The sequence below is a fragment of the Bradyrhizobium sp. BRP20 genome (assembly GCF_020194215.1).
Taxonomy (GTDB): Bacteria; Pseudomonadota; Alphaproteobacteria; order Rhizobiales; family Xanthobacteraceae; genus Bradyrhizobium; species Bradyrhizobium yuanmingense.
In genome coordinates, this window is record NZ_JADYVY010000010.1 from 1 (window position 1) to 56,353 (window position 56,353).

At 65.2% G+C, this 56,353-nt stretch carries 53 protein-coding genes and 1 tRNA gene (1 of these 54 cut by a window edge); 22 read left to right on the forward strand and 32 right to left on the reverse strand.

What is annotated here, in order from left to right:
- Positions 1-323 precede the first annotated feature (323 nt).
- Positions 324-977: a histidine phosphotransferase ChpT gene (chpT, locus tag I6F33_RS22910; protein ID WP_036009803.1), complete on the reverse strand. Its 654-nt coding sequence runs from the start codon at positions 975-977 to the stop codon at positions 324-326.
- Positions 978-1,175: 198 nt separating this feature from the next.
- On the opposite strand from chpT, the gene I6F33_RS22915 reads away from it, so the two are divergent.
- Positions 1,176-2,006: a 3'(2'),5'-bisphosphate nucleotidase CysQ gene (locus tag I6F33_RS22915; protein ID WP_109145209.1), complete on the forward strand. Its 831-nt coding sequence runs from the start codon at positions 1,176-1,178 to the stop codon at positions 2,004-2,006.
- A gap of 10 nt (positions 2,007-2,016) precedes the next feature.
- Here I6F33_RS22915 and I6F33_RS22920 read toward each other — a convergent pair whose 3' ends face one another.
- Positions 2,017-2,502 carry a YHS domain-containing (seleno)protein gene (locus tag I6F33_RS22920; RefSeq protein ID WP_036009801.1) on the reverse strand — a complete coding sequence of 162 codons (486 nt, stop codon included), beginning with the start codon at positions 2,500-2,502 and terminating at the stop codon, positions 2,017-2,019.
- 139 nt (positions 2,503-2,641) lie between these two features.
- Here I6F33_RS22920 and I6F33_RS22925 point away from each other — a divergent pair, with 139 nt between their 5' ends.
- The 4 genes from I6F33_RS22925 (at position 2,642) to I6F33_RS22940 (ending at position 5,644) form a co-directional block, all read left to right on the forward strand.
- Positions 2,642-3,247: a DUF1134 domain-containing protein gene (locus I6F33_RS22925; RefSeq protein ID WP_036009799.1), complete on the forward strand. Its 606-nt coding sequence runs from the start codon at positions 2,642-2,644 to the stop codon at positions 3,245-3,247.
- Positions 3,248-3,367: 120 nt separating this feature from the next.
- The gene (locus I6F33_RS22930) at positions 3,368-4,681 is read left to right on the forward strand and encodes a hypothetical protein (protein ID WP_074447726.1); all 1,314 of its coding nucleotides are present in this window, start codon (positions 3,368-3,370) and stop codon (positions 4,679-4,681) included.
- 159 nt (positions 4,682-4,840) lie between these two features.
- A tRNA-Val gene (locus tag I6F33_RS22935) sits at positions 4,841-4,915 on the forward strand.
- Positions 4,916-5,221: 306 nt separating this feature from the next.
- Positions 5,222-5,644, forward strand: coding sequence for a hypothetical protein (locus I6F33_RS22940; RefSeq protein WP_225144220.1), 423 nt, complete (start codon positions 5,222-5,224; stop codon positions 5,642-5,644).
- A gap of 28 nt (positions 5,645-5,672) precedes the next feature.
- Here I6F33_RS22940 and I6F33_RS22945 read toward each other — a convergent pair whose 3' ends face one another.
- The 4 genes from I6F33_RS22945 to I6F33_RS22960 all read right to left on the reverse strand — a co-directional run bounded on the left by I6F33_RS22945 (position 5,673) and on the right by I6F33_RS22960 (position 10,679).
- Positions 5,673-6,215 (reverse strand): 2'-5' RNA ligase family protein, encoded by a 543-nt coding sequence (locus I6F33_RS22945; RefSeq protein WP_036009795.1) that lies wholly within the window; start codon positions 6,213-6,215, stop codon positions 5,673-5,675.
- 70 nt (positions 6,216-6,285) lie between these two features.
- On the reverse strand, positions 6,286-7,125 hold the full coding sequence (locus I6F33_RS22950; RefSeq protein ID WP_036009793.1) for a universal stress protein: 840 nt from the start codon (positions 7,123-7,125) through the stop codon (positions 6,286-6,288).
- Positions 7,126-7,242: 117 nt separating this feature from the next.
- Complete coding sequence (locus tag I6F33_RS22955) at positions 7,243-7,632, reverse strand: response regulator (RefSeq protein WP_036009791.1); 390 nt, start codon at positions 7,630-7,632, stop codon at positions 7,243-7,245.
- Positions 7,633-7,646: 14 nt separating this feature from the next.
- Entirely contained in the window at positions 7,647-10,679 is a 3,033-nt protein-coding gene (locus tag I6F33_RS22960) for a GAF domain-containing protein (protein ID WP_225142086.1), read from the reverse strand.
- 288 nt (positions 10,680-10,967) lie between these two features.
- Between I6F33_RS22960 and I6F33_RS22965 the strand changes: the two genes are divergently transcribed.
- Complete coding sequence (locus I6F33_RS22965) at positions 10,968-11,741, forward strand: SDR family NAD(P)-dependent oxidoreductase (protein WP_225144221.1); 774 nt, start codon at positions 10,968-10,970, stop codon at positions 11,739-11,741.
- A gap of 48 nt (positions 11,742-11,789) precedes the next feature.
- On the opposite strand, the gene I6F33_RS22970 is transcribed toward I6F33_RS22965, so the two are convergent.
- The 6 genes from I6F33_RS22970 to I6F33_RS22995 form a co-directional block, all read right to left on the reverse strand.
- Positions 11,790-12,464, reverse strand: coding sequence for a hypothetical protein (locus tag I6F33_RS22970; protein ID WP_225126682.1), 675 nt, complete (start codon positions 12,462-12,464; stop codon positions 11,790-11,792).
- A 124-nt stretch (positions 12,465-12,588) separates the two neighbouring features.
- Complete coding sequence (gene greA, locus I6F33_RS22975) at positions 12,589-13,071, reverse strand: transcription elongation factor GreA (protein ID WP_036009784.1); 483 nt, start codon at positions 13,069-13,071, stop codon at positions 12,589-12,591.
- Positions 13,072-13,126: 55 nt separating this feature from the next.
- Positions 13,127-13,630, reverse strand: a complete 504-nt coding sequence (locus I6F33_RS22980; protein ID WP_225144323.1) for a hypothetical protein — start codon at positions 13,628-13,630, stop codon at positions 13,127-13,129.
- A gap of 136 nt (positions 13,631-13,766) precedes the next feature.
- Positions 13,767-14,105, reverse strand: a complete 339-nt coding sequence (locus tag I6F33_RS22985) for a hypothetical protein (RefSeq protein WP_225144222.1) — start codon at positions 14,103-14,105, stop codon at positions 13,767-13,769.
- A 175-nt stretch (positions 14,106-14,280) separates the two neighbouring features.
- The gene (locus I6F33_RS22990) at positions 14,281-14,799 is read right to left on the reverse strand and encodes a hypothetical protein (protein WP_036009755.1); all 519 of its coding nucleotides are present in this window, start codon (positions 14,797-14,799) and stop codon (positions 14,281-14,283) included.
- A 152-nt stretch (positions 14,800-14,951) separates the two neighbouring features.
- Positions 14,952-16,499: an acetolactate synthase large subunit gene (locus I6F33_RS22995; RefSeq protein ID WP_036009752.1), complete on the reverse strand. Its 1,548-nt coding sequence runs from the start codon at positions 16,497-16,499 to the stop codon at positions 14,952-14,954.
- Between the two features lie 260 nt (positions 16,500-16,759).
- Between I6F33_RS22995 and I6F33_RS23000 the strand changes: the two genes are divergently transcribed.
- A complete protein-coding gene (locus I6F33_RS23000) occupies positions 16,760-17,338 on the forward strand; it encodes a L,D-transpeptidase (protein WP_036009766.1) in 579 nt (192 codons plus the stop codon).
- A gap of 71 nt (positions 17,339-17,409) precedes the next feature.
- Positions 17,410-18,225 carry a DUF2927 domain-containing protein gene (locus tag I6F33_RS23005; protein WP_225113924.1) on the forward strand — a complete coding sequence of 272 codons (816 nt, stop codon included), beginning with the start codon at positions 17,410-17,412 and terminating at the stop codon, positions 18,223-18,225.
- A gap of 19 nt (positions 18,226-18,244) precedes the next feature.
- Here I6F33_RS23005 and I6F33_RS23010 read toward each other — a convergent pair whose 3' ends face one another.
- On the reverse strand, positions 18,245-19,273 hold the full coding sequence (locus I6F33_RS23010) for a YcjF family protein (RefSeq protein ID WP_225144223.1): 1,029 nt from the start codon (positions 19,271-19,273) through the stop codon (positions 18,245-18,247).
- Complete coding sequence (locus I6F33_RS23015; RefSeq protein ID WP_225144224.1) at positions 19,270-20,739, reverse strand: YcjX family protein; 1,470 nt, start codon at positions 20,737-20,739, stop codon at positions 19,270-19,272. Before I6F33_RS23015 ends, I6F33_RS23010 begins: the two co-directional genes overlap by 4 nt.
- A gap of 185 nt (positions 20,740-20,924) precedes the next feature.
- Here I6F33_RS23015 and I6F33_RS23020 point away from each other — a divergent pair, with 185 nt between their 5' ends.
- Together I6F33_RS23020 and I6F33_RS23025 are read left to right on the forward strand one after the other, a co-directional pair.
- Positions 20,925-21,620, forward strand: coding sequence for a hemolysin III family protein (locus I6F33_RS23020; protein ID WP_036009743.1), 696 nt, complete (start codon positions 20,925-20,927; stop codon positions 21,618-21,620).
- Positions 21,621-21,664: 44 nt separating this feature from the next.
- The gene (locus tag I6F33_RS23025) at positions 21,665-22,459 is read left to right on the forward strand and encodes an SDR family oxidoreductase (RefSeq protein WP_225144225.1); all 795 of its coding nucleotides are present in this window, start codon (positions 21,665-21,667) and stop codon (positions 22,457-22,459) included.
- A 163-nt stretch (positions 22,460-22,622) separates the two neighbouring features.
- Here I6F33_RS23025 and I6F33_RS23030 read toward each other — a convergent pair whose 3' ends face one another.
- On the reverse strand, positions 22,623-23,081 hold the full coding sequence (locus I6F33_RS23030; protein ID WP_109145220.1) for a MarR family winged helix-turn-helix transcriptional regulator: 459 nt from the start codon (positions 23,079-23,081) through the stop codon (positions 22,623-22,625).
- 76 nt (positions 23,082-23,157) lie between these two features.
- Here I6F33_RS23030 and I6F33_RS23035 point away from each other — a divergent pair, with 76 nt between their 5' ends.
- Positions 23,158-23,934 (forward strand): SDR family NAD(P)-dependent oxidoreductase, encoded by a 777-nt coding sequence (locus I6F33_RS23035; protein WP_225113922.1) that lies wholly within the window; start codon positions 23,158-23,160, stop codon positions 23,932-23,934.
- A gap of 96 nt (positions 23,935-24,030) precedes the next feature.
- Here I6F33_RS23035 and mdlC read toward each other — a convergent pair whose 3' ends face one another.
- From mdlC to I6F33_RS23055, 4 genes are all read right to left on the reverse strand, one after another.
- The gene (gene mdlC / locus I6F33_RS23040; RefSeq protein ID WP_225144226.1) at positions 24,031-25,653 is read right to left on the reverse strand and encodes a benzoylformate decarboxylase; all 1,623 of its coding nucleotides are present in this window, start codon (positions 25,651-25,653) and stop codon (positions 24,031-24,033) included.
- A 148-nt stretch (positions 25,654-25,801) separates the two neighbouring features.
- Positions 25,802-26,653, reverse strand: a complete 852-nt coding sequence (locus I6F33_RS23045; protein ID WP_074447725.1) for a MaoC family dehydratase N-terminal domain-containing protein — start codon at positions 26,651-26,653, stop codon at positions 25,802-25,804.
- Positions 26,654-26,668: 15 nt separating this feature from the next.
- Complete coding sequence (locus tag I6F33_RS23050; protein ID WP_225144227.1) at positions 26,669-27,769, reverse strand: CaiB/BaiF CoA-transferase family protein; 1,101 nt, start codon at positions 27,767-27,769, stop codon at positions 26,669-26,671.
- 10 nt (positions 27,770-27,779) lie between these two features.
- A complete protein-coding gene (locus I6F33_RS23055; RefSeq protein WP_225144228.1) occupies positions 27,780-28,949 on the reverse strand; it encodes an acyl-CoA dehydrogenase family protein in 1,170 nt (389 codons plus the stop codon).
- Between the two features lie 126 nt (positions 28,950-29,075).
- On the opposite strand from I6F33_RS23055, the gene I6F33_RS23060 reads away from it, so the two are divergent.
- Positions 29,076-29,996 (forward strand): LysR substrate-binding domain-containing protein, encoded by a 921-nt coding sequence (locus tag I6F33_RS23060; protein ID WP_225144229.1) that lies wholly within the window; start codon positions 29,076-29,078, stop codon positions 29,994-29,996.
- Positions 29,997-30,226: 230 nt separating this feature from the next.
- On the opposite strand, the gene I6F33_RS23065 is transcribed toward I6F33_RS23060, so the two are convergent.
- Both I6F33_RS23065 and I6F33_RS23070 read right to left on the reverse strand, forming a co-directional pair.
- Positions 30,227-31,501, reverse strand: a complete 1,275-nt coding sequence (locus I6F33_RS23065) for a cytochrome P450 (RefSeq protein ID WP_225144230.1) — start codon at positions 31,499-31,501, stop codon at positions 30,227-30,229.
- 24 nt (positions 31,502-31,525) lie between these two features.
- On the reverse strand, positions 31,526-32,791 hold the full coding sequence (locus I6F33_RS23070; RefSeq protein WP_225144231.1) for a cytochrome P450: 1,266 nt from the start codon (positions 32,789-32,791) through the stop codon (positions 31,526-31,528).
- Positions 32,792-33,100: 309 nt separating this feature from the next.
- On the opposite strand from I6F33_RS23070, the gene I6F33_RS23075 reads away from it, so the two are divergent.
- Both I6F33_RS23075 and I6F33_RS23080 read left to right on the forward strand, forming a co-directional pair.
- A complete protein-coding gene (locus I6F33_RS23075; RefSeq protein WP_225142239.1) occupies positions 33,101-34,246 on the forward strand; it encodes a DUF898 domain-containing protein in 1,146 nt (381 codons plus the stop codon).
- A gap of 3 nt (positions 34,247-34,249) precedes the next feature.
- Positions 34,250-35,359 (forward strand): M48 family metallopeptidase, encoded by a 1,110-nt coding sequence (locus I6F33_RS23080; RefSeq protein WP_225142104.1) that lies wholly within the window; start codon positions 34,250-34,252, stop codon positions 35,357-35,359.
- Positions 35,360-35,377: 18 nt separating this feature from the next.
- Here I6F33_RS23080 and I6F33_RS23085 read toward each other — a convergent pair whose 3' ends face one another.
- The 4 genes from I6F33_RS23085 to I6F33_RS23100 form a co-directional block, all read right to left on the reverse strand.
- On the reverse strand, positions 35,378-35,590 hold the full coding sequence (locus I6F33_RS23085; RefSeq protein ID WP_036009716.1) for a hypothetical protein: 213 nt from the start codon (positions 35,588-35,590) through the stop codon (positions 35,378-35,380).
- A 67-nt stretch (positions 35,591-35,657) separates the two neighbouring features.
- Positions 35,658-36,287 (reverse strand): uracil phosphoribosyltransferase, encoded by a 630-nt coding sequence (upp, locus tag I6F33_RS23090; RefSeq protein ID WP_036009715.1) that lies wholly within the window; start codon positions 36,285-36,287, stop codon positions 35,658-35,660.
- A gap of 167 nt (positions 36,288-36,454) precedes the next feature.
- Positions 36,455-37,693 (reverse strand): URC4/urg3 family protein, encoded by a 1,239-nt coding sequence (locus I6F33_RS23095; RefSeq protein ID WP_225144232.1) that lies wholly within the window; start codon positions 37,691-37,693, stop codon positions 36,455-36,457.
- Between the two features lie 5 nt (positions 37,694-37,698).
- Entirely contained in the window at positions 37,699-38,955 is a 1,257-nt protein-coding gene (locus I6F33_RS23100; RefSeq protein ID WP_036028644.1) for a GTP cyclohydrolase II, read from the reverse strand.
- Positions 38,956-39,294: 339 nt separating this feature from the next.
- Between I6F33_RS23100 and I6F33_RS23105 the strand changes: the two genes are divergently transcribed.
- Positions 39,295-40,422, forward strand: coding sequence for a threonine synthase (locus tag I6F33_RS23105; RefSeq protein ID WP_225144233.1), 1,128 nt, complete (start codon positions 39,295-39,297; stop codon positions 40,420-40,422).
- A gap of 8 nt (positions 40,423-40,430) precedes the next feature.
- On the opposite strand, the gene I6F33_RS23110 is transcribed toward I6F33_RS23105, so the two are convergent.
- Positions 40,431-41,993, reverse strand: coding sequence for a glycosyltransferase family 39 protein (locus I6F33_RS23110; protein WP_225144324.1), 1,563 nt, complete (start codon positions 41,991-41,993; stop codon positions 40,431-40,433).
- Between the two features lie 192 nt (positions 41,994-42,185).
- Between I6F33_RS23110 and I6F33_RS23115 the strand changes: the two genes are divergently transcribed.
- From I6F33_RS23115 to I6F33_RS23130, 4 genes are all read left to right on the forward strand, one after another.
- Positions 42,186-43,913 carry an adenylate/guanylate cyclase domain-containing protein gene (locus I6F33_RS23115; RefSeq protein ID WP_225142118.1) on the forward strand — a complete coding sequence of 576 codons (1,728 nt, stop codon included), beginning with the start codon at positions 42,186-42,188 and terminating at the stop codon, positions 43,911-43,913.
- A gap of 220 nt (positions 43,914-44,133) precedes the next feature.
- The gene (locus I6F33_RS23120; RefSeq protein ID WP_036028656.1) at positions 44,134-45,333 is read left to right on the forward strand and encodes a molybdopterin-dependent oxidoreductase; all 1,200 of its coding nucleotides are present in this window, start codon (positions 44,134-44,136) and stop codon (positions 45,331-45,333) included.
- A 12-nt stretch (positions 45,334-45,345) separates the two neighbouring features.
- Complete coding sequence (locus I6F33_RS23125; protein WP_036028658.1) at positions 45,346-45,654, forward strand: cytochrome c; 309 nt, start codon at positions 45,346-45,348, stop codon at positions 45,652-45,654.
- 208 nt (positions 45,655-45,862) lie between these two features.
- Complete coding sequence (locus tag I6F33_RS23130; RefSeq protein WP_008563500.1) at positions 45,863-46,063, forward strand: cold-shock protein; 201 nt, start codon at positions 45,863-45,865, stop codon at positions 46,061-46,063.
- Positions 46,064-46,235: 172 nt separating this feature from the next.
- Here the strand turns inward: I6F33_RS23130 and I6F33_RS23135 are convergent, their stop codons facing one another.
- Positions 46,236-46,697 carry an Lrp/AsnC ligand binding domain-containing protein gene (locus I6F33_RS23135; RefSeq protein WP_036009699.1) on the reverse strand — a complete coding sequence of 154 codons (462 nt, stop codon included), beginning with the start codon at positions 46,695-46,697 and terminating at the stop codon, positions 46,236-46,238.
- 114 nt (positions 46,698-46,811) lie between these two features.
- Between I6F33_RS23135 and putA the strand changes: the two genes are divergently transcribed.
- From putA to I6F33_RS23150, 3 genes are all read left to right on the forward strand, one after another.
- Positions 46,812-49,811 (forward strand): bifunctional proline dehydrogenase/L-glutamate gamma-semialdehyde dehydrogenase PutA, encoded by a 3,000-nt coding sequence (gene putA, locus I6F33_RS23140; RefSeq protein WP_225144234.1) that lies wholly within the window; start codon positions 46,812-46,814, stop codon positions 49,809-49,811.
- A 115-nt stretch (positions 49,812-49,926) separates the two neighbouring features.
- A complete protein-coding gene (locus tag I6F33_RS23145) occupies positions 49,927-51,132 on the forward strand; it encodes a CaiB/BaiF CoA-transferase family protein (protein ID WP_225144235.1) in 1,206 nt (401 codons plus the stop codon).
- Positions 51,133-51,296: 164 nt separating this feature from the next.
- A complete protein-coding gene (locus I6F33_RS23150; protein ID WP_036009689.1) occupies positions 51,297-51,944 on the forward strand; it encodes a glutathione S-transferase family protein in 648 nt (215 codons plus the stop codon).
- A 159-nt stretch (positions 51,945-52,103) separates the two neighbouring features.
- Here the strand turns inward: I6F33_RS23150 and I6F33_RS23155 are convergent, their stop codons facing one another.
- The 5 genes from I6F33_RS23155 to I6F33_RS23175 form a co-directional block, all read right to left on the reverse strand.
- Positions 52,104-52,268 (reverse strand): hypothetical protein, encoded by a 165-nt coding sequence (locus I6F33_RS23155; protein ID WP_167361650.1) that lies wholly within the window; start codon positions 52,266-52,268, stop codon positions 52,104-52,106.
- A 79-nt stretch (positions 52,269-52,347) separates the two neighbouring features.
- On the reverse strand, positions 52,348-53,886 hold the full coding sequence (locus I6F33_RS23160; RefSeq protein WP_225144236.1) for a hypothetical protein: 1,539 nt from the start codon (positions 53,884-53,886) through the stop codon (positions 52,348-52,350).
- 93 nt (positions 53,887-53,979) lie between these two features.
- Positions 53,980-54,975: a hypothetical protein gene (locus I6F33_RS23165; protein ID WP_225144325.1), complete on the reverse strand. Its 996-nt coding sequence runs from the start codon at positions 54,973-54,975 to the stop codon at positions 53,980-53,982.
- A 313-nt stretch (positions 54,976-55,288) separates the two neighbouring features.
- The gene (locus I6F33_RS23170; protein ID WP_225144237.1) at positions 55,289-55,786 is read right to left on the reverse strand and encodes a TPM domain-containing protein; all 498 of its coding nucleotides are present in this window, start codon (positions 55,784-55,786) and stop codon (positions 55,289-55,291) included.
- A gap of 5 nt (positions 55,787-55,791) precedes the next feature.
- Positions 55,792-56,353 carry the 3' portion of a YgcG family protein gene (locus tag I6F33_RS23175; protein WP_225144238.1) on the reverse strand. Its footprint extends 353 nt past the window's final position, so only the last 562 of its 915 coding nucleotides appear in the window; its start codon lies off the right edge, out of view — the gene reads right to left on this strand; it ends in the stop codon at positions 55,792-55,794.

The window sequence follows — 56,353 nt, forward strand, 5'->3', positions numbered from 1 at the left end:
AGGCGGAAGATGTTATCCAGGATCTTGGCGTTGTTCGGCTCCTGCTCGAACTTCACCAGCTGATTGTCCACGGTGTCCAGGCTCTCGCTGGTCTCCGTCAGAAACTCCCGCAACAGATCATCCATGAAAACAGGCCTTCATACAGGAAGGGCGCGCACGAGGCGTGATGCGCCATTTCGGAATGGGGCCAGCTTCACCGCAAAGCGTTTAATATTGGTTGAGTATGTGCAAAAGAACGGCACCAACAAAGAGATAAGGCGCTCCGGACAAGCCGAAGCGCCTCGTAAAGATTGCATTAACGCGTCGGAAACGATGCTTCGCGTTTACGAAGCGGTAACGATGATGGCTTCGCCTTCGGGCTTGAGCGTCACGGTGAGCCCGCAGGCCTGCGCGAGCAGCCGCGTATAATAAGGCTGGATCGCATGCGCATCGGCAGCCGGCCCGCGCTCGCCGCTCAGGAGCTCGGAGATGTTCTGCGGCAGGCGTGCATTGTGTCCGGTCGCGGTGATGCGAAAGCTCATCACCTCGCCCTCGCCGACCGGATCGACCGTCAGCATGCCGCCGCGCGGGATCGTGTGCTGGGCGACGACCAGCATGTTGAGCAGCAGCTTGACGCGGTTCTTCGGCAGCAGCAGCCGCGGCAGATTCCAGGTGATCGAGCACTTGCCGTCCTCGATATGGCCCTTCGCCATGGTGTGGGCATCGCCGAGATCGATCTGCGCGCCGGAGGAGCCGGCCGCGCCGAAGGCAAGGCGGCAGAACTGCAGCCGGGCGGAGGCCGTCTTGGCGCTTTTGCGAATCAGGTCGAGCGCGAACTCGCGGTCCTCGGGCTTGGGATCGTCGTCGAGCACTTCGAGCCCGTTGACGATGGCGCCGACGGGGCTGATGAGATCGTGGCAGACCCGCGAGCACAGCAGCGCGGCGAGTTCGAGCATATCGGGAGCGGCAGTGGTCGCGGGCGACGATGCGTCAGACATATAATGGGGTCCTGGAGGGTTCCTGGAATTGCACGGCGCTGGACGCCGCGAATCACGCATGCTTGACGGATGCTGCGGGTTCTAACATTCGCAACCCCGCGGCAGCTAGCTTGCGATCGGTTCGAGGCGGCCATAAGCCCAGGCGAATCGATCGGGGCGAATCAGTGGACGAGGAACGATATTGCCGACAGATGAGGCATGCAGGTGAAACGGATCATTGACGGAGCGGCCGCTGCCGGCCTGATGGAGCCGCTGACTGCGCTGGTGGTGAAGGCGGGCGAGGCGATCCTCGCCGTCAACCGCGCGGCCATGCGGATCGACGGCAAGCAGGATGGCTCGCCGGTGACCGAGGCCGACCTTGCCGCCGACCGCATCATCGCGGACGGACTCGCGCAGCTCGCGGGCGACGTTCCGACGCTGTCGGAGGAGCGGACCCAGCTCGCCTCCCCGCCGTTCCAGGGCAGCTTCTTCCTGATCGATCCGCTCGACGGGACCAAGGAGTTCGTCGCCGGCCGCGACGAGTTCACCGTCAATCTTGCCCTCGTGACGTCAGGCGTGCCGGTGCTCGGCATCGTGAGCGCGCCCGCACTCGGGCTGCTCTGGCGCGGCATCGTCGGCCGCGGTGCCGAGCGCGTGAGGTTCAACGGCGCGACGATCGCCGCCGCCGAGCCGATCCGCACCCGCAAGCTGCCGGCGCGCGGGGAGCCTTGGATCGCCGCAGTGAGCCGTTCGCACGGCGATGCCAGAAGCGAGGCGTTCATCGCCGACAGGCCCAATGCCGTCAGGATGACGTGCGGCTCGGCCGTGAAATTCGGCCGCATCGCGGAAGGCGGCGCCGACATCTATCCCCGTTTCGGGCCGACCTCGGAATGGGACGTCGGAGCCGGCTGCGCGGTCGTGACCGCGGCCGGCGGCAAGGTGACCGACGGCAAGGGCGGCGAGCTCCGATTTGGCCAGCGCAGCGATACCGGCTTCATCATCCCGGAATTCATCGCGTGGGGCGACCCGCAGGCGGTAGGCTGCGACTGACCAGGGCTCGTTACTGCCCGAGCTTCTCCTGCAGGGCCGGCCAGCGCTTGCCCACCTCATAGAGGAAGCGCTCGGGATCGGCGACGAAGGCGTCGCGATTGTCTTCCCGGCTGAACAAATAGAGCCGCTGCGCCACGATCGCGAAGAAATGCGGATTGGCGGGGACGGTGACGCCGCGGGCGATATCGACCGGATCGTAGCCGCCGAATTGCGGTCCGTAGATTTCGGGATGGGCCTGGAAAGAGGCGCGGTTGCCCTCGTTCCGGAAGCGCCAGACGGCCCCCCAGAGGTTCGCCTCGAACTCCGCCGTCCCCTGCACGGCCGCGCCGGCGACGAAATAAGCGACGGGGTCGAAGCCCTCAATGGCGACGCCGCTGAAGCGGTTGACGACGATCCGCTCGGTGGTGGCGGCGCCTGTCGGTCCGCCGGCACCGAGGATCCAAATGCCCGCCAGCAGGCAGAGGCGGCGGGCGATCAAGGCAATTCCGGGGCGCAAAGGGCTATCTTCCTGCCGTTGTGCCGTCATAGTTGCTGCGGATAACATCCGAGTCGAGGGGACATCCGGCGCAACCTAGGGCCATGCCTGTTGGCGTGAGGTTAAGGAAGCGACCGGATTCGGTACCAGGGGTTCTTTTATGACTTTCGCATCACGCCTTGCTGCGCTCGCGCTTGCCGCGATGATCGGCTGGATCGTGCCGGCCTCCGCCCAGCAGGCGCCGCCGCCTGACCTGCCGCCGCCGCAGCGGACCCCGACGCCCAATACCTATGGGCCGGACGAGCTCGTCACCGCCGGCCATCGCTTCTTCGGCAACGTCTCGCGCGGGCTCGCCTCGATCATCGAGAAGGCGGTCAGCCAATGGGGCCTGCCGAACGGCTACATCCTTGGTGAGGAAGGCTCCGGCGCCTTCGTCGCCGGCCTGCGCTACGGCGAGGGCACGCTCTACACCAAGAACGCCGGCGACTTGCGCGTCTATTGGCAGGGCCCCTCGCTCGGCTTCGACTGGGGCGGCGACGGCGCCCGCACCATGACGCTGGTCTACAACCTGCCGGCCACCAACGCGATCTACCAGCGCTTCGCCGGCATCGACGGCTCGGCCTACATCATCGGCGGCTTCGGCATGACCGCGCTGACCTCCAACAACATCGTGCTGGTGCCGATCCGCTCCGGGCTCGGCCTGCGCCTCGGCGCCAATATCGGCTATCTCAAATACACCCCGCGGGCGACCTGGAACCCGTTCTAGGCCCACGTCCTCCCCACTGCCCACCGATCAAGGTTAACGACAGAGCGGGGCTGGCTTTCTGCCGGCCCGCCATGGCATTGTCGTTGGTGAATTTTTCCTTAAGCTTGGGAGTTCTGGCCCATGGTCGAACCGATCATGTACCTGGCGATCGGTTTCCTGCTCTCGATGCTGTGCGGGCTTGCGATCGTGCCGCTGGTGCATAACCGCGCGGTGCGCCTGACCACGCGCCGGCTCGAGGCCGCCACCCCGCTATCGATGGCCGAGATCCAGGCCGACAAGGACCAGCTCCGCGCCGAATTCGCCATGTCCGCGCGGCGGCTCGAGATGAGCGTCGAGCAGCTCAAGAACAAGACCACGAGCCAGCTCGCCGAGCTCGGCAAGAAGAGCGACGCCATCAACCGCATGAAGATCGAGCTCGGCGAGAAGAACGCCACCATCTTCGCGCTGGAGGCGCGCGAGAAGGCGGTGAAGGAGCAGCTCCGCGCCACCGAGGAGGAATTCGCCGCCAAGACGGCGTCCTTGCGCGAAGCCGAGATCGCGTTGACGGACAAGCAGGCCGAGCTCGCCAAGATCAACTCCGAACTGTCCGACCGCTCGATGATGGCGGAGAGCCGCCAGGTCGAGCTGGTCGCAGTGCGCGCGCAGATCGAGGAATTGAAGCACCGGGTCGGCGATGCCGAGAAGGAATTTGCCGCCACGCAAGCGCGCCTCGCACAGGAGCGCACCGAATCCGAGACCGCCTCGCGCGAGCTCGGCGAGGCGCGCGGCCGCGTCGAGAATCTGAGCCAGCGCGTCACCGAGCTCGACCGCCAGCTCATCGTGCAGGTCAAGGAGGCCGAGATGCTGTCGAGCCGCGTCGCCGATCTCGAAGGACGCCTTGCCACGCAGGGCAAGCTGCTCGCCGAGCGCGACTACGAGAACAACCAGCTGCGCCAGGCCAACGAGGCCAACGAGCGCACCATCAAGGAGCTGCGCGTCGAGATCGCGGGCCTCAGCGGCGGCAAGTCGTCGGCTGCGATGGAGCAGCTGCGCGCGGAAAAGGCCGCGCTGGAGGAGCAGTTGCGCAGCGCACGCGACGAACGCGCGAAACTCCAGCGCGACATCAACGCGATCCAGCAGCAGGCCGAGAGTTCCTGGGCGACCGAGCGCATGGAGAACGCGCTTCTGCGCGAGCGCATCAACGACATCGCGGCCGAGGTGGCAAAACTCGCGATGCAGCTCGAAGGCCCGAACTCGCCGATCGAGGCGCTGCTCGCGGCCGAGGCCGGCCAGCCGCCGAAGCCGGCGCCGCGCCCGGCCAACGATGCCGCGACCAACGGCGCCGCGACCAGCAGCGGTTCTGCGCCCCGCCTGCCCGAAGGCGGCGGAACGCTCGCCGAGCGCATCCGCGCGCTCCAGGCCCACGCCTCCCGCGCCCGCCAGCAGGGCGCGTAACCGGCCAAAATCCGGCTTCCCCTGCGGAAGGCGCGACCTGACCAAGGTTTTCCGCCCCGGCGACGCCTTGAAAACTTGACACCTTGGGCCGGCACTTCTAAATCGCGGGCTCCGATGTGCCGGCCGGCCTAAGGTTGCGGCCGCCTGCATGATGGTCCCGGGCGCATAGCTCAGCGGGAGAGCGTTCCCTTCACACGGGAGAGGTCCAAGGTTCGATCCCTTGTGCGCCCACCACGCTTCGCCAAAAGGCTTCGCGTGGCGCAGCCACCCCCAATGGCAGCGAAGCGTGTTCGGCGTAGCTCGAAGAGCGTAGACGGACTGCGGGTCTTGCTTCCGCTCTGTCAAAAATTCGAAAACAACCCCATGCACAGTAGCCGACCTCAGTCGGATCAAAGGGTTACGACTTTTCCGAATTTTCCTTGCTCCGTCGGGCAAAACAGGGGCATGATGGCATCATCGGGAGGGGCGCACGCTTGATGAGCATGCTGCGCCTGAGGGCCCGCACGGCATCGCCGGCTTAGAGATTCAGGGATGAGCTGGATGACGCTCCCTCGCCCTCCTTCGAAACTCTGGATACGAATCGCGATCGCGGTGCTTGCTGTGGCCGGCATCGGAATCGCGGCCATGGTTGGTCTCATCTGGTTCGCACTCGAAGGATTTGCCAGCTGCCGCAACGTGGTCCTGAGCTCGACGCGGTCGCCCGACGGCACCAAGGCCGTGTTCGTCTTCAGGCAGGAATGCAACGCAACGGTTCCGGATTCCACATATGCGAGCATCGCACCGATGGACCGGACCTTTTCACCTGATCGCAACCACGCATTCCTCGGCTTCGCCGGTCACGCGGAGATACTACCCAGCTGGCGCGGGAGCAACGTCGTCGAAATTGCGATGATGCCAGGGGTCGAGGGAGGCTTCATCCGGCACGATGAGAAGGTCGGCTCGATCCGGATCGATTACAAATGATCTGCGGGCTCGACGAATGATCACCACTTCATGGAGACCGAACCGGCAATCTCTGCTCCGCAACCACGCGCACTGGCGGAAAAGAAACGCAATCCACGACGTCGAACAGCACGCTGATGCTGCCGCTGAATGACTGCGCGAAAGCGATCGCGTCATCGCGCTTTGCGTCGGCGATTTGTGTGCCGAGCGTGCAATGAGGTCGCCAGTTTTCCGGCCGATAATGCAGCCGACACAAGGCTGGATCGATTGCAGCGTTGATGGAAGCGTGCCACCAAACGAGCGTTTCATCGAACTCCGGCTCCGCCCAGAGCACGAGCGGCGGACCTGCGAACCAACAAATTCGCCTGAACGCGACCTGCAATGGCCCTTCGCCTCCAACTGCGCGGAGCATGGTCTCCCACGCGGTCTTCGCGGTAATCTCGGGCGCATCATAAATGGCGAATGTGAAATGCGGCCGATAACCGAGCCCCCTCATCGAAGGCTGGCTCTCAAACGCGGCAACTTCATCCCACAAGGCTTCGATGCGCTCTGCGGAGGAATGGTCGGACCGAATGTTGATAGCCAAAGCCATGCGCTTGGTTGCTCTGTAAAGCAATGGATTTTTGCCTCACCAATGGCGATAAAACCAGGCCTTTTGCGCGCTAGTGAGCCATAAGGACGGAGATATCCGCGTGCTCCATGATATAGCTGGTCGCTCCACCGAATATCATCTGCCGTAGCCGCGTGCGGGTGAAGGCTCCTTTGATCAATAGATCGCAACCGTGTGCCCTGGCGGCATCGAGGACCGCCTCACCAGTTTCGCGCCCGTCCAGCTCAACGCTGATCAAGCTGGCCGCAATGCCATTGTATTGGAGTTGCCGAGCGATCTGACCGGCAGACGGTCCTGGCACCGCTTGGCCGCCGACAACGGTTAGGATCGATACCCTTTCGGCCAGACGAAGCAACGGCATGGCAAATGCGTTTGCCCGAGCTTGCTCGGTACTCCCGTTCCAGTGGATCATAATGTTTGTTGCGACGCTTCTTGGTCCATTCGACGGCGCCAGTAGAACGGGCCTGCCGCTCTCAAACAGCGCGGACTCAATCGCGCGGCGGTGAGGGCCCACCGCATCAATGTCAGACCGCGCCATCACGATCAGATCGAAAGCGCGCCCATAACTTCCGACAAAGTCTTCGCCCTCAGGCGCGGTCTCCAGCCAGCCGAAGCATGGCGGGTTCGACCCTGCGGTGGCGCGGGGAACATCATGCTTCAGCATGAATGCTTCGAAAAAGTTGCGCATGTCGTTCAGTTCGGCTTCGCTCTTCACTTGATACGTGTCCAGGAGAATGCCGGTGGCCAATTCGGCGGCCGCATATTGAGGGATGCCGAACCGGAGTGGAAAGCCTTCGATATAGGCGCCGGAGCGACGCGCTAGGCCTACGGCCACAGCGAGCGTAGCTGTCATCATCGGAATATTCTGAAGCGGGACCAGGAGCGTCTTCATTTCGAATCTCGATTTTCTGACGAAGATTGACGGTGGATGCATGCTCTCAATTGGGGCGGCGTCTGCAACAGCTTCACTTTGCGAGCCGCTCTGGTTTGCCACCGTCAACGGTTGCAATCATGCGGCCTGCTCAAGCCTCGCATCGATCTCCTGGCGCAGCGCGGCGAAGTCGATTGGCTTGGTTAACAGGTCGGCGGCGCCCTTCTCCAGCGCCTTGCGCTTGGTCTCGGCATCACCGTAGGCCGTGATCATGATAACCGGTACATCGGGGCGGGCCGAGCGCACGATAGGCAGCATCTCCAGTCCGCTCATTCCGGGCATGTTGATGTCGGACAGGATCAGAATCAGGGTGGCATCCGCAATCTCGGCCGCGCGCTGCAATGCCAGGGGCGCCGAGGATACAAACTCCATCAGAAAACGACCGGCGCGCAGATCGCGCCGAAACTGCTGGCGGAACAGCGCCTCGACATCGGGCTCGTCGTCGACCACCATGATATAGACGCTCAATTTCTGCCTCCGCTCTACAATGGTGCCGCCCGCGTACGCGGCAGCGTAATAATGAACTCGGTATATTCGCCCGGCTCGGTATCGACCTCGATGCTGCCGCCGTGCTGCTTCACGATGATGTCGTGGCAGATCGAAAGCCCAAGGCCAGTTCCTTCGCCGGCCGGCTTGGTCGTGAAGAATGGATTGAATATCTTCTCTCTGACGTCGGCCGGGATGCCGGTGCCATTGTCGCGAATGCGAATTTCGACGGCGCCGCCGAGGTCTGTGGTCGTCGCACGCAGTCTTGGCTCGAAGCCGTCACCGACGACCTCCTTTTGTTTGCTGGCCGCGTAGAAACCGTTTGAAACCAGATTGAGGAACACCCGCGTGATTTCCTGCGGATACAGCTCGAGGGCTCCCGCAGACGGATCGAGTTTTCTTTCAAGCGTGATATTGAAGCCGGCTCTTTCAGCGCGGGCTCCGTGATAGGCCAGGTTGAGACTTTCTTCGAGGATGGCGTTGATCTCCGCCGCGCGGCGTTCGCCGGACCCCTCGCGGGAGTGCAGAAGCATATTCTTGACAATGGAATCGGCGCGCGTTCCGTGCTGCACGATCTTTTCCAGGTTACCTTGCAGCATGTGGATCAGCGCGTCGATGTCCTGCCTTTCCACCTCGCCGAGGCCGGCTGAGCGCAGCGCGTCGCCGAGCTCGTCGGTCAGTTCGGAGGACAGCGCAGCAAAATTGTTGACGAAATTGAGCGGGTTCTTGATCTCGTGCGCAATGCCGGCGGTGAGTTGCCCGAGCGAGGCAAGCTTCTCGGTCTGGACCAGCCGATCCTGCGTATTTCGCAATTCCTCGAGCGATTGCGACAATTCCATGGTGCGCTCGCGCAGTTCATTCAGCAGGCGTGCATTCTCGATCGCGATCACGCCCTGGTGTGCGAAGTTGGACACGAGCTCGATCTGCTTGTCTGTGAAGGGTTTCACTTCCTGGCGGAAGATCGTGATCGTGCCAATCAGCTCATCTTCCTTGAGCATGGGAACGATGACGAGGGTCCTTGCGCCGGCAAGGTCAGCGAGCGCGCGAACATTGGGGTTGCCTTCGATATAGGGCGGCTGCGTCCTGATGTCGTCGATATGAACGGTCTGATGACTCTTCTCGACGGTGCCGAGCCCGCTCGCGGGATGTGGGCGAATGTTCTGGTAGAGCCGGGTATCGACATAAGCTTGCGGCGCGTTGTGCAATGCGACCGTGCGAAAGCCGCCCTCCTCGTACAGATTCATGGTGCCAAAGCCGGCGCCGCAAATTCGCGTCGCATTCTCCAGCATCTTGTGGAAGACCGGAGCGAGCGCGCCCGATGAAGCGCTTATGATCTCCAGCACCTCCGACGTTGCCGTCTGCCGCGCCAGCGATTCATTCAATTGCTCGAACAGACGCACATTGCCGATGGCGATCACCGCCTGGTCGGCAAAGGTGGCGACGAGTTCGATCTGCTTTTCGGTGAAGGGCTGCACGCGCTTGCGGGCGACCACGATCGCGCCGATCGGCTCATTTTCGCGCAGAAGGGGAACACCGAGCGCCGTGCGCTGACCAGCGATCGTGATCGACGCCTCCAGGCCGTATTCGGGATCGGCAGCGACGTCGAGGATTTGCACCGGACGGCGTTCGAGGACGGCTCGACCCGTGACCGTGCCCCGGCCGGGAGCGATCGGATGAGCCCGCAGAAAGGCAATGTAGTCCTCGGAAAACCCGACCGCTGCTCCGGCCTGATATTCATCGCCCTCGCGGCGCATGATGAAGGCCATCTCCGCCTCGCACAGCCGTGCCGCCGAATCGACCAGCGTGTCGAGCACGGTTTGCAGGTCGAAGGTCGAGCGGCTGATCACCTTCAGCACGTCGGCGGTCGCAGTTTGCTGCTGGAGCGATTCGGCGAGATCGCGCGTCTTCGCCTGGACCTCATCGAACAGCCGCACATTCTCAATCGCGATCACGGCCTGATCAGCGAAAGTGGAGACCAGGTCGATCTGCTTGTCCGTGAACGAGTTCGCGGTCTTGCGGCCCAGGAATAGCACGCCGATCACTTCTCCGGACCGCAGCAGGGGTACGCCCAGAAGGGTGCGGTAACCGCCGGCCCTCTGTTGCTCGGGATAGGCATAGTCGGGATCGACCAGGACATCCGGAATCTGAACAGCCTTGCCGCACAGCAGGACGCGCCCAACGAGGCTACCGCGTCCAGCATTGAGCCGAACGCCCGCCGAGACCTTGGCCCACTCCGGCGAGAAATTGTACCGAGTTGCGTGATAGAAGGAGCCATCGGCGTCCTGCCGGAGGATTGCCGCCATGTCGGCCCCACACAGCGACGCCGCCGATTCCGTCAGCGTGTCGAGAACCGTTTGCAAATCGAACGCGGAGCGACTGATGACTTTCAACACATCGGCGGTCGCGGTCTGCTGCTGCAGCGATTCCCGCAAGTCGTCGGTACGCGCCTGCACCTCGTCGAACAGCCGCACGTTCTCGATGGCGATGACGGCCTGGTCGGCGAAGGTCTGCAGAAGCTGCACGTGATGCGGAGCGAAGGCCCCCGGCTCTGCCCGCGTGACGCTGATCATGCCGATCACCACGCCGCCAGTCGCGAGCGGAACGAACAACATGCTGCGAAAGCCGCGGGCGCGCGCGATGAATTTGATCTCGTTCGTCAACGCTTCCGTATCGGGGGTCGGCACCACCTTGCCCGCCTGTGTCCTCGCAAAACTCTCGAAATCGGTGATCGGACGCGGAAACATCTTCTTCAAAGCTTCATCGGCGGCAGAATTCGTCGGCGTGAACGCCGCCAAGTGGGCATTGCCGTCGATGAAGCGGAATACGGTCGTCGAAAAGCCGCCGAGCAAGGCATTTGCGCGCCTCGCGATTGCATCGAATACCGGCTTCACCTCCGATGGCGAGCTGGCAATGATCTTGAGAATGTCCGCGGTGGCGGTCTCGCGATCTTGTGCGGCGCGCAACTCGGCCAGGAGCCGCGCGTTCTCCTGCTGCAATTCCGCCACAACGCCCTGAGGAAGCGCGGCCATGATGACAATCCGTGTCGGCAGCCGGTTCGCGGCCGACGTCAAAATTTAATCAAGAAAGCGCCGGGAATTATTTCACCATCAGGTGCTTCCGACCAGACATACCGTGAGTTGATTTTCGATCGACTACGCGTCAATTCGTCCTCGTGATCGACCGAAGCGGCAAGTTTCACACAATGCCGCTGGAGGCCGATTTACCTCGGGTCCGCCTGGTGCTGGCGCCAGGGGGATCGCGGGACCCACGTGCCGCGAGCGCCGTAGATTGCGTCCCGAAACACCTAGGAGAGCCCCATGGCGACCATATTCATCACCGGCAGCACCGATGGCCTCGGCCGGGCGGCGGCCCAATCGCTGCTCGATCAGGGGCACCGCGTGGTGCTGCACGCGCGTTCAGCCGATCGTGCCACGGCTCTCGGCGGCCTCACTTCGCGTGCGAAGGGATTGGTGATCGGCGATCTCAGGAGCGCGGGGGAGACGCGGAGCATCGCGGACCATATCAACGCGATCGGGCGCATGGATGCGGTCATTCACAATGCCGGCGTCTACACGCGGCCGAGCCGCGGCGCGACGCCGGAAGGCCATGCCGAGACGCTGGCCATCAACACGCTTGCGCCGTTCACGCTGACGGCTCTGATCGCGCGGCCCGCTCGATTGATTTATCTCAGCAGCGGATTGCACCGCGGCGGAGAGGGCTCGCTCGACGACCTCGATTGGACCAAGCGGGCCTGGAACGCCGCCACGGCCTATGCCGAGAGCAAGCTGCACGTCGTCGCGCTCGCCTACGCGCTGGCGCGGCGGTGGCCCAACGTCCTCTGCAACGCCGTCGATCCCGGTTGGGTGCGCACGAAGATGGGAGGCGCGGGCGCCCCTGTCGATATCGACACCGGGCAACGGACCCAGACCTGGCTGGCAGTCAGCGAGGATCCTGCGGCCCTCGTGAGCGGCCGCTATTGGCATCATCTCGAGCAGCAAGAGCCGGCCCGTGAGGCGACCGATCCGAGGTTTCAGGACCGGCTCATCGGCAAATTGACCGAGCTGACGGGCGTCGAGCTGCCGGAGGAGTGACGCACAACGATTCGTTGTCATTGCAGACTCGCAATGACGAAGCAGGCTTCAGGCGGCCTTCGGCCGCCAGGCCGTGTAGAGACCGATCAGTGTCCCCATGGCGACCAGCGCGGCTGCCAGCAGCACCTGCAATTCGCCGTTGTCGGTGGGGCCGATGGACGACACCAGCCGGGATACGATGACGAACAGAATGCCCACTGCGGCCGCGGCACCCACGCAGAGATAAGCGAGCTCGCGCGTCAGGCTGCGGCCGAGCAGTCCGAGGGCCGTGAAATACATCGAACAGGCGTTGGGATGAACGAACAAGGCAATGCGCGCATAGCGGCCATAGGCGTCGAACAGGGACTCGCATCGGCGCAAGGCCGCCTTCGAGGCCACCCGCTGCAGAAACGGCCTGAAGAAACGCGCTTGTCCATAGCTGAGAACGGCGCCCAGGATGATGGCGAGCCACGCCGCGAGGAAGACGGAGCCATCCACGGCCTTCGGACTGAGCGCCACGGACATCAGGATGAGGGCGGTGCCGGGAAAATAGCCGAAATACGGGAAGACCGCTTCCACCAGCACGCAGGCGAACATGAAGGCTGGAAACCATGCCGACCCGGCCGCGCCATGGACGATGGCGTTCAGGTCGAACAGGCTCGTCCTGTAGAGAACGAGGTACATGCACATGGCGAGGCCCGCCAGCGCATAGAACGGCAAGGCTCCAGACAAAAACCGTCTCATCCAATCATCAACTTCGTTTGGCGGAGACGACGGCCTCGCGCTGTTCCGGATCTGCTTTAGGCGAATGGGATTGAGGCTGTCGATGGCGCTCTTTGCCACGCAACTCACCTCGGCTTGCGCACCCCTACGCAATCGACAGGATCTCGATCTCCTGCGCACCTGAACCGACGACGTCGCCGACCGCCTTGCCCATCAGCGACCTCGCGACGGGCGCGACGAACGAGATCGAGCCGGCCTTGGGATCGGCTTCGTCCTCGCCGACGATGCGGTAGGTCTGGACGCGGCCGTCAGCGCGGCTGAAGCTCACGGTGCTGCCGAACGCAACGATTTCGGTCGCGACAGGATCGGGCATCACCTGCGCCGTACGCAAGCGTTCCGTGAGATAGCGGAGATCGCGCAGGGGCACGGCGGACTGCCGTCGCTTCTCGTTGACGTCCTCGATGGCTTGCGCGGCTTCATAGGCCGCCCGCGCTTCGGCGAGCTGCGCCTGCAATGCGTTGAAGCCTGCTTCCGTCACGAGGTTCGGATGCGGCGAGATCGGGCGGTCCGGCAACAGCGTCTCGGACGCGGTTTCGGCGCTCTCTTCCTTGGTGAAGGCGACGCTCAATTGAAGATCCTGTCGAACTGTTTCGCTTGCGACGCCATGGCGCCGACGACCGAGATTATATCTCAAGTTCGACGAAACGGCGGAGCTTGAAGACGAGGTCCGGCACGGCCTGGCGGAACCGGGTTGCGTTCTGGAAACTGGTGGAGAACGGCGCGAAAGTGAGCATCGCGTTCCAGTGCCGGTAACCGTAGACCGTGACCGAGACGCCGGAACTCGGGAAGTTGTCCAGCTTGCGCAGCTCGCCGAGCACGAGATCGGCGATCGCCTCCGCCGGCAGCAGCCGCTTGCCGTCCCGCGTGGTTGCGATTTGCGCGGGCGGCTCGGCCGGCTCGGCGGCGGCCGCTGCGGCATCGGGCGCGCTCTCGGCTTCGGCCGCATCGGATCCGGACTCGGACTTGGACTCGGACCTGGACGTCGCGGCCGGCTCCACGGGATCCGCCGGCACGATCGGCGGGACCTCGGCGAGCGGAGGCGGTGCAACAGGGTCTGCGCGCTTGTTGCTTCCCAGGATGCTGCTGATCATGGCCACAAGGCCGGCATCCTTCACCTCGTCGCTCATCATTCCCCCCGGGCTTCGGCCTACTCTAGCACCGCTCGCGCAGACCGCCACCGGCGATGTGGCGCAATGGAGGGCCGGACGCCGCCGAATGATCGGCGGCACCACGTTCGATCACGTCGCGCCACGGTGCGATCCGTTACTGCTTAGCGAACGGAATGTATTGGTGGTACCGCTTGGGCACCGAGCTGCGATAGCGCGCCGGCACGGTGCCGGTGTCGACCGAATGATCGATCTCCTGCTGGCGGGTCATCTTCTTCTTCGCCGGCTTCTTCGACGCGCTCTTCTTGCCGTCAGTGGGCTGGCTGGACGTGTCGGTGGTCGCGCTTGGCACCGTGGTCGTCGCAGCCGGCGCAGTGCTTGTCGCGGCAGGCGCAGCGGTTCCGCCCGCGGCCGGCGCGCCCTGCGCCAGCGCGAGCGGCGATTGCATCATGAGCATCAGCGCTGCCGTCGCAGCCAGCAAATATGATTTCTGCATCAGAACCTCCAAAATACCTGATCCGAATGAGCCAGCGTAGGCCCCCGGCATCGACGCGTGCAAGTCCGCCCACGATAGGCCCGATCGCACGCCGGAACTGTGGTGGGGGTCACACTCCCGGCATGGTCTGCCTCACGACATCGCAGCGTGCGCAGGTGCGCAATGGCGCGCTCGGCTATGCGCGAGCTGCGCGGCCGGTCTCCTCCAGTCGCGAGGCGAACCAGCGTGACAGCGGCTCGTCGACGGCACCGCTGACATAGACCTCCGACATCGTCACATGTTGCCTGTCCAGCACCAGGAGCAGGCCGATCCAATAGGGAAACCAGACATGGACGTCGGTCAGCGCCCGCAGCTTGTGCTGGTCGTGATCGAGCGGCGTGTGGTTGCTCGCCTTGCGGATCTCCACGGCGAGCAGATTGTTCGGGATCTCGCGCTGATGCACGACGACATCGGGGTAGATCGACTTGCCGAGATGGTCGTCGGTCGAGATGATGGTGCCGTGCGGCAGATGCAGCGTGCGCTCGCCGAGCCGGTCGTAATTGCAGTCGACCGACCAGCCCGAGAACTGCTTTTCGAGATGCACCGCGAAACGGTGCGTGACCGCCCGCTCGCCGACGTCCTTCTCGAACAGGAAACCCTCGTGGGCGTAGAAGTCCCTGACAGCCGCGATCACCTTATTCAGCTCGGTCTGCATCGTGCCTCCGGGCCCATCACGTGCGCGCCAAGTTGGTAGCCCGGATGAAGCGTAGCGCAATCCGGGACTCTCGCAAAACACACCAGCCCCGGATTACGCTACGCTCCATCCGGGCTACATGAGACCGGAATTCGCGGCGCAATCGGTCCGGTCTACATCTGAACTTCGATCAGGCGCGGGCCGGGCTCGGCGACGGCCTCTGCCAGCGCCTTGTTGAACTCGTCGGCGTTGGTGACGGCGCGGCCGGGAACGCCCATGCCCTTGGCCAGCGCCACGAAGTCCAGGGTCGGGCGGTCGAGGCGGAGCATGTCGTTGGCGCGCTGGCCGGGCTCGCCGGCGCCGACATTGTCGAACTCGCCGCGCAGGATCTGGTAGATGCGGTTGGCGAACACGATGGTGACGATGTCGAGGTTCTCGCGTGCCTGGGTCCACAGGGACTGGATCGTGTACATCGCGCTGCCGTCGCCGACCATGGTGATCACCTTGCGGTCCGGGCAGGCGATCGCGGCACCGATCGACAGCGGCGTCGAGAAGCCGATCGAGCCGCCCATGTTCTGCAGCCAGTCGTGCGGGGCGGCCGCCGCCGTCGGCGGGAAGAAGCCGCGGCCGGTGGTGAGGGATTCGTCGACCATGATCGCGTTCTCGGGGATCGCACAGGCAATGGCCTGCGCGATCGAGGCGAAGGTGAGCGCGCCGGTCGGCTTGACCAGCTCAGCCAGAGCCTGCGGCTTGACGTCCCTGGTGCTGGCCTTCACGGCGCCGGCGAGTGCCTCGAGCGCGGCGACCGAATTCTCGCCCCAGGAGGTCATGCGATGCACCTCGCAGCCCTGCGGCTTGAGCATGCTCGGCTTGTTCGGATAGGCGAAGAACGCCACGGGGTCGTCGGACTCGACCAGCACGATGTGACGGAATTTCGCCAGCATCGGCAGGGCTTGATCGATGACGTAGTGGATGCGGTCGATCGAGAAACGGCCACGGCCGCGCGCCATCTTCGGACGGAAGGTCGGGCCCATCACGGTGCAGCCGGTCTTGCCGGCGATGCGCTCGGCCAGCGCCAGACCCTGCGCGCTCAGCGCGCTGCCGGTCATCAGGAGCAGCGTGCCTTCGCCGTCGCCATGCAGGATCTTTGCGGCCTGCTCGACCGCCTGCGGCGAATAGCTGGCGCGCTGCTGCTCGGCCGGAACCTCGGCGATTCCGTCGGCCTCGTTCCAGGCGGTGTCGGCGGGCAGGATCAGGGTCGCGATCTGCGGCGGCGCACTTTTCGCGGCGGCAATGGCGGCGGCGCCGTCCGCGGCGACCGATTTGGCATCCGGCGAGGTGCGGACCCAGGACGACATCGGCCGGGCCAGGCCTTCGATGTCGGAGGTCAGCGGCGCGTTGTAGCCGATGTGGTAGACGGCGTGCTGGCCGACGATGTTGACGATGCCGGAATTGGCCTTCTTGGCATTGTGCAGATTGGCAAGGCCGTTGGCGAGGCCGGGGCCGAGATGCAGCAGGGTCGAGGCCGGCGTGCCCTTCATGCGGAAATAGCCGTCGGCCGCGCCCGTCACCACGCCTTCGAACAGGCCGAGCACGCAGCGCATGCCGGGGACACGGTCGAGCGCCGCGACGAAATGCATCTCGGAGGTGCCGGGGTTGGTGAAGCAGACGTCCACCCCGCCCTTGACCATCGTCCGCACCAGGCTTTCCGCACCGTTCATTCTGTCTGCTCCCGCAACCTGCCAGTGATCCATTCGGTCAATCATTGTTCGCGCGGCGCGTCAAAGCAATAGCGGGCATTGCGGCCCTGCCCCGCGTGGTGAGACGCCGGTTTGGCTAACGCTTTCCAGCAAATTGGCGCAGTTGCGATTTGGTAACGTCAGTCGTTAACGATGCGACCCTCACGGGCCCGTGGCTTGCGAAACGCGCGCAAATATGGCCTCTGGGTCCGGTTGAATCGATTTTTTTTCTGGGGGAGATGATGATCCGGTTTTTTGCCGCACCGATGGCCGCAATGGCGCTGCTGCTGGCTGGCGCAGCCGACGCGTCCGCGACGGGGATGATAGACTTCACGGGCACCAGTTCCACCAGCTATATCGGCCGCGGCGGCGCGAGCCCGATCCCCCGCACCACCGTCATGTATAACGGCAGCTACGCCCCGGGCACCGTCGTGGTGAACACCGCCGAGCGGCGGCTCTATTTGGTGCTCGGGAATGGGCAGGCGCTGCGCTACGGCATCGGCGTCGGCCGCGACGGCTTCCGCTGGGCCGGGGTGCACAGGATCACCGCCAAGAGGGAATGGCCGGACTGGACGCCGCCCTCGCAGATGCTGGCGCGCCGGCCGGACCTGCCGCGCCACATGAAGGGCGGCATCGACAACCCGCTCGGCGCCCGCGCCATGTATCTGGGCTCGACGCTGTACCGCATCCACGGCTCCAACGAGCCGGAGACGATCGGTCAGGCCGTCTCCTCGGGCTGCTTCCGCATGACCAACGACGACGTCACCGACCTCTATAGCCGCGTCTCGATCGGCACCCCGGTGGTGGTGCTGAACAACTGACCAGGAACCCGCGCGGCGCGTGAATTTGCGCTCTTGTGCACGCGGGGCGAATGCGGCAGCGTCACAGCACGATGAGCGCATTCGTCCCGCCCTCGCCCGGCTTTCGCTTCGCCCTGCTGGCCCTCGCGACGCTCGCCTGCGCGCCTGACATCGCACCCATGGCTGCCGCCGCCGAGCTGCCCGCGGTGTCCTCGCGCCAGCGCGCCGAGAAGAAGAGCTTCACCGACGGCGAGATCATTGAAGGCTTCCTGAAGACGGCATTCGGCGCCGAATACCATCTTGCCGGCCGCGTCGACCGCATCCGCAAGTTCGACGGGCCGGTACGCGTCTACGCCGAGAGCGACCGCGAGGATCGCAAGACGCAGCTCGCCAAGGTCGTGGCCGACATCGGCAAGCGCGTGCAGCATCTCGACATCGCCATGATCGACACCAACGAAGCGGCGAATGTGCGCGTGAAGCTGGTGCGCGACCGCGATCTCTTCCGCACCATCTCGAGCTTCTACGGCGCCGAGAAGGCGCGCGAGATCCGCTCCTCGCTCGATCCGCAATGCCTGTCCGGCTTCCGCAAGAACGACAATTTCGAGATCGAGCATTCCGACGTCATCCTCACCGTCGACAACGGCGATTTCACCTTCCTCGATTGCGCCTATGAGGAGCTGCTGCAATCGCTCGGGCCGATCAACGACACCACGAGCGTGCCCTGGACCATGTTCAACGACAACGTCTCGATGGGCTATTTCGACGTCTACGACCAGTACATCCTCAACCTTCTGTACGATCCCCGCATCAAGGCGGGCATGACCGTGGCGGAGGTCAAGACCGTGCTTCCCGCCGTCCTCAAGGACGTGCGCGCCTGGGTGAAACGGGCGAATAATCTGAAGGAGTGAGGCGGTCTAAGGGAGCGATCTACTCGTCGGCGTCCTTCTTCCGCAGCAGATCCGTCGCCAGATCCGACAGCTTCGGCGGCGGCAGGGCCGCGAACGGCAGCGGCCGCGTCACATCGATCGCGGCCAATCCCAGCCGCGCGGTCAGCAGCCCGTTCAGCACGCCTTCACCCAGGCGCTGCGACAGCTTCGCCGCGATGCCGTGGCCGAGCATCTGCTGCACCAGGCTGTCGCTCGCGGCCATGCCGCCGGTGATGGCGAGATGAGCGATGACGTGGCGAAGCAGGCGGATCATGCCGAGCGCGCCGGGACGACCGCCATAGAGATAAGCGAGCTGGCGGATCAGGCGCAGTGCCGCCACGAACACGAACAGCACGTCGATGGCGGCGCGCGGGCTCACCGCCGTCACGATCGAGACCTTTTGCGCGGCCGACGACACCAGCCGCCGCGCCTCGGCGTCCAGCGGCGACATCAGCTCGCGCTCGGCGAGGCGGATCATGTCGGCGCCGTCGATGATCTCGCCGGCATGGCTCTCCAGCGTGGCGCGGGCGCGGGCCAGCTGCGGGTTCTGGTGCGCGATCTTGAGCAGGTCCTGGACGATGACCCGGCTCTCCTTGCGATCGTCGCTGGCCAGCACGGAAGCTGCGCGCTGGTGCAGCTTCTCGATGGTCGCAAGACGCGCGAGACCGAACGCCTCGCGCCCGATCACCACCGCAAGCGCCAGCGCGGTGACGGCGGCGAAGGCAAGTCCAACGAAGCCGAGCGTCTGGCTGCGCGCGAACAGATCCTCGACCAGATGGACCACGCCGAGCCCGGTGCCGAGCAGCGTCAATCCGGCGAGCCCCGACCAGAACAGAGTGCCCCAGGGAAAGCCGCGCCGCGCCGGGACTGCGGCTTGCACCGGCACCGGCAGCATCGCCGGGTCGGGCTCCGGCGTGATCTGGATGGTGGCGCGACCGAGACGGCCGGTCTCGTCGGCCTCGGCGACGACGACGCCGGGATCGTCGAGCCGGAACGTCGCCGGCCGCCGTGGCTTGGATCGCTCGGTCATGACAGCTTGTCTCCGATCAGGAACTGCAAGGCACGGTCGAGGCGGATGTGTGGCAGCGTCGGCTCGTCGGCACCCTCGCGCTCGAGCTTCGGCGGGCGGAAGCGCAGGAAGCGGAAATCGCTGTTCCCGGCCGCCTCCGACGCGAGCCCGCGGAACGCATCCGTCCCATTGAACAGCGGTTCGGGATCGAGCGGCAGATCGCCCGGAAAGGTCGCAACCTCGGTGTTGCCGTCGAAGAACTCGCCGCCGGCGCTTTCGCCCGCGGCAGGTGTTCCCAGGATCGACGGCAACTTGTCGCGGCCGTGCGCCACCTGTGCTTCGCGCGTGGCGCGCACGGCGGCGAGCGCGACGACGTCGATCGCCGCGCCGGTGTTTTCCGCGCGCGCGACCGCGCGCGAGACGGCGCGGCGCAGCACCGCCTCGAGCCGGTCGTGGCTGGAATGATGCAGATGATCCGCCTTGGTCGCCGCGAACAGGATGCGGTCGATGCGCGGCCGGAACAGGCTGGAGAGGATCGTGCTGCGGCCGGTGTTGAAGCAGTCGAGAATGCCGGCGAGCGCGGCTTCGAGATCGTGCAGCGCCTCGGGGCCGGAGTTGAACGCGGCGAGCGCATCGGCCAGCACAATCTGACGGTCGAGCCGCGCGAAATGATCGCGGAAGAACGGCCGCACCACGACGTCCTTGTAAGCTTCGAAGCGCCGCACCATCATCGCCCACAGCGATCCCTCACCCGCCTGCCCGCCCGCAGGCACGTCCAGCGGCGCAAAGGTCAGCGCCGGCGTATCGGCGAGATTGCCGGGCATCAGGAAGCGACCGGGCGGCAACAGGCTCATCGCAAACCGCTCGTTGCGGCAGGCGCGCAGATAATCGGTGAAGAGCTTTGCGGCCGTCAGCGTCGCCTGCTCGTCCTCGCGCGCTTCGGGCTTGAGCGTCGCGAGATGACTGTGCCACTCGGCCGCGAGATGCGCGCGCGGCGCCTCGCGCGACAGCGCCAGGCTCTCCGCCGACCATTGCTCGTAGCTCTTGTGGAGCAGCGGCAGGTCCAGCAGCCATTCGCCGGGATAGTCGACGATGTCGAGCGTCAGCGTGCGGTCGGCGCCGTTCGGGCGCTGGTAGTCGATCACGAGCCTGAGCTCGCTGATATCCACGGTCGAGCTCGGCCAGCGCCGTTCCTCCATCAGCGCGCGCAGATGGCTCTCATATGCAAAGCGCGGCACGGCATCGTCCGGCTGCGGCGCCAGGTGCGCCCGCGCGATCCGGCCCGAGGCGTAGGCCTCGAACACCGGAAACCTGCCGCCACGCGTCAGTCCATGGATCAGCGCGGTGATGAATACGGTCTTACCGGCGCGCGACAGACCGGTGACACCAAGCCGCACCGTCGGGTTGAAGAAGTGCTCGCCGAAGTCGATCAGCGCCCGCGCCGACAGCCGCGCTTCCTCGACCATATCCTGGAAACTGAATGCCATATGAACGTGAGGGGATCTCGGGCGAGGGATACGCAAAACGGATTAGTCACAAAAGTGGCAATTGCCTGAAGAAATTCAAGCTTTCATACTTCCACCGCCTTTCTCGGCAAATCAGCCGTTTGAACGACCCGCCGGTCCTGAAACACCCATCTAGAGGGCATTGCCTCGAGCCTTTGCGGATTGCCATGACCGTCTTCCAGTTGAAGCAGCTTGCATCCTCTTCCGTCCACGCCGCAGCCGACGCGATCGGCTGGGACTACGATCGCGCCGAGCTGATCGCCGACGGCATCGTCCACGGGATCGGCGTGCTCGCGGGCATCATTGCCGCGACGGTGCTGGTGGTGCTGACGGCGGTCTATGCCGACGCCACCGACATCGTCGGCGTCTCCGTCTATGTCGCCGGCCTGCTCTCGATGCTGGTGCTGTCGGCGACCTATAATCTCTGGCCGGTCTCGCCGGCCAAATGGCTGCTGCGCCGCTTCGACCATTCCGCGATCTATCTCTTGATCGCCGCGACCTACACGCCGTTCATCCTGGAGCTGAAGGACAGCGTGTTCGCGTTGGTGCTGCTGGCCGGCGTCTGGTGCGTCGCAATCCTCGGCATCGTGCTGAAGCTGCTCTATCCCGGCCGGTTCGACCGCGTCTCGGTCGGCATCTATCTCGCGATGGGCTGGAGCGGCATGATGCTCTACGATGCCGTGGTCAGGGCGTTGCCCACGCTGGTGCTGGGCTTCATTCTTGCCGGCGGCCTGCTCTACAGCTTCGGCGTGATCTTCCACGCCTGGCGGCGGCTGCGCTTTCAGAATGCGATCTGGCACGGCTTTGTCTTGGCCGGCGCGGCATGTCATTATACCGCGGTGCTCGACCTCGTGTTGAGCTGAGAAGTTTCCGCGAAGCGGTATAAGAAGACGAGAGGAGACGTCGCATGCAGGTGACCGGCAAGGTCGTGGTCGTCACGGGCGGCGCAAACGGCATCGGCAAGGCGCTGTGCGAGGCCTTTCACAATGCGGGTGCGGCCAAGGTCGTGGTCGCGGACATGGACGCGGCCAATGCGCGAGCGGTCGCGGCCATGGTCGATGGCGCCGCGTTCAAATGCGACGTCGCGCAGGAAAAGGACATCGTCCACGTCATCGAGGAGACCGAGCGGCAGTTCGGCCCGATCGCGCTGTTCTGTTCCAACGCCGGCATCGGCGGCGGCTTCGATCCAATGTCGGAGAACGCCGGTGGCGCTTCCGACGAGCCTTGGCAGCGCAGCTGGGCGATCCACGTCATGGCGCATGTCTATGCGGCGCGGCATCTCGTCCCTCGGATGAGGGCGCGCGGCGACGGCTATTTCCTCAACACCATCTCGGCCGCGGGCCTGCTGTCGCAGGTCGGCAGCCCGGCCTATTCGACGACGAAGCACGCGGCGGTCGGTTTTGCCGAGAATCTCGCGATCTCGCACAAGGCCCACAACATCAAGGTCTCGATCCTGTGTCCGCAGGGTGTCGACACCAACATGCTGCGCTCGATTCCCAAGGGCCCGCAATCCGGCGACGGCGACCTGACGCCCGAGCAAGTGGCGAAAGACGTGCTCGCCGGCCTCGAGCAGGAGACGTTCCTGATCCTGCCGCACCCGCAAGTGCTCGGCTACATGCGCAAGAAGACCGAGAATTACGACCGCTGGATCGGCGGCATGGCCAAGATCCAGGCGAAGATGCGGGAGGAGTTCGGGAAGTGACCGTTAGGTGCTCCCACGCTAGACGCTGTCATGCCCCGCGGAGGCGGGGCATCCAGTATGCCGCCCCTGTCGGCTCAACCACAACCGTCTCAGAGTACTGGATCGCCCGCCTTCGCGGGCGATGACAACGAGCGTGTAGAAGCAGCTTCAGCAACCTCGCGCATCACACCACCGCCACCGTCTCCCCCACCCGGCTCGCGCGCAGCGCCTGCGCATAGAGCATCATGCCCTCGCACACCGTGCGCTGCTCGGCCGGCGTCAGCGCCGCCAGCGCGCCGCGGACCTGCTGCCGGCCGAACGCGTGGAGGGCCTCCAGCGTGCGCCGGCCCTTCGCCGTCAGCGACAGCAGCTTGCTGCGCGCATCCGCCTCGTCCGGCGTCTCCTTGAGCTCGCCGCAATCGATCAGCTTGCGCACCAGACGGCTGACGCTGGATTTCTCCAGCCGCAGGAAATCGCCGAGCTCGCCCGACGTCATGGGGCCACGAATGCCGATCTCCAGGATGGTGTGGACCGCCGAGGGCGGATAGCCCGAGGCCGCCACCGTGGCGTCCATGAAGCCGAGTTCGCGCACCATCAGGCGCGAGGCGGCGCGGATGTCGTCAATCAGCGAAAGCTCGGCCATGGCTTGACTCGACCCATATAGTTGTATCATACAACTATATGAGCGCAACGGCGCGCGCAAGTGTTTGGAGTGGACCATGAGCGAAGCCTTGCCGACCGGTCAGCGCATGAGCGGCAAGGTTTGCCTGATCACGGGCGGCGGCAGCGGCATCGGGCGCGCAACGGCGCTGAGGATGGCGGCCGAAGGGGCGGAAGCGATCGTCGTCGCCGGCCGGCGCGAGGCCGAGATCGAGGCCACCGCCGCCGCGTGCCGCGGGCTCGGCACGGAGGCGATCGCGCTTCAGACCGACATCACGAAGGAAGACGAGGTCGCGCGCCTCGTCGGCACAGCCGTCGGGCGCTGCGGCCGGCTCGACGTTGCCTTCAACAATGCCGGCTTCCAGGAGCGCCGCGCGCCGCTGGAGGAGCAGGGCACGGAGATCTACGACAGCGTGTTCGACACCAATGTCCGCGCGCTGTTCCTCTGCCTGCGCCATCAATTGCCGGCGATGCTGGCGCAGGGGCGCGGCAGCATCGTCGTCAACACCTCCGTCAGCGGGGTGCGCAATCCCAATCCAGGCTTTTCGCTCTACTCGGCCTCAAAGGCCGCCGCGATCTCGCTGACGCGCTCGGCGGCGATGGAGAACGCGCCGCGCGGCATTCGCATCAATGCGATCGCGCCCGGCCGCGTCGTCACAGACATGATGCTGCGCGCCGGCGTCGGCGATGTGGCGACGGTCAGCGCAGGCCTGCCGCTGCGGCGGATGGGCAGCCCGGAGGAGGTCGCCGAGGCCGTGGTGTGGCTGTCGTCGGATGCGTCGTCGTATGTCGTCGGGCATGTGCTCGCGGCCGACGGAGGTTTTTTGGCGTCGTGATGTCGTAGCCTGGATGGAGCTCAGCGCAATCCAGGGCCGACTCGCCTGTGGCAGGATTCCCGGATTACGCTGCGCTCCATCCGGGCTACGACACGGTCAATGCTTCTGCCCGTACAGCACAGGCACTGCGGAATCCACGACGACCTCAACGAGGCTCGTGCCCGCATACGCCATGCCGCGCTTCAGCGCTTCGCCCAGCTCCGCAGCCTTCGTCACCCGCACCGCACGGCAGCCCATGCCCTCGGCAAGCCGGACGAAATCGATCCCCGGCAGCTCCAGCCCCGGCACGTTGCGCACCTGCATGACCTGGCTGAACGAGCGCATCGCGCCGTAGCCGGAATTGTTGATGACCACGACGGTGAGCGGCAGCTTGCGCTGCACGGCGGTCCAGAGCGCCTGGATCGAATACATCGCCGAGCCGTCGCCGATCAGGCACACCGTGCGCTGCTTCGGCTTGCCGAGCGCCATGCCGACGGCGGCGGGCAGAGAATAGCCGAGGCCGCCGCTCGACATGGTGTAGAAACTGTCCTGGCCGCGCATCGGCAGGAATTTTTGCATCGCCGGCCGGTGCGAGGGCACTTCCTCGACAAGTGATGCATCATCCGGCATTGCCTGCGACAGCGAATGCAGCAGGAATTCGACCGGCAGCGGATCGGCGGGCTGCGGCGCCGGCGGCAGCGTGCGGCCTTTTGGCGCCGCGCGCTTGCTCTCCGGCAGCAGGTCGAGCAGCAGGCTCAGCGCCGGCTCCATCGTCGCGATGATGCTGGTGCCTGATGGCGTCACCGCGGCGGCATCCGCGTCATCCGTGATCTGGAAGATGGTCGCGCCGCGGTCGAAGATCGCGGCATGGCCCTCGACATGGAAGGTGAACACCGGCGCGCCGATGACGATGACGACATCGTGCTCGCGCAGCGCGTCGGACAGTTGCGCCGGCGAGGCATGCAGAAAGCCCGCGAATTGCGGATGCCGCTCGGGGAACGAGCAGCGTGCCGAGAACGGACTGACCCAGACGCTCGCCTTGGCCTTCTCGGCAACGCGCACCATCAGCTCCACCGCACCGGCGCGATCGATTCCGGGGCCAACGACGAGCGCAGGGTGTTTGCTTGAGGCGAGCGCCGCAACCAGCGCCTTCATCGGCTCCAGCTCAGGGCCGATCTCGCGGCTCACTTTCCGCGCCTCGACCGGCGCGCAGGCATGGGCCCAGTCGTCGATCGGGATCGACACGAAGGTCGGCCCGCACGGCGGCTGCATCGCGGTGTAATAGGCCCGAGCGATCGCGGCGGGCACGTCCTCCGGCCTTGCCGGCTCGACGCTGTATTTCACATAAGGCCGCGGAAACTCGGAGGCGCGCTCGGCATAGAGGAAGGCCTGTAAGGGCAGGATCGAGCGCGCCTGCTGGCCTGCGGTGATCACAAGCGGGGTCTGGTTGCGATGCGCGGTGTAGATGTTGCCGAGCGCATTGCCGACGCCGGCCGCCGAATGCAGATTGACGAAGCCGGCATTGCGCGTCGCCTGCGCATAGCCATCGGCCATGCCGACGGCGGAAGCTTCCTGCAGCGCCAGCACGTAGTCGATATCGTCGGGCCAGTCGCTCAGGAACGGCAGTTCGGTCGAACCAGGGTTGCCGAACACCCTGTCGATGCCGAAGGCGCGCAGAAGGTTGAGCGTCGCCTGCTTCACGGTGACGGGCTTGCTGCCGGTCTTGCCGTTCCTGGCCATGGTTTCCGTCCCTGCGTTGTTGATTGAGGGTAGCAGCCTCACCCCGTCATTGCGAGGAGCGAAGCGACGAAGCAATCCAGATTATCTCCGCGGAGGGATTCTGGATTGCTTCGCTACGCTCGCAATGACGGGAAGAAACAGTGGTGGCTCACCACACCGCCGTGCCCTTCATCGTCGGCTGCCCCTCCGCGTTCGCGGTCCACAGCTCCATGCCCGCCTCAGTCTCGTTGGCGTTGACCGAGAACTCCGTGCCTTCGAATAGCGGCTGCACGCCGCGATACGAAAACTTCTTCGGCGCCTTGCCGCCGCGAAGCTTGGCCGCCATCTCGACGATCAGCGCCGCCTGCAGCGGGCCGTGGAAGATCAGGCCCGGATAGCCCTCGACCTCAGTGACGTAGTCGCGGTCGTAATGGATGCGGTGGCCGTTGAAGGTCAGCGCGGAGTAGCGGAACAGCAGCACGGGATCGGACACATGCGTTTCGCGATGCTGCGCCTGCGGCGGCGGAGGCGACGCCTTGCCGCCAGCCGGCGCGCCGCCGGTCATCTCGCGATAGACGATGTCCTGCCTCTCGCGGATCGCCGTGCCCCTCGGCGAGGAGATGCTATGCTCGACCGAGACGAAGCACAGCGTGCCGGTCGATCCTGATTTCACCTGCACGTCGGCAATGCGCGAAGTCCGCGTCGATTCATCGCCGACGCGCAAGGGCTGCAAGAACTCGATCTCGCCGCCGGCCCACATCCGGCGCGGCAGCGGCACCGGCGGCAGGAAGCCGCCGCGGGTCGGGTGGCCGTCGGGCCCGAGCATCGACATCGGGAACACCGGCTGCGCCAGGCACCAATGCACCGTGAACGGCGCAGCATCGCCCGTCTTGGGCTCGCCGACCTCCTGGAACAATGTCGCGCGCAGGCCCTTCACGAGCTGCGCGGTGACGATGTCGGTGGCCTCCTGGCTGCGCCCAATCCATTGCCTGAGATGATCGATGTCGAGCTTCTCGGTCATGACGCCTCGCTCTCTTTATTTGGACTGGGGACGCTCGCCGATGGCGGGCACGGCGCCGTAGCTGCGCGTCTCGCCGACGATGATCGGCGCCGGCGCGGGATAGCTGACGCGTCCGTTCGGCGTGTCGACATCGATGCGGCGCAGATGCGGATGGTTGGCGAGGTCGGCCATGGTATTGACCTCCGCGAAGGCGATGTCCGCGTCCGACAGCCGCTTCAGGAGCTCGCCGCGCGTCATCTTGCCGAAGATGTCGGCCACCGTCGTGTCGGTAAAGTCGCGGTTGCGCACGCGCTCGACCATGTTGGCGACGCGGGGATCGGCCGGCAGGTCCGGCTGATCCAGCACCTTCGCGCACAGGGTCTTCCACTCGCGCTCGCTCTGGATCGAGATCAGGATGTCCTTGCCGTCCTTGGAGGTGAACACACCGTAGGGCGCGATCGAGGGATGGCGCAGGCCCATGCGCTTGGGCGGATTGCCGGCTTCGGCATTGAGCAGCGGCACGGTGCACCAGTCCGCCATCACGTCGAACATGGAGATGCGGATGTCGGCGCCCTTGCCGGTGCGCCCGCGCGCGATCAGCGCCTCCAGGATCGCCGCATGCGCGGTGGCGCCGGTTGCGACGTCGACGATCGACATGCCGACGCGCGAGGCGCCGTCGGGATTGCCGGTGATCGAGGCGAGCCCGCTCTCGGCCTGGATCAGGAGATCATAGGCCTTGCGGTGGGCGTAGGGACCTTCGTCACCATAACCGGTGATGGTGCACGAGATCAGCTTGGGATAGTCCTTCAAGAGCCGCTCGCGCGAGAAGCCGAGCTTGTCCATCGAGCCGGGTTTCAGGTTCTGGATCAGCACGTCGGCACTCGCGATCAGCTTCTCCAGCTCGGCGCGGCCTTCCTTCGTGGTGAGATCGACCACCGCCGATTGCTTGCCGCGATTGAGCCAGACGAAATAGCTGCTCTGGCCCTTGGCCGCCGCGTCATAGCCGCGGGCGAAATCGCCCTCGGGCCGCTCGATCTTGATCACCTCCGCGCCGGCATCCGCCAGGCGCGAGGAGCAGAACGGCGCCGCCACCGCCTGCTCGACCGCAATCACCCTGATCCCGTCCAATGCTCCCATGGCCGCCACCTCAGTACGAGCGCGGCATGCCGAGCACGTGCTCGGCGACGAAGGACAGCACGAGGTTGGTCGAGATCGGCGCCACCTGGTAGAGCCGCGTCTCGCGGAACTTGCGCTCGACGTCGTATTCCTCGGCAAAGCCGAACCCGCCATGGGTCTGGATGCAGGCGTTCGCCGCTTCCCAGGACGCATCCGCCGCCAGCATCTTGGCCATGTTGGCCTCCGCGCCGCAATCGAGCCCGGCCTCGTATTTGCGCGTGGCTTCCTTCACCATCAGCTCGGCCGCGCGCATCGAGGCGTAGGCTTTTGCGATCGGAAACTGGATGCCTTGATTCTGGCCGATCGGCCGGCCGAACACGGCGCGCTCCTTGGCGTAGTTCGTCGCCTTCGCGATGAACCACTTTGCGTCGCCGACGCATTCGGCCGCGATCAGGATGCGCTCGGCATTCATGCCGGAGAGGATGTAGCGAAAGCCCTTGCCTTCCTCGCCGATCAGATTCTCCGCCGGCACCCTCATGTCGGTGAAGAACACTTCGGTGGTGGCGTGGTTCATCATGGTGCGGATCGGGCGGATCTCGAGACCGTTGTTCTTGGCCTCGCGCATGTCGACGATGAACACCGACAAGCCATCGGTGCGCTTCTTGACCTGGTCCTTCGGGGTGGTGCGCGCCAGCAGCACCATCAGATCGGAATGCTCGGCGCGGCTGGTCCAGATCTTCTGGCCGTTGACGATGTAGCTGTCGTTGCCGTCCTTGCGCGCGAACGTCTTCAGCGAGGAGGTGTCGGTGCCGCTGGTCGGCTCGGTGACGCCGAACGCCTGCAGGCGCAACTCGCCGCTCGCGATCTTCGGCAGGTACTTTGCCTTCTGCTCGGCATTGCCGTGCCTGAGCACCGTGCCCATCGTGTACATCTGGGCGTGGCAGCCGCCGCCGTTGCAGCCGGCGCGCTGGATCTCTTCCAGGATCGCGGCGGCCGCCGACAGCTTCAGGCCCGCGCCGCCGTATTCCTCGGGAATCAGCACCGAGAGATAGCCGGCCTCGGTCAGCGCATCGACGAACGCCTTGGGGTAGGCCATCTCGCGGTCGAGCTTGCGCCAATATTCGCCGGGGAACTGGGCGCAGAGCTTGGCTATGGCCTCGCGGATGTCGGCGTAATCTTCGGCGTGGTGTTCTTGACTCATGGCGTTTCCAATTCTCAGCGGCAGTTAAAGATAACGCCGGCCAACCCACGGGCGTTGTGAAAACAATGCCCGCCCCCTATGCTCATTTGTTATAGCGTATGGAGTAGCCTTCCAGGATTGGCAAGCATGGATTTCCGGCAGCTCAGGACCTTCAGTTGCGTGGCGGAGCTCGGCAGCCTGTCCAAGGCCTCCGACACCTTGCGCGTGGCGCAGCCGGCGCTCTCCCGGCAGATCAAGCTCCTGGAACACGAGCTGCGCACCGAACTCTTCACGCGCAACGGCCGCGGCATGGTGCTGACCGAGGCCGGCCGCCTGCTGCTCGCACGCACCTCCGGCATCGTGCGGCAGATCGACCAGATCCGCGACGACATCCAGTCGGCCAAGGGGCCGCCGTCCGGCCAGGTCGTGCTCGGCCTGGTTCCGACCGTGAGCTGCGTGCTGTCGGCGCGCTTTGCACGGCGCTGTGTCGAAAAATTTCCCGGCATCTCGCTGCGCATCGTCGAGAGCTACAGCGGGCATCTGGTCGAATGGCTGCATCGCGGCGAGATGGATCTCGCCATCCTCTACGGCCGCTCGGCCGACCTGCATCTGAACGTGCAGAGCCTGGGGCGCGACAACATCGTCGCGGTAGGTCCGCGCGGCTGCGGCTTGGCGCGCAAGAAGAGCGTCGACATCGGCTGGCTGCTGCGGCAACGCCTGGTGCTGCCCTCTCATTCCCACGGCCTCCGCGCGCTGATCGAGCACGCCGCGGCCCAGCGCAAGATCAAGCTCGACGTCCAACTGGAGGCGGATTCGTTTCGCGTGCTGACGAGCCTGGTCGAGGAGGGCCTCGGCTTCGCGCTGCTGCCGCCGTCCTCTGTCCACGACGAGGTCGCGGACGGGCGGCTGGAAACCGCCCCCGTATCCAAGCCGATGACGCGCGAGCTCATCTTTGCCTCTCCAATCGACCGCCCGGCCTCGACGGCCTCGCTCGCCATCACCGCGCTGCTGCGCGAGGAGGTCGCCGCCTGCCGCAAGGACGGCGTGTGGGACATCAAGCTGAGTTAGATGGCGTGTGGTAGAACAGCCGCGCGCGGTCGTGCCTTCGCATCTGGCGCGAGCTGTCATGCCGGAATTTTATAGCTGGGGAGTGCCGTGCCTGCCGGTGCGGGCGTGACGAGCAGGTGTGTCCAGGACACCGTCATTGCGAGCGCAGCGAAGCAATCCAGAAATCCCTCCGCGGTGACAGTCTGGATTGCTTCGTCGCTTCGCTCCTCGCAATGACGGTAGGAGAGAGCTCAGCCCGGAATCCGCACCGGCAGCGTCTCATATCCCTTGATGAAGCTCGAATAGATCCGCTTGGGCTCGCCGACCACCTCGATGCGGTCGAAGCGCTTCAGCATCTCCTCCCAGACGATCTTGAGCTGCAGCTCGGCGAGGCGCATGCCGACGCAGCGGTGGATGCCGAAGCCGAAGGAGAGGTGCGTGCGCGGGCGGGGGCGGTCGATGATGAACTCGTCCGGCTTGTCGAACATCTCCTCGTCGCGATTGCCGGAGACGTACCACATCACGACCCGGTCGCCCTTCCTGATGTGCTTGCCGCCGATCTCGGTGTCCTGGAGCGCAGTACGCCGCATATGCGCCAGCGGCGTCTGCCAGCGGATCACCTCCGGCACCATGGAATCGATCAGCTCCGGATTGGCGCGCAGCTTGTCGTATTGCTCCGGGTTCTCGTTCAGCGCCAGCACCGAGCCGGTCATGGTGTTGCGCGTGGTGTCGTTGCCGCCGACGATGAGCAGGATGATGTTGCCCATGAGGTTGTCGGGGTCCATGTGGCGCGTCGCCTCGTTGTGGGCCATCAGCGACAACAGATCGTTGCGCGGCGCGGAGTTGACACGCTCGTTCCAGAGCTTGGACATGTAGGCGTAGCACTCGTCCATCTCGCGGCGGCGCTCTTCGGCGCTGGCGACGATGCCGCTCTTGGGCAGCGCGATGGAAACGTCGGACCAGCGCGTCAACTTGCGCCGCTCCTCCCAGGGGAAGTCGAACAGGGTCGCCAGCATCTGCGTGGTCAGCTCGATGGAGACGCGCTCGACGAAGTTGAACGTCTCGTTGCGCGGCAGATTGTCCAGCACGGTCTGCGAGCGCTGGCGGATCAGCTTTGCCAGCTCGTCCAGGTGTGTCGGCGTGAACATCGGCGACACCGTCTTGCGCTGCGCCGAATGCCGGGGCTGGTCCATCGCGATGAAGCTCGGATAGTCGTAGCCTTCCGGCACGTCGCGGATCGAGATGCCGCCGAGCTTGGAATCCGAGGAGAAGATGCCGTGATTGGTGTCGACATGCATGATGTCGTTGTACTTCACCACCGACCAATACGGCTCGATCGGCGCATTGGTGCAGTAATGCACCGGCTCTTCCTTACGCAGCCGCTCGAACCAGGGCCACAGCGTGTCGTCCTGGAACAGCCGGGGCGCGCCGGGGTGGAATTGCGACAACGGCGTCGCATAGGCCTCGTCGCGCGCCTTCCGCATGCGTTCGGCCTTGTCCACTTTAACCGGCGCTTGGATGTTCATGATCGTGGCTCCGTTGCGTTCGACTCACGCAGCAATCTTCACCGGCAGCGTTTCGATACCCTTTACAAAACTCGAATAGACCCGAGTGGGTTCGCCGACCACATCAATATGGCCGTACCGCTTGAGAATTTCCTCCCAAATAATCTTGAGCTGGAGCTCGGCGAGCCGCAGGCCGACGCAGCGATGGATGCCGAAGCCGAAGGACAGGTGCGTACGCGGGCGGGCGCGGTCGATGATGAACTCGTAGGGCCTGTCGATCACGTCCTCGTCGCGGTTGCCCGAGACGTACCACATCACGACCTTGTCACCCTTCTTGATCTGCTTGCCGCGGAACTCGAAATCGGACAGCGCCGTGCGGCGCATATGCGCGAGCGGCGTCTGCCAGCGGATCACCTCCGGCACGAAACTGTCGAGCAGGTCAGGGTTCTCGCGCAGCTTGCGATATTGCTCCGGATTCTGGCTCAGCGCGAGAAGCGAGCCCGACATGGTGTTGCGCGTGGTGTCGTTGCCGCCGACGATCAGGAGGATGAGATTGCCGAGGAAGTTCTTCGCATCCATGTCGCGCGTAGCAGTGCCATGCGCCATCATCGACAATAGGTCGCTCTTCGGCGGCTGTTCGATGCGCTCCTTCCACAGCCTCGAGAAATAGGCCGCGCATTCGGCGAGTTCGGCCATCCGCTCGTCCTCGGTGGCGACGAGACCGTCCGGGCCGGGAATCGTGGTGGCGACGTCGGACCAGCGCGTCAGCTTGCGGCGATCCTCCCAGGGGAAGTCGAACAGCACCGCCAGCATCTGCGTCGTGAGCTCGATCGAGACGCGATCGACCCAGTCGAACACCTCGCCACGGGGAAGATTGTCCAGGCGCTCGGCCGAGCGCTTGCGGATGTTGATGGCGAGATTGTCCAGGTGTGTCGGCGTGAACATCGGCGCCACGGTCTTGCGCTGGGCGGCATGGCGCGGCGGGTCCATCGAGATGAAACTCTCACGGCGCAGATCCGGATCGATGTCGCGGATGGTGATGCCGCCGAGCGCGGAGGCCGAGGAGAACACCGCATGGTTGGTCTCGATCTCCATGATGTCGTTGTAGCGCGTCACCGACCAGTACGGCCCGAACATCGAGTCCTTGCAGTAATGCACGGGATCCTCGCGGCGCAGCCGGTCGAAATAGGGCCAGAACGTATCGGTTCTGAACAATTCGGGGTCGCCGGGATCGAACTGCTCCAGCGGCAGCGACATGGCGCGCTCGCGCAAGGCGTCGAGCTTGGCCGCGCTTTCGATGGTCCCATGCATGACCGTTCTCCCTGGATATGAACCGCGCGTCGTTGAATTCTGCGCTGCGGTATTTGATTTGCAATTACAGCCGGTTGTCTGCGCCGGGGCAAGGGAGAGTTTTGCCACATCCAGCCTTCACGAGCGCGTTGCACGATCGTCACGACGCCACGCGAACGTGACCTCCCGCACGCCGAACGACAGAGAATCGTGCGAGAAACCCGCTGGAATCGAGCTAAATCGAACCCGCTCATCTTGGGGATCGACTAACCTCTGATCTATAGTTTGGCCGGAACAGATCCGCATCCCGAGGTTGCCGCCGTGAACGACATGCAATGGACCCCGATCGGGTCCGAACCCTTGCCCCCGCCGCTGCCGGCGACGCGGGTCGATTTCTCCGGCAGCCGCTCCGAGTTCCGCAAAATGGTCACCAAGGGTGCCATGCTCGAGCTCGTGACCTTCGGCTTCTACCGGTTTTGGCTCGTCACCGACATCCGCCGTCATCTGTGGACGCACACCGCGATCGATGGCGATGCGGCCGAATACACCGGACGGGCCAAGGAGCTCCTGGTCGGCTTCCTGTTCGCGCTCGCGATCCTGTTGCCGATCTATCTCGCCTATTTTCTCATTGGCATCGAGTTCGAGCGCTGGCAGGCCTTTGCCTCGACGCCGCTATTCATCGCCTTCTACGCCTTCGGCCAGTTCGCGATTTTTCGCGCGCGGCGCTACCGCCTGACCCGCACGGTCTGGCGCGGCGTCCGCTTCTGGATGGACGGCTCCGGCTGGGCTTACGCGTTTCGCGCCATGCTATGGGGCTTGCTGGTGCTCCTGACGCTCGGTCTCGCGCTGCCCTGGCGCGCGGCGGCGCTCGAACGCTACAAGATGCGGCACACCCATTACGGCGATCTCCGCGGCGATTTCGACGCCGACGGCTGGACCTTCTTCAAGCGCGGCTGGTGGCTCTGGCTGCTCAGCCCGATCGCGCTGATCATCTTCCCGCTCGCACCGTTCTTCTATGCCGAGTTCAAGGCGCGCGAATGGCGCTGGTGGCTCGACGGCATCCGCATCGGTGGCGTCAGCCTGTCCTCGGAATTGCCTCATGATGCCTTCTACGGCCTGTATTGGAAAGTGATCGGCTGGTGGATGCTGCTCACGGTCGCGTTCGCAGCCTATATGGGCGGCAGCGCCTTCCTGGTCGTCTCGCTCACCGGCGTTTCCGCCGAGGAGATCTTCGCCGGCGACAATGCGACGAAGAGCATCCCGATGGTGGCGATGATGGTGATCGGCTATTTCGCGCTCGCTCTTGCCATCAACATCGTCATGCGGGTCTATCTTCAACGCGATCTTTGGGCCAAGGTGCTGGAGACCGTCGAGGTGCACGACATCGCGGCCGCGGCGGACGTACGCGGCAGCGGTCAGCTTGCCGGCGCGCTCGGCGAAGGCTTTGCCGATGGACTGGATGTTGCAGGATTTTGAGCCTTGAGTGATGTGTTCGCCGATACCCCTGTGCAGTCCGGCAAGCCGACAATCTTCTTCGACGGCGTGTCCAGCCGCAGGCGGCAGGTGACGCTGATCCTCGGCGATGCGCTCGAGATCCACGAAGAGGGCGGAACGCTCCTTCATTGGCCCTATGCCGACATTCGCCGTGCCGACAGTCCGCCCGGAATCCTGCGCCTGGCTGCGACGTCCGCACCGCCTCTGGCGCGGCTGGAGATCCGCGATGCCGCGCTTGCCGCGGAGGTGGCGGCCCGCTGCACGCGGCTCGACGAGCACCGGACGACGCGCAGCGGCGTCGCGAAAATCGTGGGCTGGTCGGTTGCCGCCGCCGTCTCCATCGTCTGCGTCGTCCTGTTCGGCGTTCCGCTCGCCGCCGACCGGCTCGCGCCGCTGGTGCCGAAGCCCGTGGAACGGCGCATCGGCGATGCCGCCGAAGTGCAGATGAAGACCATCTTCGGCCGCGGCGTGTGCGAAGACCCCGCGGGCAAGGCCGCGTTCACGAAGCTCGTCAACCGCCTGCGCGATGCGGCCGGCCTCGACGACACAATGACGGCCGGCGTGCTGCCGAGCTCGATACCGAATGCCTTCGCGCTGCCCGGCGGCAAGGTGTTCGTGCTGAAGGGCCTGCTCGACAAGGCCGAAAGTCCCGACGAGCTCGCCGGCATCCTCGCCCACGAGCTCGGCCATCTCAAGCATTACGACAACATGCGCGGCCTGATCTACAACGGCGGCACCTCGTTCCTGATCGGCCTCTTGTTCGGCGACATCACCGGCTCCTCGGCCGTGATCTTCGCCTCGCGCAGCCTGGTCGAAGCGTCCTATTCGCGCGAAGCCGAGACCGGCGCCGACACTTTCGCGATCGAGATCATGCATGCGCTCGGCCGGTCGCCGAAGCCCGCGGCCCAGCTGATGTTCCGCATCACCGGCAAAGAGGGCGGCTCCGGCCTGACGAATATCCTCGCCAGCCATCCGCTGACCGAGGACCGCCTCGCGCGCATGACGAAGGAGGACCGGCCCGCCAGCGGCCCGCCGCTGCTGACCGACAAGGAGTGGCAGGCACTGAAGGGCATTTGCGGCAGCGGGAAGGTGTGACGGCCCGCTCCTAGCGCATCACTTCGCCGGCGCAGCAGGTGGATTCGATCCGGTGGTGACGTTCGGCGCCGTGTTCGGATTCGAGGTCGTGGTCTGGGGACCGAACTCGCGACCATTGTAGAAGAAGACGGCCGCGACCACGGCGATCACGAAGATCGCGCCGACCGCCCAGCCCACCGGGCTGTTGCGGCGCGCACGGTCAGTCCTGGGGTCATCATTCTGATAGGTCATCGTGCTCTCCCTGTTGGTGCAGGAGAACCTCGCGCGGTGGAAGCTGTTCCTAAAACGCGCCCAGCACTTACCGCGTTCCGTAGGCGCGGTCGCCGGCATCGCCGAGGCCAGGCAGGATGAACCCGTTGTCGTCGAGCCCTTCATCCACGGCGGCCGTCCAGATCGGCACGTCCGGATGCAATCCGCGCAGCCGTTCGAGCCCCTCCGGGGCGGCGATCAGGCAGGCGAGGCGGATGTCCCTGGCGCCGCGCTCCTTCAGCCGGTCGATGGCGGCGACGGCGGTGTTGGCGGTGGCGACCACCGGCGTCACCACGATGGCGAGGCGCTCGCTGAGGTCAGACGGCGATTTGAAGAAATACTCCACCGCGGCAAAGCTGTGCGGCTCGCGGTAGAGCCCGATATGGGCGACGCGCGCGGTCGGCACCAGATCCATCATGCCGTCGACGAAGGTGGTGCCTGCGCGCAGCATCGGCACGAATACCAGCTTCTTGCCGGCGATCTTGGCCGAGTGCATCGTCGCCAGCGGCGTCTCGATCACGGTGTCGGTGAGCGGCAGGTCGCGCGTCACCTCGTAGCACAGCAGCATGCCGATCTCCTTGATCAGCTCGCGGAACGACTTGGTCGAGATGGACTTGTCCCGCACCAGCGTCAGCTTGTGCTGCACCAGCGGATGATCGACGATCGTGACGCCTTCCATGATGAGATGCTCTTGCTTTTCCCTTCTCCCCTTGTGGGAGAAGGTGGCGCGAAGCGCCGGATGAGGGGTATCTCTCCGCGAACTCCAACTGAGAGATGTGCCCGCGGCGACAACCCCTCACCCGGCTTCGCTTCGCGAAGCCACCCTCTCCCACAAGGGGAGAGGGTTTAAAACACCGTGCCGTCGCTGATCACCTTGAGCGGCGGCGATCCATCGGGACGGCGTGCAAATGCGATGGCGCGGCCCGCCGCCCACGTGCCGCCTTCGAGGATGCTCGCAAGCGGCAAGGTCCGAGGGGTGCGGCCGAGCTTGGCGCGAATGCGCTCCGCCAACCTGTCGAGCAATGCAATTGTCAGCGCGCGCCACTCCACGACGAGCAGCGAATCCACTTCATGCGCACGCGCGGCATCGGCGGCATCGCGCAGGCGCAGCACGTCATGATCGACGAACAGACCGCCGTTGCGGTATTCGGCGAGCCCGGTCAGGCCATCGATGTCGGTCACCTCAAAGCCGGCGCGCTGCAGCGGCTCGATCAGCGAATAGCTCAGCCATTGCGACAGCTTGTGCAACGGCACGAGGCCTGCCGTGCCGTCGTCCGCCTTGATCGCCGGATGTCGCCAGCAATCGCCGAGCGGCACGCCCGCAAGCTCAAGTCGCGACGGCCAGATCGGCCCGAGCCGGTTCAGCACCGCGGACAGGATCGCGGGCGCAGCGACGGCGCCGCCGATCGCATGCGCTGCGATATGATCGAACAGCCCGCCCGGCCGCGGCGTATCGTGCAAGCCGAACACGTCCGCACGCTCCGAGACCTGCCTGCCCAGACGCCGCAGCAGGTCGGTGCGGTTCTCCAGGCCGAGCAGCGGATTGGCCTCGGTCACCTGAAAGGCGGAGGTGAGTGAGCCAAGAGGCAGTCTTTCAAGCACCTCCGCATCGGCCCTGAACGGCGCACGCGCATCGCGCGAAAACAGCCCGCTCGCGAACATGTCGAGGCTCGCGATCGCGAGCCCTTCCGATCGCCCTACGTCTGCTCCCGTCACGCTGTCGCGATAGCGCCAAGCTGCGCCGGCGCCGGCATCGAGCAGCACGCTGACGATGGCGAGGTCGAACTCGGCGCGCGCTTGCGCCGTGCGATCCGGCCAGGACGCAGCATCGGCAAGCCGGGCCCAGCGGTCGACGCCGCCGAGCACGAAGTGCCGCCAGCGCGCATGAAAGGGAATGTCGAGCGTCGGATAGGCTTTACGGGTCACCGCGAGCACGGCATCGGCAACGCCATCGATGCGGTCGAGATCGACCGTGAAATGGGTGAGCCCGCCGGCAAGGCCGAGCTCGAGCATCTGCCCGGCGCGCGCGCGCACCGCCTTTGCGGTGAGCAGCGCGCGTGCCTGCGATTCCAAAGCGTCCGCCATCGCGATCAGTATTTTTCCAGCGAACGCCCGACCACGCCGTTCACGTCCTTTTCCGGTGCGATGTCGGTCGAGTAGTAGCCCGCGGCCTTCTTGGCGGCGATCTCGACATGGGCGTCGGCGGGAATCAGCTCCAGCGGGATCGGCACACGCTCGACGATGTCGATGCCTTGCGAGGTCAACGCGTCGTATTTCATGTCGCTCATCGACAGGAAGCGGTCAATGCGCTTGAGGCCGAGCCAGTGGATCGTATCCGGCATCAATTGCTGGAAGCGCGCGTCCTGGACGCCAGCCACGCACTCGGTGCGCTCGAAATAAGCGGCGGCCGCATCGCCGTCCTCCTGCCGCTTGCGCGCATTGTAGACCAGGAATTTGGTGACCTCACCGAGCGCGCGGCCTTCTTTGCGGTTGTAGACGACGAGCCCGAGCCCGCCCTCCTGTGCGCCACGCGCGGATTCCTCGATGCCGTGGATCAGATAGGGCCGGCAGGTGCAGATGTCGGAGCCGAACACGTCGGAGCCGTTGCACTCGTCATGCACGCGGCAGGTGATCCTGGTGCGATGGTCTGGCAGTTTTGTCACGTCGCCGAACAGGTAGACCGTGGTACCGCCGATCGGCGGCAGGAACACCTTCATGTCCGGGCGCGTCACCAGCTCCGGGAACATGCCGGCGGTCTGCTCGAACAGCGTGCGCCGCAGCTCGGTCTCGCCGGTGCCGAAGCGCGCCGCAAGGCCCGGCAGGTACCACACCGGATCGATCGCGATCTTCACCACCGATACGCTGCCACTGGCGTGCACGACCTCGCCATCGGCGCGCAGCCGCTTTGCGGCGAGCGCATCGCGAATCTCCGGCAGGTCGAGCCGCGCCCGCGTCACCGCGATGCTCGGGCGGATGTCCGCGCCCTCGGCGATCTCCTGGCGAAAATTCTCGGCGACCAGATGCCCCCAGGGATCAAGCGCGACGATTTTTGTGGGATCGGTCCATTGCTCGAACGGACCGATGGTGGCGGCCGGAAAGGTATTGGTGAGGTCAGGACGCCTGATCGGGTCCAGCGCCCCGGCGGAGACCGCGAGCGCGCGGTACATCGCGTAGGACCCGCCATGGCTGCCGATCACGTTGCGATCCCCGGCGCGCGACACCGTACCGATGATCGGCCCGCGCGCGCGCGCATCAGCGGCGCCCCAATGGATGGGAAAGGCGGCCTTCCGGCCCGGCTCCGGATGGGAGGTCAGGCGGATGTGGTCGGTACGGTTGGCACGGCTCATGTCCAGGCTCCCAAAAAGCCAACGGCCCGCCGCTCGGACGGGCCTGGCTCACTTGCGACGCCGAACCGGCGGCGCAAGCTCAATCCAACATATTGTAGCGGCCGGCGACGACAGACAAGTTAATCGTGGCAGGGCGCAGGGGCCGTTCGGGGCCAAATTCCCGTCATCGAGAGGGCCGTCAGGCCGTCGCATCCGATGCCATCGCGCTTGCCGCTCGGCCTGCGAGGCCAGTTTAAGGAATTGAAATAGTTCCATTTTTCGTGTTTTCAAGGTGTTGCTTCGTTTCGTGCGGTGGGCTTCAAGTTCGGCGCACCGCGCTGCCCTGCCTTGGAGACTGCTATGCCTGCCGCCAGCTACATCGATCCCCGCAACGGAAAGCTCTATCCCATGGACCAGCCGCGCTGGTGCTCGGACGAGCGCACGCCGCTGCTGGTGACGCCGGGGGCGGGCATCTCACGCGAGGACATCGATGGCCGGACGCGCTCGCTGTGGCGCTACCGGGCGGCGCTGCCGGTCGAGATCGAGAACCCGATCACGCTCGGCGAGGGCTGCACGCCGCTGGTCCAGCAGGACTGGGGCGCGCTGCGCCCGCTGTTCAAGCTCGAATGGTTCAACCCCACTGGCAGCTTCAAGGACCGCGGTTCGGCGGTGATGCTGTCGTTCCTGCGACAGATCGGTGTCGACGCCATTCTGGAGGATTCCTCCGGCAACGGCGGCTCATCCATGGCGGGGCTGGGTGCGGCCGGCGGCATGCGCGTCAAGATTCTGGCGCCGGCCTCGACGTCGCCGGCCAAGATCGCGCAGGTGCGCGCCTACGGCGCGACCGTGCAGCTCGTGGAGGGCCCGCGCGAGGAATCCGAGGCCGAGGCCATCCGGCAGTCGAGCCAGACCTTCTACGCCAGCCACAATTGGCAGCCGTTCTTCCTCGAAGGCACCAAGTCGCTGGCCTACGAGATCTGGGAAGATCTGGGATTCCGCGCGCCCGACAACATCATCATTCCCGTCGGCGCCGGCAGCAGTCTGCTGGGTTGCGCCTTCGGCTTCCGCGAGCTGATGAAGGCCGGGCAGATCTCGAAGCTGCCGCGCCTGTTCGCGGCGCAGCCGCTCAATTGCTCGCCGATCGATGCAAGCTTCAAGGCCGGTGTCGATACGCCCGTCGCGCGCGGGGTGAGCAAGACCGTTGCCGAGGGCACCGCGATCAAGACTCCCCTCCGCCTGCGTGAGATCATCGCCGCCCTGCGCGAGAGCGGCGGCGCCACCATCGCGCTCACCGAGGACGAGATCGTCGCCGCCCTGCGCCGCCTCGCGCGCCAGGGCCTGTTTGCCGAGCCGACCAGCGCCAGCGCGGCTGCGGCGCTCGACAAGCTCGCCGCAACCGGCGCCATCAATGCGAACGAAACAACGGTCGCCGTTCTCACCGGCACCGGCCTCAAGGCCGCAACCACCGTCGCCGACCTCGTGCAGTAGTCTCGCGCTTACCCTCCCGCTCCAGGCTCCTGGAGAGGCTTGGAGAGAGAACGCGAGCGCCCGCCGGCGTCCGCCAGCACCTTCCACTGGAACAGCGGCGAGTCCTTTGGCGGCGAGAGCTGCGGGGTCCAGCCGGTGAGCTTTTCGATCACATAAGTATCAGCCACGACGCCGCGCCAACAGCGTTCGACCGTGGCGAGTTGCTCGCGCTGCGCCGGAATGTGCTCCCACAGCGATGCGCGGTTGTCCGGCTCGCGCCCGACATAGATGCCGGCATGACCCTTGATCCTGTCCATGCCGGGATCGCGGAAGTCCTGGAAGCGGCCGCGCTCGTTGAGCTCGATCACGGGCACGCGGCCCCGGAACAGCCAGCGCATCATGGCGTAGGTGCGGTAGTCCGTGGTTGCGATCCAGGTCGCGCCTGTTGCGTCGAGGGCGGCTTGCGCCTGCGCGGCGACCTGCTCGTAGCCGGCCTCGGCGCCGATCGGGTCGATCTTGCCGAGCAGATTCCAGGGCGCGGCAACGTAGTAGAGGAACACGATGATGACGAAGGGAATGCCTAAGACGATCGCTGTCCTGGCCCAGAACAGCGAGGACCTCAGCATCCTGGCGGACCATCCCTCTTTCCTCATCGTGACGAGGTTGGCCGCGGTGGCGGCAAAACCGGCTGGCCACATGAACATCGGCCAGGTGTCGCCGACGCGCAGCGTCAGCGACTTGAAGAAGAAATAGGCGAACGGCACCAGCACCGCCGTCGACAAAAGGATCGCGATTGGCTCGCGCGTGCGATAGCCGCGCCACGCCGTCAGCACCAGGCCCGTCAGCACCACCGGCAGCAAGACGAAACCGACCAGGCCGAATTGCAGGCCGATGTAATCGCCGATCGTACGCAGCGAGACGCCGTAATTGGCGGTGGCGCGCACGCCCTGGAAACGGAACGAGGCCCAGTCGTGCTGCACGTTCCAGATCAGCACCGGCGAGAACACCGCTATCGCGACCAGGACGGCGAGATAGGGGTACGGACTGCGCAGCCAGCGCCAGCGCCAATCCGGCACCAGCAGAAAGGCGGCAACGGCCGGCGCGAACATGACCACGGTAAATTTCGACAGCATCGCGAGGCCCGCGAACAGGCCGGCCGCCAACCACCAGCGGCCATCGCCGCTTTGCGCCAGCCGCACCAGCGACCACATCATCGCGACCGCGAACGGGATCATCGCGACGTCGGGCGCGACCTTTGCCATCAACAGGCCGTAATAAAGCGCGGCCTCCGGCATCAGCACCGCGAACACGATCGCGCGCGCATCATGGGTGAGGCGGCGGACGATGTCGGCGAGCAGTAGCTGCGTCACCAGCATCGCGACGATGCCGCCGAAGCGGACGCCGAGATTGGTGTCGCCGAAGATCGCGGTTCCGAAGCGGATCAGCCAGGCGATGCCGGGCGGATGATCGAGGAAGCTGAGCGCAGCCTCCTTCGACCAGGTCCAGTAATAGGCTTCGTCGGTGCGCAGCTCGATGGCCGAGGCATAGACGATGCGGAGCAGCGTCATCGCGGCGATGATCGCTGCGGCCATGAGGATCAGACGCCGTTCGGCGCCGTCAGGCTTTGCAGAGATGTCGGGAGCGATCGTCACGGCGGCGCTTTTCCCCGACTTGGAAGGGGGAGTCAATGTGGGGCCGTCGTCCCTGTGATCCTGCTGGCTGTCCATATCGGAAATTAAAGGCTACGCTGGCTGGTCTCCTCCAGGACCTGACACAACCGAATCATGGCCACCGCTCCCACACAGATGTCAGTCGTCCGCGCCGCCGGGGTGCGGCAGGTGCGACTCGTTTGCGGCATCATCCTGTTCGCCTTTGTGGTCAGTCATTTCCTCAACCACGCGCTCGGCAACATCTCGGTCGATGCCATGGAGACCGGGGTCTACTACCACACGCTGTTCTGGCAGTTCCTCCCGGTCGCGATCGTGTTCTACACGGCCGCCCTCACCCATATGGGCCTCGGCGTCTACGCGCTGTATCAGCGCCGCCAGTTCCGCTGGCGAACGATCGAGCCGCTCCAGCTCGTGCTCGGCTTGAGCATCCCCGTCCTCGTCATGGGCCATGTCATCGGCGTGCGGCTCGCGCAGACGCTGTACGGACACGAGAAGCTGTATCCGCAGGAGCTCTATTTGTTCTTCGTCGCGGCGCCGGGCCTGCTCTGGCAGATGACGATCCTGCTTCTCATCGCCTGGGTGCACGGCTGCATCGGCGTCTATTTCTGGCTTCGGCTGAAGCCGTTCTTCACGCGCGCGGCGCCCTATCTGCTCGCGGCCGCCGTGCTGATCCCGACGCTATCGCTGCTCGGCATCTACCAGGGCGGCCGCAGCGTCGCCGCCGACAGTGACGACGGCGAATGGCGTAAGCAGCATCTCACCCGCAGCAAGGTCGGCACGGTTGCGGAAGGCAACACGCTCGAGCGCATCGCGGGCGGTCTCACCATGGGCTATTTCGGTCTGTTGGGACTGGTGCTGGCGGCGCGCGGCGTGCGCGCCCTGCGCGAACGGCGCGGCGGCATGATCGCGCTGTCCTACGGCAACGGCAAGACGGTGCGGGTCCCCAAGGGCCTGTCGGTGCTGGAGGCGAGCCTGCGCCACAACGTGCCGCACGCCAGCGTCTGCGGCGGCCGCGCCCGCTGCTCGACCTGCCGCATCCGTATCATCGGCGATCATGATGCCCTGCCCACTCCGTCGCAGCGCGAGGCTTTCGTGCTCACCCGCGTCGGCACCGCCGATCCCTCGATCAGATTGGCCTGTCAGCTGCGTCCGACCTCCGATCTCTCGTTCTTCCAACTCTTCGCAGCTCACACGCATGCAACGGACGGAGCCTCGACATCGGCCAGTATCGGCCAGGAGCGCTATCTCGTCAGCCTGTTCGTGGACATGCGCGGCTCGACGCAGCTGGCCGAGAAGCGCCTGCCGTTCGACACGGTCTTCATCGTCAACCGCTTCCTCGGCGCGGTGTCGCAAGCGGTAATCGAGAACGGCGGCCAGCCGAACCAGTTCGTCGGCGACGGCATGCTGGCGCTGTTCGGACTCGCGGCCGACCCGCAAACCGCCTGCCGGCAGGCGATGAAGGCAGCCGCGGGAATCGCTGCGCATATCGACGAGCTCAACGATCTCCTGAGCCACGATCTGCGCCAGCCGATCCGCTTCGGCATCGGCATCCACGGCGGCGAGGTCATCATCGGCGACATCGGCTATCGCGATCACATCGTCTTCACCGCGCTCGGCGATGCCGTCAACGTCGCCGCCCGCCTGCAGGACATGACCAAGACGCTGGCCTGCGAGGCCGTCGTCTCGGATGAAGTCCGCCGTACAGCTGATATTTCCGACGACGCACTGCCGCAGCAGGAGGTCGCCATCCGCGGCCGCGACCAGCCGCTCGCAGTGCGCGTGGTGGCGAATGCGAGGGAGCTGGCGGCGCTGGTCGATCGCAGCAAGCGCGTGGCGGCGTGATTCTTTACCTCTCCCCGTAAGAACGGGGCGAGGGAGCGCACCGTCGTCGCGGCCTACTGCTCGTCAATCTCGTTACGAGCACAACACCGGCCTGCTGCAACGCAGCGGCATGGGCTTGCTGCGAAAGCGCGAATTGACTTCACGCAAATGGTTGCGACAGATGAGCGCAGGATCGTGGTGATGACCGCCGATCCAACGAGAAGCTCCGGGAGGAGAAAGAATGTTCGATCGACGCGACCTGCTCAAGGGAGCAGGCCTTGCCGCCATGGCGGCCACACTGAATTCCACCAAGGCGCTGGCCCTCGACACGGTGACCCTGCCCTTCGCCAATGGCGAACGGCCGCTGGTGAAATATCCGCAGAAGCGGCCGATGATCGGCCTGACCAGCCGGCCGCCGCAGCTCGAGACCCCGTTTGCGGTGTTCAACGACGGCCCGATCACGCCGAACAACGCGTTCTTCGTGCGCTACCACCTCTCCGACCTACCCTACGATCTCAACCCCGACAAGTTCACGCTGGAGGTCAAGGGCAACGTCGACAAGCCGCTGAAATTGTCGCTGAAGGACATCCGCAAGATGAAGGCGACGGAGATCGTCGCCGTCAACCAGTGCTCCGGCAACAGCCGCGGCTTCTTCGAGCCGCGCGTCGCCGGCGGTCAGCTCGCCAACGGCGCGATGGGTTGCGCGCGCTGGCGCGGCGTGCCGCTGAAGAACGTGCTGGAGATGGCCGGCGTGCACAGCGGCGCCAGGCAGGTCACCTTCAACGGCATGGACGGACCGGTCAACGACAAGACGCCGGATTTCATCAAGGCACTCGACATCGATCACGCCACCGACGGCGAGGTGATGCTGGCCTATGGCATGAACGGCGAGGACCTGCCGTTCCTCAACGGCTTTCCGCTGCGCCTGATCGTGCCCGGCTATTTCGGCACCTACTGGGTCAAGCACCTCAACGAGATCACCGTCATCGACGACGTTTATGACGGCTTCTGGATGAAGTCGGCCTACCGCATCCCCGACACGCCGAACAATGCGGTCGAGCCGGGCACCGCGCCAAAGGCGACGATCCCGATCAACCGCTTCACCATCCGCTCCTTCATCACCAGCGTCCCCGATGGCGCCAAGCTGAAGGCGGGAGCCGTGACCCTGCGCGGCATCGCGTTCGATGGCGGCAAGGGCATCAAGCAGGTCGAGGTCTCCACCGACGGCGGCAAGACCTGGGTCGGCGCCAAGCTCGGCAAGGACCTCGGCAAGTACGCCTTCCGCGAATGGAAGCTGCCGGTGAAGCTCGCGGCCGGCAGCCACGAGCTCAAGGTCCGCGCCACCGGCAATGGCGGCGAGACCCAGCCGGACATGCCGCGCTGGAACCCGGCGGGTTACTTGCGCAACGTCGTCGAAACCATTCGCGTCAGCGTGGCCTGAAGGAGACTGATCATGCAGCGCATCGTTCTCCTCGCCATCACGCTCGCCGTCACCGCATTGATGGGCTCGTCACTTGCAGCGCCCGTCAATTACAAGACCCCCGACGAGGTCGCCGCCTTCAAGCCCGGTCCCAATCTCGAGGTCGTGCAGGGCAATTGCAGCGCCTGCCATTCGTCCGACTACGTCGCCACGCAGCCGCCGATGAAGGACAAGAGGGCGTTCTGGCAAGCCGAGGTGACCAAGATGATCAAGGTCTATGGCGCACCGATCGACGATGCCGATGTCGGCAAGATCGTCGATTATCTGACCGCGACCTACTGAGGGATGGCATCACGCGCTCCTGCCATTTGACCGCGAAACGGGCAGAACCGGCAAAAACGCCGCGAAGTTGAGCGGAATTCGGCGAAATGGCGATGTGGTTTGAGCTACCAAGCCTGCCACATTCCGCGTATCCTGTTAGGACCGAACCGGCCGGTTGGCGGGGACTGGCGGTTCGAGATCTCGGAGGAAGACCCGCGGAGAAGTCGTGATGGCTAAAGGTACGGTCAAGTGGTTCAACCCGACGAAGGGTTATGGATTTATCCAGCCTGCGTCGGGTGGCAAGGATGTGTTCGTGCATATCTCGGCAGTGCAGAAGGCCGGTCTGTCGACCCTCAACGAGGGACAGACGGTGGAATACGAAGAGATCGCAAACCGGGGCAAGACCTCCGCGGAAAACCTCAAAGTATAAGCCCGCGCCAGCCTTTGCTGCCTCCCGGATTTGTCCGGGAGCGGGCCAAGAAAATTTAAGAAGACGGCCGGTGCATTCGACGACAGGCGTTGCGATTGCACAAGGATAGCTATTTTTTCCTTGCGAAGACCGCTCATCGAACCACAGCAATGACAATCGCGACTGCACTTCGCTAACCCACCGGCAGCGGTGCGTCGCGCTTGATCTCCTCCATCACCGCATAAGTTCGCGTCTCGCGCACGCCCGGCATCGACAGCAGGGTCTCGCCGAGAAAGCGTCGATAGGCGGTCATGTCTGCAAGCCGCGCCTTCACAAGATAGTCGAAGCCGCCGGCAACCATGTGACACTCCAGCACTTCAGGGGCGAGCCTCACGGCTCGGGCGAACCGCTCGAAATTGTCGGGCGTGGTCTTGTCGAGCAGCACCTCGACGAACACCAGGAGCCCAAGGCCGAGCCGGTGCGGGTTGAGCCGCGCGCCATAGCCTTCGACAAAGCCCTCGCGCTGCAGGCGCTTCAACCGCTCGCCGATCGAGGTCGGCGACAGCCCGATGCGCTCGGCGAGCTCGACATTGGCGATGCGCCCATCCTCCTGCAGGATCGAGAGGATTTTCCGGTCTGTTCGATCGAGTTCCATATCTTATCCGGCCAAATGGCTAATCCTCTTCATTTTCTAAGGCAAACTGGCTAAATTGTCTATCGAACTACGGTCACGCGGGCCTTATCCTGGATTTCAGCCACAGGACACGCCATGCCGAACATCCCGCCCCCCTTCTCCGCGCCTTACGCCCCCGATGATTCCGAGATCGCCGCAAAGGTTCTGCCGGCCTCGCATCTCATCCCGGCACGGGAGGCCCGGATCGACCGCCTCGCGACGCGGCTGATCGAGGCGATCCGCAAGCGCGACGACCGGCTCGGCGGGGTCGAGGACATGCTGCGGGAGTTCGCGCTCTCGACCAAGGAGGGGCTGGCGCTGATGGTGCTGGCCGAGGCGCTGCTGCGCGTGCCCGATGCGCGCACGGCCGACCAGTTCATCGAGGACAAGCTCGGCGAGGGCGATTTCATCCATCACGAGACCAAGTCCACCGCGTTCCTGGTCAACGCCTCGGCCTGGGCGCTCGGCCTGTCGGCGCGGGTGATCCAGCCCGGCGAGACGCCCGACGGCACCATCGGCCGGCTGGTGAAGCGGCTCGGCGCACCGGCGGTGCGCACCGCGACGCGCCAGGCGATGCGGTTGATGGGCAACCATTTCGTGTTAGGGGAGACCATCGAGCAGGCGCTGGAGCGGGCTCGGCCGCGCTCGGGCCAGAAGCCGCGCTATTCCTTCGACATGCTCGGCGAAGGCGCGCGCACGGCCGCCGATGCCAAGCGCTATTTCGACGCCTATGCCAGCGCGATTGACACGATCGGCAAGGCTTCGGGCAACCATCCCCTGCCCGACCGGCCCGGCATCTCGGTCAAGCTTTCGGCGCTGCATCCGCGTTTCGAGGCGATCAGCCGCGGCCGCGTGATGGCCGAGCTGGTGCCGCTATTGCTGGACCTTGCGCAGCGCGCCAAGACGCATGACCTCAACTTCACCGTCGATGCCGAGGAAGCCGACCGGCTGGAGCTGTCGCTCGACGTGATCGCGGCGACGCTCGCCGATCCCTCGCTTTCCGGCTGGGACGGATTTGGCCTCGCGATCCAGGCCTATCAGAAGCGCGCCAGCGCGGTGATCGACTATGTCGATGAACTCGCCCGCGCGCATGACCGCAAGCTGATGGTGCGCCTCGTCAAGGGCGCCTATTGGGACACCGAGATCAAGCGCGCGCAGGAGCGCGGGCTCGACGGCTATCCCGTGTTCACGCGCAAGGCGATGACCGATCTGAACTTCGTCGCCTGCGCGACGAAGCTTCTCGCCTTGCGGCCGCGCATCTTCCCGCAATTCGCCACCCACAACGCGCTGACGGTCGCGACCGTGCTGGAGCTCGCAGCAGATGGCGGCGGCTTCGAGTTCCAGCGCCTGCATGGCATGGGCGAAGCGCTCTACGAGCAACTCGCAAAGGATCATCCTGACATCGCCTATCGCACCTATGCGCCGGTCGGCAGCCATCGCGACCTGCTCGCCTATCTGGTGCGGCGCCTGTTGGAGAACGGCGCCAACTCGTCCTTCGTGGCGCAGGCGGCCGATTATCGCGTGCCTGTCACGGCGCTGCTGCAGCGCCCGGCGAATGCCATCGGCCAGGCATTGCAGGCACCTCATGCCAAGATTCCGTTGCCGGCAGATCTGTTCGCGCCGGAGCGGCGCAATTCGCGCGGCGTCGAATTCGGTGAGCGTGCCGCCCTCGACCAGCTGCTGACGGACGTGAAGGCCGCGGCGGCCGACCTCAAGCCTGTCGCTGACGCAACACGGGATCAGGCCAACGCGGCGGTGACGACTGCGCGCGCCGGCTTTACTGCCTGGAGCCGGACACCTGCAGGCACACGCGCGGCGGCGCTGGAGCAGGCCGCGCATCTTCTGGAAACCCGCGGCGCCCGTTTCATCGCGCTGCTGCAAGCCGAGGGCGGCAAGACGCTCGACGACGCTCTGTCCGAGCTGCGCGAAGCCGCCGACTTCTGCCGCTACTATGCCGCGCAGGGCCGCAAGCTGTTCGGAAACGATGCCGCCATGCCCGGCCCGACCGGCGAGAGCAATGTGCTTAGCCTGCGCGGCCGCGGCGTGTTCGTCGCGATCTCGCCGTGGAATTTTCCGCTCGCAATCTTCCTTGGCCAGGTGACCGCGGCGCTGATGGCCGGCAATAGCGTGGTGGCGAAACCCGCCGAGCAGACGCCGCGCATCGCGCGCGAGGCCGTAGCCCTGCTGCACGAGGCCGGCATCCCCAGAAGCGCGCTGCATCTCGTCACCGGCGACGGCCGCATCGGCGGCGTCCTCACCGCGCATCCTGATGTCGCCGGAGTAGTCTTCACCGGCTCGACCGACGTCGCGCGCCAGATCAACCGGACGCTGGCCGCCAAGGACGGGCCGATCGTGCCGCTGATCGCGGAGACCGGCGGCATCAATGCCATGATCGCGGATGCGACCGCACTGCCCGAGCAGGTCGCCGACGACGTCGTGACCTCTGCGTTCCGCTCCGCAGGCCAGCGCTGCTCGGCCTTGCGGCTCCTGTTCGCGCAGGAGGATGTCGCCGACCGCATGATCGAGATGATCGCGGGCGCCGCGCGCGAACTCAGGATTGGAGATCCCGTGGACGTGGCGACCCATGTCGGTCCAGTGATCGACGACGAGGCCAAGCAACGCCTCGATGCGCATATCGCGCGGATGAAGCGCGAGGCGCGGCTGCATTTTGCGGGCACCGCGCCGGATGGCTGCTTCGTCGCGCCGCATATCTTCGAGCTCAAGGAGGCCGGTCAGCTCACCGAGGAGGTGTTCGGCCCGATCCTGCATGTCGTACGCTATCGCGCCGAGAACCTGGCGCGTGTGCTGGAATCCATCGCGCGCACCGGCTACGGGCTCACCCTCGGCATCCATTCGCGCATCGACGACACCATCGAGGCCATCGTCGACCGCGTCCAGGTCGGCAACATCTACGTGAACCGCAACATGATCGGCGCCGTGGTCGGCGTGCAGCCGTTCGGCGGCAGCGGCCTGTCCGGAACCGGCCCCAAGGCCGGCGGCCCGCACTACCTCGCGCGCTTTGCCACCGAGCAGACCGTGACGATCAACACGGCTGCGGCCGGCGGCAATGCCGCATTGCTTGCGGGGGAGGAGTGAGGCCCTGCGCCAGGCGCCGTTGCATCCCGGCAAAACATCGGTCTAATGCTCTCATCACGCGCTCGCGCCAATTCCAGCGCGCGGGAAACGACTGAAGCGAGGGAGCGACGCCGCGATGGAGAAGGGCATTTTTGCAGGCCTGAAGGTGCTGGACTGCGCGAGCTTCATCGCAGCGCCTGCGGCCGCGACCGTGCTGTCGGATTTCGGCGCCAACGTCATCAAGATCGAGCCGCCCGGCACTGGCGACCCCTATCGCAACCTGCCGAACCTGCCGGGCTATCCCTCAGGCGAGCACAATTTCGCCTGGCTGCTGGAGGCGCGCAACAAGAAGAGCATCGCGCTCGACCTGTCGAAGCCGGAAGCGCAGGCCGTGCTCTACAAGCTCGTGGCAGAGGCCGACGTCTTCATCACCAACATGCCGCCGCCGGTGCGCGCCAAGCTCGGCATCACCTATGATCATCTCGCCCATCTCAACGACCGGCTGATCTACGCCTCCTTCACCGGCTACGGCGAAAAGGGCGAGGAAGCCAACAAGCCCGGCTTCGACAGCAATGCCTATTGGGCGCGCTCCGGCCTGATGGACCTCGTCCGCGCCGACACTGACACCACGCCAGCGCGCTCGGTCGCGGGCATGGGCGACCACCCTTGCGCCATGGCGTTCTACGGCGCGATCGTCACCGCACTGTATCAGCGCGAGAAGACCGGCAAGGGCTCGCACGTCGCGTCCAACCTGATGGCGAACGGGGTGTGGGCCGCGAGCGTGCTGGCGCAGGCCAAGCTCTGCGGCGCCAAGTTCGGCGAGCGGCGCCCGCGCGAGCGCGCGCTTAACGCGGTGGCCAATCATTACCAGTGCAAGGACGGCCGCTGGCTGATCCTGTCGCTGCTGAACGAAGAGAAGCAGTTTCCGACGCTGGCCAAGTGCCTGGGCCGCGAGGATCTGATCAACGATCCCCGCTTCGCCACCAAGGCCGACCGTCACGCCCGCTCGGTCGAGCTGATCAGGATTTTGGACGAGACCTTCGCCACCAGGGATCTCGCCGAATGGCGGAGAATCCTCGACGGTAACGGCCTCGTGTTCGGCGTCGTCGCCATCCTGGACGACATCCCCAACGACAAGCAGATGCTCGACAACGAGGTGCTGGTGCCGTTCGAGAACGACACCATGCTGACCATCAACAGCCCGATCTGGATCGACGGCGCCAAGAAGGTGCAGCCGCGCAAGCCGCCAGCCGTGGGCGAGCACAGTGACGAGATTTTGCGCGAGGCGGGATTTGACGAGGCGGCGATCAAGCAGCTGCGGGGGTCGGGAGCGGTGGGGTAAGGCCGAGTCGGTTGCTCCGAACACCGTCATTGCGAGGAGCCCTTGCGACGAAGCAATCCAGACTGTCTCCGCGGAAAGATTCTGGATTGCTTCGCTGCGCTCGCAATGACGATGCCGGACTATCTCGCTATAACAATCGGCAACACACAGTGCCGCGAGGTCCCATGCCCAGCTACCGCCTGCACTACTTCCCCGAATCCGGCAACAGCTACAAGCTGGCGCTGATGCTGACGCTCTGCGGCGAGACGTTTGAGCCGGTCTGGACCGATTTTGCCGGTGGCGTCACGCGCACGGCGGAGTGGCGCAAGGCCGTCAACGAGATGGGCGAGATTCCCGTGCTCGAGATCGACGGCGTGAAGATGACGCAGACCGCGCCGCTGCTGCTGAAACTGGCCGAGCAATACGGCCGTTTCGGCGCCGAGACGGAGGACGAGAAGTTCGAGCTGCTGCGCTGGCTGTTCTGGGACAACCACAAGCTCACCGGCTACATGGCGACCTACCGCTTCATGCGCGCCTTCACCGAGAAGAACGATCCGCAGGTGCTGAAGCATTTTCGCCGGCGGCTCGAAGACTTTCTCGGTATCCTCGACGGCCATCTCCAGCACAATGCATTCGCGATCGGCGCAAGGCCGACGGTCGCGGACATCTCGATGATGGCCTATCTGCATTATCCCAGCGACGAGCATGGCTTCGATTTCGCATCGAGCCATCCCGCCATCCACGCCTGGCTCGGCCGCATGGCCGCGCTGCCGGGCTGGAAGCAGGCCTACGAGCTGCTGCCGGGAAAACGGATGACGAACTACGCGACGTGAGGACTCTCTCTTCTCCCTCTCCCCGTTCTTACGGGGAGAGGGTTGGGTGAGGGGCTTCTCTCCACATGTGAGTTCGTCGAGGGACCTGTACCCCCTCACCCGAATTCGATCTGCGATCGAATTCGACCTCTCCCCGCAAGCGGGGAGAGGTAAGCAAGCTCACCTCAGCGACAGCCAGCCCAGCGTGAACAGAATTCCGCCGATGATGACGGCCACCGCGACGGCCCAGATGCTGACGCGGGCGCTGCCGGTGACCTGCTTGACTTCCTCGTTCCGCGCGATCTCGCGATTGCGCGCCTTGTTGGCGTTGCCGGTATCCGTCATGGGTCATCCAAATCGCTTGAGACTTTATCTTGCGCGTGATCCTTCGGAAAACCGCTCCACACTTTTCCTGGATCACGCGCTAACGCGTCTTGATGAAGCACATGCCGATGCGGCGCGAGGCCGCGGCGGCCTGGCAGGTCAGACCGCTAGCACAGCTCCATGACGTAAAACTCCTGTCCGGCGTTCCCGATCCCGGATCTTGCAGGGAACAATGCGCGCCCCAGCCGTCCTGATATTCGCTGCCGTCCAGCTCGCTGCTGCCGCGGGTCTGCGGCCGGCTGGCAAATCCGCGTGAGAGATCAGGGGTTTTTCCGGCCGCGAACGCGGTCAGGATGTCGCGGCGGCGGAGCTGGTCGCCGAAGAAGTGCGGCGAGGCCGCCACGATGGCGGCATTCGACGGTCTGTCCGCAAGCCAATCGACGCCCGGGAAATGGAAGCCGCCGATGCCACGGGTCTGGTGACAGCCGGTGCAGGTGACGTCGTTGAGCCGGCGCTGGAAGCCTGCGACCGAACGGACGTTCTGCATGTCGAGGCCGCGTGCCGCCGCCCGCTTCAGCGCGCCGACCACGTCATTGTCGGTGAAGACGGGATCGCCTTTGCCCTCCCCCTGCATCATGCCGAACTCCGGCTGCAACGCCGAGGCGTCGAGGCCGGCGGGGGTCGGCACAATTGCGGCCCTGGCCAGGAATTTCTCGGGGATCAACACCGTGCCGCGATCGAATTCACGCAAGTTCTCGGGCGCGAGCAGCCAGGCCTTGAAGTCGCGCCGCAGCGCATCGTCAGCAAGAATGCGATCGCGGTCGATCTGGTTCTCCAGCGTCGATTCCACGAATGTCCTGGTGGCGGCATTGTACTTGAACACCTTGAGAAGATAGTCGGAGCGGAAATCGTGCAGCGCCGATTTCGGCGCGACCGAGACCTGGATGTTGGTCTCGATGCTGTCGAGCATGGCGTCGTCAGGCGGAGCGCGACCGCCGATCAAGCCCTGCCAGTCGCCATTGTCGAGCCAGCGCCGCGCGATCTCGGCGCAGCTGATCGGCTTGCCGTTCGCATCCGTCTGGCGCCCATCGCGCGCCTTCATCACGAGGTTGAATGTCATCGGCAGGCGCGTTGCGGTCTTGCCGCCATCCGGCCCGCTGTCGAAGCGCGCCAGACGATAGATCAGCCGGATCTCGCCACAGGACTCTTCCGAGACATAGGCACGATCCATGCGATTGACGATGCCGGCCAGCACGAAGCGCGCCTCGCGCGATTTCAGATTGGCCCGATCGAACAATTGTACGTCGAAGCCCTCGCCGACGCCGATGGTCTCGCCCGGATAGGTCGCCCTGAACCATGCGATATAGCGGTCGAATTCCGCATCGATCGCGGGCAGAATGTCTTTCAGCTGCGGCAGCGAGGCGAACATCGGCTCGGTCGTGAGCGGGACGTCCGAATTCCGCTCCGGCGACAAAAGACGCGAGATCGTCAGCGTGTTGTTCTGGTCGAGCTTGCGCAGGAGATCGGGATCGGTAATCGCGGTGCCGCGCGTCAGCGCGGCATTCTCCGCTGCGAACAGCGAAACCACACCGCCCAGCAATGCGGCGGCAGCAACGAGAATTCGCAAGGCGCGGCCCATGCCTGAGGTAACACCGCGCAGGGACACCTATTCAAGCAAAAAGGCGCCTCACATCGCAGTGAAGCGCCTCTTCGAAAGTCGGATATCGGACGCTCAGCGTCCGGTGATCAGCCCCCTCGAGGTGACGACCACCCAGCGGCCATCCTGGCGGCGGATCGCATCGACACGGCCGACGCCGGGGATGGGGTCGCCGGGATAGACCTCGTAGAGGCCGTCGCGGCCCTCGATCAGCGCGCCGCCATTGCCGGCGCTGCGCAGCCGCCAGCCTTCGATCGTCGGCAGACGCCCAACTTCGGTCTTGGGAGCTGCGGGCGCCGGGACCGGTGCGGCCGCCGCGGTCGCGACCTGCGTCGGCGCGATCGAGCCGGTGGTCTCCTTGGGCACCGCTGCAGCGGCCTGCGCAGGCGCGGCGGGCGGCGTGGCGCGGAGCTTGTCGACGGCCTCGGACAGCTTTGCGATCCTGGCCAGCGGCTCGGCCTGCGCCTTTTCGAGCTTGTCCAGGCGGTCGTTGGCCCGGTTGAACTGGGTGAGGCCGGTCTTCGAGCTCTGCTCGACATTGGCCTTCAGGGCGACGAGGTCGGCGTCGATCCGCGCCACGGACGCATCCAGCGCGCTGGTATCGGCGACCTGGACCGGAGCCGGGGCGGGTGCGGCGAAACGCATCATGCCGGCGGTCGCAAGCGCGCCGCTGATCGCGCCGACGCTGGCGGCAATCGCCACCACCGCGGCCATCGCCGACAGCCGGCGCTTGCTGCCGGACTCGCGCGGCTCGTCCGCCTTCCCATGCGGGGCGAACTCCTCGCGCTCCCAGGCGCGGTCGGCGGGCGGCATGACGATGAGCTTGCCGTGCTTCGGCTCGGGCTTGGCCTCAGCTTTGGCGTCAGTCTTGGCCTCAGTCTTGGCCTCAAACTTCGGCACTTCGATCCGCGGCGGCTCAATCTTCGGGGCGTCCGCCTTGACCGGATCGGGCTTGGGCGGCGCTTCGTGGTCGGGGGCGATCGAGGGGGCCTCGATACCCGCGGCAGCCTCGATGGCCTGCGGCGCTGCCGCGTCGATGGCAGCGGAATCCTGGGCAGCCTGCTCGGGCATTGGTTCGCTCACGGCTCAAATACTCCAGTCTCGGTTGACCTTTTGGTAACTTTCATTGCTTGCGAAATCCTTACCTCGGGACCCGCTTACCGAAATTTTAGGAATTCATCCGGGGCCGAATTGGGCCGGGAAAGTGGAACCGGTGTGGCGGGCGTGAAACAGTTCGTAATCGGGGGAAGATGAACGGGGGCGGAATGGCCCCCATGGCGTCATTGCGAGCGCAGCTCCGCGGAGGCAGTCTGGATTGCTTCGTCGCAAGGGCTCCTCGCAATGACGGAGCGCGCCGCGCGCGCTCCGATCAAATCACTATCCGTCACATCACGACGGGAGCATCCGGCAGCTCGTTCGCATGCGGCCCCTGCTTCGGAAAATGCTTTGCCAGTTCGCGCGACACGGCCTCGATGCCACTGATCACGCCGCGTTCGAACCGGCCCGATCTGAACTCGGCCTCTATCGCGCGGCAGATCGTCTCCCAACCCTCCGCGCCGACTTTCGCGTCGATGCCGCGATCGGCGATGATCTCGACGTCGCGGTCCGCGAGCAGGAGATAGATCAGAACGCCATTGTTGTGGGCGGTGTCCCAGACACGCAGATGCGAGAACACGTCGAGCGCGCGCGCGCGGGCCGGCTGGTTGCGGAACAGCGGGCCGCCGTCGAGCGCCCCTTCGACAACGAAGCGGACCTGGCCGGAATGGGTGGCTTCGCCGCGCTTGATCGCCTGCTCGATGCGGTCGAGCACCGCTTGCGGAAAGATCTGCTTCGCCCGCCAGTGATGCTGCACGAGATGTCGGGCAATGCGCTTGATGCTCATGATCGCTACCAGCTCCCCGAGGCGCCGCCGCCGCCAAAACTGCCGCCGCCGCCGCTGAAGCCGCCGCTACTCGACGATCCGCTGCTCCATCCGCCGGAGGAGCCGCTCGACCACGAGCCGCCGCGCGAGCGGCCCGTGCCCGGCGTGATCGCCGAAAACAGATCGGCGATGAATCCGACGATGAACCCGAGGATGCCGACAGCCGCCGCGAGCGCCGCGGAGCCGAGAATGAGCCAGGTTACCGCTGCGATGATGCCCCCGGTCACCAATGATCCGAGCAGCCGCCCCAGGACCGCGCGGAAGAAACCGCCGACGCCGATCGAAGCGAACAGCGCCACCGCAAACACCGGCGCCAGATCATCCAGACTATTGTGGGCGAAGTTGACGCTGCGCGAGGGTGACGGCAGCGGCTCGCCGTCGATCACCCGCAACATGCGGTCCACGCCTGCGCTGATGCCCGCGGCGAAATCGCCACTCCTGAACTTGGGGGTGATCGCCTCGTCGATGATGCGCCGAGAGGTGACGTCGGTGAGCACGCCTTCGAGACCGTAGCCGACCTCGATGCGC

Coding starts and splice junctions, on each gene's coding strand:
- I6F33_RS22925 (WP_036009799.1), top strand. CDS start 2,642: ATGACTTTCGCATCACGCCTTGCTGCGCTCGCGCTTGCCGCGATGATC.
- I6F33_RS22960 (WP_225142086.1), bottom strand. CDS start 10,679: ATGGCCGCGCTTCCTCAGGGCGTTGTGGCGGAATTGCAGCAGGAGAAC.
- I6F33_RS23150 (WP_036009689.1), top strand. CDS start 51,297: ATGCCCAGCTACCGCCTGCACTACTTCCCCGAATCCGGCAACAGCTAC.
- I6F33_RS23035 (WP_225113922.1), top strand. CDS start 23,158: ATGAGCGAAGCCTTGCCGACCGGTCAGCGCATGAGCGGCAAGGTTTGC.
- I6F33_RS23115 (WP_225142118.1), top strand. CDS start 42,186: ATGGCCACCGCTCCCACACAGATGTCAGTCGTCCGCGCCGCCGGGGTG.
- I6F33_RS23050 (WP_225144227.1), bottom strand. CDS start 27,769: ATGGGAGCATTGGACGGGATCAGGGTGATTGCGGTCGAGCAGGCGGTG.
- I6F33_RS23020 (WP_036009743.1), top strand. CDS start 20,925: ATGACCGTCTTCCAGTTGAAGCAGCTTGCATCCTCTTCCGTCCACGCC.
- I6F33_RS23130 (WP_008563500.1), top strand. CDS start 45,863: ATGGCTAAAGGTACGGTCAAGTGGTTCAACCCGACGAAGGGTTATGGA.
- I6F33_RS23095 (WP_225144232.1), bottom strand. CDS start 37,693: ATGGCGGACGCTTTGGAATCGCAGGCACGCGCGCTGCTCACCGCAAAG.
- I6F33_RS22915 (WP_109145209.1), top strand. CDS start 1,176: ATGCAGGTGAAACGGATCATTGACGGAGCGGCCGCTGCCGGCCTGATG.
- I6F33_RS22990 (WP_036009755.1), bottom strand. CDS start 14,799: ATGCAGACCGAGCTGAATAAGGTGATCGCGGCTGTCAGGGACTTCTAC.
- I6F33_RS23105 (WP_225144233.1), top strand. CDS start 39,295: ATGCCTGCCGCCAGCTACATCGATCCCCGCAACGGAAAGCTCTATCCC.
- upp (WP_036009715.1), bottom strand. CDS start 36,287: ATGGAAGGCGTCACGATCGTCGATCATCCGCTGGTGCAGCACAAGCTG.
- I6F33_RS22940 (WP_225144220.1), top strand. CDS start 5,222: ATGACGCTCCCTCGCCCTCCTTCGAAACTCTGGATACGAATCGCGATC.
- I6F33_RS23010 (WP_225144223.1), bottom strand. CDS start 19,273: ATGACCGAGCGATCCAAGCCACGGCGGCCGGCGACGTTCCGGCTCGAC.
- I6F33_RS23005 (WP_225113924.1), top strand. CDS start 17,410: ATGAGCGCATTCGTCCCGCCCTCGCCCGGCTTTCGCTTCGCCCTGCTG.
- I6F33_RS23145 (WP_225144235.1), top strand. CDS start 49,927: ATGGAGAAGGGCATTTTTGCAGGCCTGAAGGTGCTGGACTGCGCGAGC.
- I6F33_RS23055 (WP_225144228.1), bottom strand. CDS start 28,949: ATGAGTCAAGAACACCACGCCGAAGATTACGCCGACATCCGCGAGGCC.
- I6F33_RS23110 (WP_225144324.1), bottom strand. CDS start 41,993: ATGGCCGCAGCGATCATCGCCGCGATGACGCTGCTCCGCATCGTCTAT.
- I6F33_RS22985 (WP_225144222.1), bottom strand. CDS start 14,105: ATGCAGAAATCATATTTGCTGGCTGCGACGGCAGCGCTGATGCTCATG.
- I6F33_RS22995 (WP_036009752.1), bottom strand. CDS start 16,499: ATGAACGGTGCGGAAAGCCTGGTGCGGACGATGGTCAAGGGCGGGGTG.
- I6F33_RS22950 (WP_036009793.1), bottom strand. CDS start 7,125: ATGAAGACGCTCCTGGTCCCGCTTCAGAATATTCCGATGATGACAGCT.
- I6F33_RS23045 (WP_074447725.1), bottom strand. CDS start 26,653: ATGACCGAGAAGCTCGACATCGATCATCTCAGGCAATGGATTGGGCGC.
- I6F33_RS22930 (WP_074447726.1), top strand. CDS start 3,368: ATGGTCGAACCGATCATGTACCTGGCGATCGGTTTCCTGCTCTCGATG.
- putA (WP_225144234.1), top strand. CDS start 46,812: ATGCCGAACATCCCGCCCCCCTTCTCCGCGCCTTACGCCCCCGATGAT.
- I6F33_RS23075 (WP_225142239.1), top strand. CDS start 33,101: ATGCAATGGACCCCGATCGGGTCCGAACCCTTGCCCCCGCCGCTGCCG.
- I6F33_RS23015 (WP_225144224.1), bottom strand. CDS start 20,739: ATGGCATTCAGTTTCCAGGATATGGTCGAGGAAGCGCGGCTGTCGGCG.
- I6F33_RS22980 (WP_225144323.1), bottom strand. CDS start 13,630: ATGAGCGACGAGGTGAAGGATGCCGGCCTTGTGGCCATGATCAGCAGC.
- mdlC (WP_225144226.1), bottom strand. CDS start 25,653: ATGGCCAGGAACGGCAAGACCGGCAGCAAGCCCGTCACCGTGAAGCAG.
- I6F33_RS22970 (WP_225126682.1), bottom strand. CDS start 12,464: ATGAGACGGTTTTTGTCTGGAGCCTTGCCGTTCTATGCGCTGGCGGGC.
- I6F33_RS23060 (WP_225144229.1), top strand. CDS start 29,076: ATGGATTTCCGGCAGCTCAGGACCTTCAGTTGCGTGGCGGAGCTCGGC.
- I6F33_RS22965 (WP_225144221.1), top strand. CDS start 10,968: ATGGCGACCATATTCATCACCGGCAGCACCGATGGCCTCGGCCGGGCG.
- I6F33_RS23170 (WP_225144237.1), bottom strand. CDS start 55,786: ATGAGCATCAAGCGCATTGCCCGACATCTCGTGCAGCATCACTGGCGG.
- I6F33_RS23125 (WP_036028658.1), top strand. CDS start 45,346: ATGCAGCGCATCGTTCTCCTCGCCATCACGCTCGCCGTCACCGCATTG.
- I6F33_RS22945 (WP_036009795.1), bottom strand. CDS start 6,215: ATGGCTTTGGCTATCAACATTCGGTCCGACCATTCCTCCGCAGAGCGC.
- I6F33_RS23160 (WP_225144236.1), bottom strand. CDS start 53,886: ATGGGCCGCGCCTTGCGAATTCTCGTTGCTGCCGCCGCATTGCTGGGC.
- I6F33_RS23070 (WP_225144231.1), bottom strand. CDS start 32,791: ATGCATGGGACCATCGAAAGCGCGGCCAAGCTCGACGCCTTGCGCGAG.
- I6F33_RS23135 (WP_036009699.1), bottom strand. CDS start 46,697: ATGGAACTCGATCGAACAGACCGGAAAATCCTCTCGATCCTGCAGGAG.
- I6F33_RS23065 (WP_225144230.1), bottom strand. CDS start 31,501: ATGAACATCCAAGCGCCGGTTAAAGTGGACAAGGCCGAACGCATGCGG.
- I6F33_RS23025 (WP_225144225.1), top strand. CDS start 21,665: ATGCAGGTGACCGGCAAGGTCGTGGTCGTCACGGGCGGCGCAAACGGC.
- I6F33_RS23120 (WP_036028656.1), top strand. CDS start 44,134: ATGTTCGATCGACGCGACCTGCTCAAGGGAGCAGGCCTTGCCGCCATG.
- I6F33_RS23100 (WP_036028644.1), bottom strand. CDS start 38,955: ATGAGCCGTGCCAACCGTACCGACCACATCCGCCTGACCTCCCATCCG.
- chpT (WP_036009803.1), bottom strand. CDS start 977: ATGTCTGACGCATCGTCGCCCGCGACCACTGCCGCTCCCGATATGCTC.
- I6F33_RS23030 (WP_109145220.1), bottom strand. CDS start 23,081: ATGGCCGAGCTTTCGCTGATTGACGACATCCGCGCCGCCTCGCGCCTG.
- I6F33_RS23085 (WP_036009716.1), bottom strand. CDS start 35,590: ATGACCTATCAGAATGATGACCCCAGGACTGACCGTGCGCGCCGCAAC.
- I6F33_RS23155 (WP_167361650.1), bottom strand. CDS start 52,268: ATGACGGATACCGGCAACGCCAACAAGGCGCGCAATCGCGAGATCGCG.
- I6F33_RS23165 (WP_225144325.1), bottom strand. CDS start 54,975: ATGCCCGAGCAGGCTGCCCAGGATTCCGCTGCCATCGACGCGGCAGCG.
- I6F33_RS23000 (WP_036009766.1), top strand. CDS start 16,760: ATGATCCGGTTTTTTGCCGCACCGATGGCCGCAATGGCGCTGCTGCTG.